We start from the raw sequence: 51,669 nt of genomic DNA, 5'->3' as shown, positions 1-51,669 counted from the left end.
AACCATTCGGAAAACATTCATGTCCACATCGTGATCGGCAGCATCCGAACACGAGAAGTGGAGCGTAAGCCCTATATAAACAGCGGTTTATCTCGCAGATTATGACTTCCAAATCTCCGGTGCGCTCCTGTGATGATGTGGACGAACAGGCATTGTCCTATGCGGAGATCAAGGCATTGTGTGCTGGAAATCCGCTCATCAAAGAGAAGATGGATTTGGATGTGCAGGTCGCAAAGCTCAAAGTTCTGAAAGCCGACCACCAAAGCCAGAAGTTCCGTCTGGAAGATAAGCTGCTCACAAAATTCCCGGCTGACATTCAGGAAACGACTGCCTATATTACTGGGTTGAAATCGGATGCGGAACTTGCCGCCGTGCATCCGCAGGAGAAAGAGGGCTTCTGCGGCATTACCATCAAAGGCATGGCCTACGATGAGAAAAAGACTGCTGGTGAGCGGCTTCTCCTCGCTTGCTCCGAACTGCCCAACAGTGAAGAAAAAGTGATCGGCAGCTATCGCGGCTTTGAACTGTCCCTGCGGTTCGACACCTACCACAGCGAGTATCAGGCTCTTTTGAAAGGCCAGCGAAAATACTCGGTAGCACTGGGCAAAGACCCACTCGGCTGCATCATCCGTCTGGACAACTCTCTGAATAATTTCCCGGAGCGCATCACTTCTGCCGAAAACGAACTGGCCACCCTCAAACAGCAGCAGGCCGCAGCGCAGATCGAAGTGGAGAAGCCGTTCCCGCAGGAGGAAGAACTGGCCGAAAAGTCGGCGCGCCTTGCGGAACTGAACGCCCAGTTGGATGCAGACGAAAAGCACGAGCCGGAACAGGGCGAGGAAGAAAAGGCGGATGAACCTCGCCGTCCCTCAGTGCTGGCGGCTCTGGAAGAAAAGTCAGATAAGGCCGAACCTGTCAAACTGTTCAAAAGTTATCTGGATAAGGATGGTGATGCCCGATGAATGACCGCCGTGACCAGCAGCTTCATTTCCGCGTCAGTAAGCAGGAACTGGAACGCATCTGGAGCAAGATGGAATCCAGCGGTATTTTGAGCATCGGCTCCTATCTGCGCAAGATGGCACTGGATGGCTACTGTCTGCATCTCGATTTGCCAGAGCTGCGCCGCATGGCCCATCTTCTGCAAATGTGCAGTAATAACCTGAACCAGTATGCCAAAGCTGCCAATGAAAGCGGTCAGGTCTATGCTGCCGATTTGGAAGATTTGCGCATTCGGTTGGATGAACTGATTGCCATTAGCAAACAGATTCTCTCCTGGCTGGCTGGTTTCTGATTTTTGCCCCACGGCTTCGGCTGTGGGGATACATATTATATAAGGATAAAGCCGTAGGAGGTGGTGGACATAGCCGCAACACGCTTGATTGCGCTGCACAAAAACAAAGGAAAATCGGTTGTGGCCTGCTTGAAAAGCCGCACAGACTATGCACAAAACCCGGAGAAGACCGAACAGGGCGAACTGGTCAGCAGCTACGAGTGCAGTCCTCTGACGGTGGACGAAGAATTTATGCTGTCCAAGCGGCAGTATGAACTTGCCACTGGGCGCAGGCAGAGAAGTGATGTAATCGCCTATCAGATTCGGCAGTCATTCAAACCCGGTGAAATCACCGCCGAGGAAGCCAACAAGGTAGGCTATGAACTGGCGATGCGTTTTACCAAAGGCAAGTACGCTTTTATTGTTGCCACTCACACAGACCGGGAGCATATTCACAATCACATTATTTACAACTCTACCGCACTGGACAGCACCCGGAAATTCCGGGATTTTTTATTGTCCGGGCTGGCCGTGCAGCGGCTGAGCGACCTGATTTGCTTAGAGCATCAGCTCTCCGTCATTGAGAAAAAGCCCTACCGGGAGCGGCAAAAGCGCACACTTTACCCACCCAAGGAAAGCAATCGTGACCATCTATGCAGTGTGCTCGACAACATTCTGGCGGAAAAGCCCAAAGGCTACGAAGATTTTCTGCAAAAGCTGGAGCAACAGGGCTATGAGGTCAAGCGCGGAAAATACACCTCTGTCAAGGGAAAGCGACAAAAACGATTCATTCGTTTTAGGACGCTCGGCACAGGATACAGCGAAGAAGAACTGAAAGCGGTGATTGCCGGAGAAGCCGAGCATCGCCCACATCAGAAGCAGCCGCCAAAAGAGAAACCGTTCAATCTTCTGGTGGATGTGCAGGCAAAGCTGGCCGAGGGCAAGAACATCGGCTATGCACGGTGGGCAAAAAAGTACAATCTGAAAGAAATGTCCAAGACACTGATTTTCTTGCAGGAGAAGAAAATCGGCAGCATCGAGGAAATGCAGGAGCGTGTGGACGCTGCCACTGCCCGCTATCACGAACTGGGCGATTCCATCAAGGCAGCAGAAACGCGCATGACCGAGATTGCCGTGCTGCGGACACACATCGTCAACTACGCAAAAACACGCCCGGTGTACGATGCCTACCGCAAGGCCGGATACAGCAAGCGATTTCTGGAAAACCATCGCGCAGAGATCACACTGCACAAGGCAGCAAAAACGGCTTTCGATGAAGCTAAACTGAAAAAGCTTCCCAAGGTCAAGGAACTGGATGCAGAATATTCCAAGCTGCTGACGGAAAAGAAAGCCGCCTACCCGGACTACCGCAAAGCAAAAGACGAGATGCAGGAGCTTCTTCGTGCGCAGCGCAATGTAGAACTGTTCTTCGCAGAAGAAAAGAACACCACCGAAAAAACGCAGTCCCGATAGACGATGACAACCTAGGATTCTTCCATTGTGGGAGAGTCCTAGGCTGTTTTTTTGTTATAGAAGTGTTTGGAACAAACGCGCAGCCTGCATCGGCACGATGCAGATCAAACGGGGTTTGGGCACAGCCCAACAAGCATTTTGAATTTGGATTTGAAAAATCCGATTCAAAAATTGCAAGTTGGTACCAACTTGCCCTGCTTGCTACAATCGCATACCGCTTATCTCGCTGGAATACTTCTTGATTTTAACACAATCGGATGTTATCCTATTCTTATAGAAATCTCCGAAGGGCAGGTGTTTTCATGTACAATCATCAGCTGGAAACCTTCATCTGTGTGGCGGATGCAGGCAGCTTCAACAAGGCGGCAGAGGAAAGCTACATCACGCCAACGGCCATCATCAAGCAGATCAACCTATTGGAAGATTCCCTTGGTGTCAAGCTGTTCGAGCGTACTCGCCGGGGACTAACACTGACCAAAGCAGGCCGTTCCATGTATCAGGATGCCAAGTACATCATTCAATACTGCCATGATTCTGTCATTCGTGCCCGGAACGCAATGCAGGAGGATTCCAACGTCATCCGCATTGGTTCCTCTCCCATGACACCTGCCCAGCTGCTCATGGAACTGTGGTCGAAAGTGCAGACCATCTGCCCGGACATCAAATTCCAGATTGTGCCTTTTGAAAACACCCCGGAAAATGCACGGGAAATTCTGGCGAACCTCGGCACGAACATTGATGTAGTAGGCGGCATCTTTGATGATACGATGCTGCATCTGCGCAAATGTGCCGGTCTGGAACTGGTTCGCGGGCCGTTTTACTGCGCGGTTTCCATCCATCATAAACTTGCGGCAAAAGACCGCTTGCAGATCACAGACCTGTACGGCGAAAATCTACTGCTGATGCACCGTGGATGGAGCCACTATGTAGATGAACTGCGGGATGATTTATGGCAGCACCATCCACAAGTAAATATCGTGGATTTTGAATTTTACAGCATGGACATCTTCAACCGCTGCGAAAACACCAACGATGTGCTGCTGGCAATTCCGGGCTGGGCCAATGTCCACCCATTGCTGAAAGTGATTCCAGTAGATTGGGATTACGGCATCCCCTATGGTATCCTGCACTCCCCGAATCCAACGCCTGCCGTTCAGCGTTTTCTGGATGCGGCTAAAATTGCCAGCAAAGAATTATATGGATAATTCAGCCGGAGAATCCCTAATAATGCAGATTGAGCAGAAACTGGAGTAAGTTGCTATTATGATGTATAACACACAACTGGAAACGTTTTTGAAGGTGGCGGAATCGGGAAGTTTCAGCAAAACGGCAGAACTGCTCTATATCACACCTCCGGCGGTTACCAAGCAAATCAACCTTCTGGAAGAAGATCTTGGACTTACTTTATTTGTGCGCACACACCGGGGACTGAAACTGACCCCAGCTGGGCAGTCACTGTACAAAGATACCTCTTATCTAATAACCTACTGCGCTGCATCTCTGGAACGTGCCCGAAACGCAACCTCTCCTGCCGAGAAGACCGTTCGCATTGGAGTATCGCCTATGACACCTCAGCCGCTTGTCGATGTCTGGCCGGAAATACAGAGAAGGTGCCCGGATATCCGATTTCAGATGATCCCGTTTTCCAACACACCAGCAAATGCCAAAAACATCCTTAAAAATCTAGGTCAAAACATTGATGTGCTCGGTGGTATCTTCGATGATACTTTTCTGAAGCAGCGACAGTGTGCGGGGACACGGCTGAGCATGGAGCCACTATGCTGTGCGGTTTCTCTGTATCATCCGTTGGCATCAAAGAAAATTTTGGAAATTGAAGATATTTATGGACGAGATCTTCTAATGATGCAACGCGGATGGAATACCGACATGGATGGCCTGAGAGATTATCTAACCCTGGAACATCCACAGGTTCATATTGTAGACTTCGATTTTTATGATATGGAAGTGTTCAACCGCTGTGAAAGTGATAAATCAGTTCTAATCGGAATCCGTGCATGGAAAAATGTTCACCCCATGATGAAGATGCTGGATGTCAACTGGGACTATAAGGTGCCATATGGCTTACTTCATGCAGAAAAACCGGCTCCGGCTGTTATGCAGTTTGTAAAAGCCATGAAAACGGCATTGAATGCAACGCAATAATGCTAATCGGTTAAAAGGACGGACGCAAACTGTGTCCGTCCTTTTAGTTTTGTTCATCAGTCAAAACCCAAAGGTTTTGACTGATGAACAAAACAGATATTCTGCAATTTGAAAAAAAATATTATAATAAAGTCACAAAAAGCAGCTGCTGGAATGTGAAAAACGAAATTCAAATTAAAAGGAGAGCAATCATGGCAAGTAAGTATGATGGTCTGGCCCGCATCATTATCCAGAATATTGGCGGCAAATCAAACGTTATCTCTGTCACCCACTGCGTTACCCGTCTGCGCTTCAAGCTTCAGGATGAGAGTAAAGCGAATACAGATATCCTGAAAGCAACAGATGGCGTTGCAGCAGTAATACAGTCCGGTGGTCAGTACCAGATCGTCATTGGCAATCAGGTGGCCGCTGTTTATGACGCAGTGTGTCAGGTCGGTCATTTCAGCGGCGAAAAAGCTTTGGCAGAGCAGCCTGCGGACAAAAAGCTTTCTCCGGGTGCCGCACTGATTGACTTGATTTCCGGTACATTCCTTCCGGTGTTGGGTGTTTTGTCCGGTGTTGGCATCATACGAGGCCTGCTGGCAGTTGCAAGCTTCTTCGGATTGCTGAGCGCGACGGACGGAACTTATGTCATTCTGAACGCAGTCGGCACAAGCTTTTTCTACTTCCTGCCCATCATCCTTGGTATGACGGCAGCCGAAAAGATGGGCGGCAACAAGTTCATCGGCATTTCCATCGGCTGCTCGATGTGCTATCCGGCTATCGTCGATCTGAGCGGTATGGAAGCACTGGGTACCGCATTTGAGGGTACGATCTTTGCAACGCCGTATTACACCACCTTCCTCAAGATCCCTGTCCTGCTGCCTTCCGGCGGCTACACCTCTACGGTCGTTCCCATCATTGTGGCAGTGTTCTTTGCTGTTAAAATGGAAAAGCTCCTTCAGAAGATCATTCCGGACGTTGTGAAGATGTTCTTCGTTCCGCTGTTCACTCTGATCATCATTGTTCCGGTCACCTTCCTTGTGATCGGACCCATCACCGGCATCCTCTGCGCCCTCATCACTCAGCTCTTCAACACGGTCTTCGGCGTGAGCGGCCTGCTTGCAGGTGCGATCCTCGGCGGCATGTTCCAGGTCTTTGTTATCTTCGGTCTGCACTGGGGCCTGACTCCGCTGGCACTGACCAGTATGGCAGCTGTTGGCTATGATAATATCATCCCGACTGCAATGCCTGCTGCTTTTGTTCAGACTGCGACTGTTCTGGCTGTGTATCTGAAGTCCAAAGATGAGAAGCTGAAGAAAGTCGCACTGCCTGCAGTTATTTCCGGTCTATTCGGTATTACGGAGACTGCGATCTACGGCGTTACCCTTCCTAAGAAAAAACCCTTTGTAATTTCCTGTTTGGCTTCTGCCGTCAGCGGGGCCATAATGGGTGCACTGGGCGTGAAGCGTTATTCTATGGGAGGTCTGGGCATTTTTGCTCTGGCAACCTACCTGAACCCGGAAACCCAGAGTTTCTACGACGTGGGCTGGTCTATTGTGGCAATCCTCGTTGGCATGGTGGTCTCGTTTGCAATTACCTTCATCACCTACAAGGACGAACCCGTTGCGGAAAAGGCCGCTGTGGAAGAATAAAAGGAGAACAATATGAAGCAGATCAGACATGGTTTCAGAGAGGACTTCCTGTGGGGCGGAGCCACCGCAGCGAATCAGCTGGAAGGTGCATGGGATCAGGATGGACGTGGTCCGTCAACGGACGATGTTCTGACGGGCGGCACTGCTACCGAACCGCGCTACCTGACATACTGCGGAAGTAATGGCGTGACCGGTAAGATTTCGATGACCGACCTGCACGATCTGCCCGATGGAGCTTCTTTTGCTGTACTGCCGGATGTGTGGTATCCGAACCATGAGGGTATCGACTTTTATCACCATTACAAAGAGGACATTGCACTCTTTGCAGAAATGGGATTCAAGGCTTACCGGATGTCCGTTGCATGGAGCCGCATTTTCCCTAATGGAGATGAGCTGACTCCCAACGAAAAAGGTCTTGCTTTCTATGATGCCGTTTTTGACGAGTGCAGAAAACAGGGCATTGAGCCGATTGTAACCATCAGCCATTATGAAATGCCCCTCGGACTGGTGAATAAATGGGGTGCATGGCGGGATCGCCGCACCATTGACTGTTACCTACGCTACGCTGAAGTTCTGTTCCGCCGCTATAAGGGCAAGGTGAAGTACTGGATTACTTTTAATGAAATTAACAGCATGAATGTGACCGGCTGGCTTGGGGCAGGTGTGACCTCCTGTGATCCAACTGTGATGCTTCCGGCAGCACACTATCAACTGGTGGCTTCGGCAAAAGCTGTAAAGCTGGCTCACGAGATTGACCCTGAAAACAAACTTGGCTGCATGGTAGCAATCAGTCAGGCCGTGGTTTATCCTGCGGACTGCAACCCGGCCAATGTACATAAGGCATGGGAACGGGCACAGAAATGTTACTTCTTCACAGACGTTCAGGCACGCGGCTATTACCCAAGCTACCAGCTTTGCCGGTATGAACGAGAGGGAATCAAAATCGATCTTACAGAGCAGGACAAAGCTGATTTGTCCCGGGGAACAGTTGATTTCATCAGTTTTAGCTACTACCGCAGCACCACGGTCAGCATCGACCCAAATGCACCGTGGGTAGCACCGGATTCTCCGCTGAAAGAAACCCTTGGCGTTAAAAATCCGTATCTGAAAGCGACCGATTGGGGCTGGGCAATCGATCCGATGGGGCTTCGTATTGCGTTAGATCAGGTCTATGACCGGTATCAAAAACCGATCCTAATTGCAGAAAATGGCCTTGGAGCCATTGATACTCGTCAGCCAGACGGAAGTGTAAACGATGATTATCGTATTGACTATCTCAAAAAGCACATCGAAGCTATGAAGGATGCCGTAGTGCATGACGGCGTTGACCTGATGGGCTTTACCATGTGGGGACCAATCGACCTGATTTCTGCATCCACGGGAGAGATGCGCAAGCGTTACGGTTTCATCTATGTTGATAAGCTGGATAATGATACCGGCACATTGAAACGCAGTCGGAAGAAATCGTTCTATTGGTATAAGAAGGTAATTGAAAGCAACGGTGAAGTACTTTGAGTGAAACAAAAAAGGAACGGTTTCCCTACGCCTTTGTAATCTGCCTGTGCGGTGTGCTTTCCATGTTCTGTGTGGGTGCAGTAGCTGGGTCGATCACTGCATACTTACCGTATATCATTGATTATGGTGGGCTGACGCAAACACAGGGTTCGAGTATTTTTACGATCATCTGTCTGGTGTCACTGATTGTTACATCCGTTTTGCTGGAACCATATTACAAGCACTTCTCCTACCGTGTCGGCCTTGCACTGGCATTAGCAGGAGCGGCTGTGGATTATCTGATCTACAGCTTTTCTACAGGATATGCAGGATTTGTATGTGGTGCACTGCTGGGAGGTGTTGTTTATGCACTGGCCGGTATGGTGCCAATCTCCATTGTCATCAATTCTTGGTTTGCGGAACATACAGCCCTTGCACTGGGACTATGTGCAGCTGGAACGGGCGTTGCATCCATTACGATTCCCATGATTTTGGCAATTCTGCTTGGAAAATATTCCTTGCCAGGCGTATTCCGCATAATGGCGATTCTGATGGCTGTTATTGCCGTGCTTGTCTATCTTCTGCTGCGTGATCGTCCGCAGCAGCTCGGCATGACGGCTTTCGGTCGGCAGAACTCCAGCAAAAAAGCTGGCATTCTGAATAATCAGAAAGATGCCGACTCCAAAACAATGTGGTGTATGCTGGTCGGTATTTTGATGTTGGGCGCAGTAACCGGCGGCGGATATCAGCACATTTCGGTTCTGTATATCAACGCCGGATTCTCGGAATTTCAGGTTTCCAGCATCCTATCTCTGGGCGGTGCGTTGATGATTGCCGGAAAATGCCTGTTCGGAGCAATTGCGGACAAGGCTGGCACAAGCAGTACGACCAAGTTGTTCTACTGCTTCCTGATTGCAGGCTGGCTACTGTGTTGCATGGCAGGCCGCAAAAGTATGGTTCTGGCCGTTTTGTCGGTCGTGTTCATCAATCTCGGTATGGCACTTTCTACCGTAGGCCTGTCTGCTATTGCAAAGAGCGTTTCGTCCGAAAAAAGATTTGGACGCACAACCAAGAATTTACAAAGCTTTACAATGATTGGCTCAATCGCATTTAATACGATTCCGGGTATCATTGCAGACGCTGTAGGCAGTTATGTTCCGGCCTATTGGATTGTGACAGCAATTACAGTTACATCGTTGTTCCTTGCAACAACCGCGTTTATGCGGTATCGGAAAAACAGTCTGTAAGTTTTTTCTCCTTGTAAAACGCCGTGCGGTCGCTGAGAACTGCATGGCGTTTTGCTTTTGAGGGATGCCACAAAATTTCAGTATTTGAAATCAGGGAAGATTAAGTGGTTTAAACCTTAAGCTTATTACATTACAAGTTAAAAGTGTCTTCTCATGCCTGCTTTATACAAGTATACTAACTTTGTCGGATAGATAACAATGATGAAGGAGTGAAAGCATGAGAAAGATGAAAAGAGCCGTTGCAGGTGTTCTTGCTGCGGCACTGATGTTGTCGGTCGCTGCTGGCTGTTCTTCCACGCAGTCGGCTTCAACGTCCTCTGCAACTAACGTGTATGTTGGCCATAGTCAGGGATTCGGCGGCGAAGTGACTGCCAACGTCACCGTGGACGAGAGTGGCAAGGTCGTTGGTCTGGAAGTGTCGGCCGAGGACGAGACCCCCACCGTTGGCGGTCAGGCTGTGGAGCCTATGACAAAGGCCATTCTGGATGCAGGCGGCATTGATGGCGTGGATGGCGTGACTGGTGCCACGATTACCAGCACTGCTATCCTGAATGCTGTCAAGGATGCTCTGACGCAGGCCGGTGTTCTGGACGCTTCCAGTGGCGAAATTTCTTACACCGCTGGCACCTATACCGGCGAAGCCAATGGCCGCGCCGGTGTCGTCACGGTCAATGTTACCGTCAGCGACAAGGAGATCTTGTCCATTGATGTGACCGAGAACCCGGACACCGCCGGTATCTCGGATCGTGCAGTTGAGCAGATTCCTGACAGCATCATCCAGAGCCAATCGCTGGGCGTGGATGCCGTTGCCGGTGCTACCATGACCAGCCGCGGCATCATCAATGCTGTGGCCGATGCACTGGGTAAATCCGGTGTTGATCTGGATGCACTGCGTGCGGTTCCTGTGAACTATGAGCCGATGGCTACGGATGATCTGACTACCAATGTTGTGGTCGTGGGCGGCGGTATGGCCGGTATGATCTCAGCCCTTGCCGCTGCCGAAAAGGGTGCGGATGTTATCCTGATCGACAAGATGAGTTTTCTGGGCGGCAACCTGCTGCTGGCAGGCGGCGGTCTGGGCACAGTAGGTGCAGAAACCGTGGATGAAAACGATGACCTGCAGCGTACACTGGACTACTTCAAGGAAGTGAACGAGACCAGCGAGCGTCAGCCGGATTATGATTTTATCGAAAAGATGCTGCCGGAAACTGGCCGTGCCATTGACTGGTTGACCAATGATTTCGGTCTGGAACATACCTCCACTGACCGCGGCGATTACGTCCGCACTAACTTTGGCGGCAATGGTGCAGTGTTCACCGATTCTCTGACCAAGCTGCTGGAAAAAGAGGGTGTCACTGTTCTCCTGAATACCAAGGGGGAGCATATTCTCATGGAGGATGGCAAGGCCGCTGGTATGGAAGTTTCCAACCGCAGCGGCAGCTACAAAATTTACGCCGACAAGGTGATCGTTGCTACCGGCGGCGCATCCCATGATTGGGATCGCATGGTGGAAGCCAACCCTGAACTGGAGACCATTGACTTCTATGACGAAGCTGCGGTTTCTTCTACCGGTGACGGCTTCAACATGATGGAGGAAATTGGCGCGCAGATGGATGTAGGCCCTTATATCAAGTCTGCTTACCCGGATGTTTCCCCTGTGTTTGCCTACACTTATGCCAACAGTCCCACCCAGCAGAATGAGCTGGTGGTGAACGCCGATGGCGAGCGCGTGGCCAACGAATCCCCCTACAATCAGATGTACTTCAACAAGCAGATGCTGCGTCAGGCAAGTTCCGCCTACTATGCGATCTTTGACGAAAGCAAGATGGCAGACTATTTCCTGTCGGATGTTCAGAAGCTGGTGGAACGTGACGACAATACCATCGTTGTCAAGGCCGATACGCTGGAGGAACTGGCCAAGAAGATGGATGTGGATGCAGATACCCTCCGCGCGACCTTCGACCATTATCAGGAAATGTGCAAGAATGGTGTGGATGATGCGTTCGGCAAGGATGCAAGCCATCTGATCGCGTATGAGGACGGCCCGCTGTATGCGGTGCGTGTCTACCCTGCTTCCTGGGGCACCATTGGCGGCTGTGTCACCAATGATAACTTCCAGGTACTGAACGAGAACGGCGATGTGATCGACAACCTGTTTGCAGTGGGTGAAATGTCTACGGCCCGCCTGTTTGGTGATTACTACTTTGGCGGCTTCTCGCTGGGCTTCTACACCGCAGCAGGCCACATTGCAGCGGAAACTGCTGTTGCCGAGCTGGGCCTGTAACCTTGAATTGAATCTGTCTATCTGATAAGGAGTGCTGTCCGGTTTCCGGACAGCACTTTTTTGCTTTGGGTAGCTTGAGCGAGCGACAACCACCAGCTCCGCTGGTGGAGTAGAAATGCTTTAGCTATAAGATTCGAGCGAAGCGAGATGACAAAGAAATTGTCATCTTAGAAGATGACGGTGGGTGATGTCGTCAATATCCCGGCAGGCGTGAAGCATTGGCACGGAGCAGCCCCGGATAGTTGGTTCTCTCATCTTGCGGTGGAAGTGCCAGGAGAAAATACCCATACCGAATGGTGCGAGGCTGTCAGCAATGAAGATTATGAACAGGTAAAATAAGGAGAACAGTTTATGGAATTTACTCCCTCTAATTTTTACAAAAGATGCACTTGACCTAAAGCTGACTCTAAGTGTTACAATCAGGGGGTCAAGCGGGTTGTTTGAACCTTTGAGTTCAAACAAGTGAACAAAGTGGAGATTCCGGGAAATGCAGACTTGCGCTATACTGGAACCAGAAAAAGAGAGTACCTCAAAGGAGGAACGACCGATGAAGAAAGTCTTGATTTTGTCCGGCAGTCCCCGCAAGGACGGCAACTCCGACCTGCTGTGCAGTGAGTTTATGCGTGGTGCGCAGGAGAGCGGCAACGAAGTGCAAAAGATCTTCGTGCGCAGCAAGAAGATTGTGCCCTGCAATGCCTGCTATTACTGCCGCGACCACGGCGGCAAGTGTGCCCTGAACGATGACATGAGCGAAATTCTGGACGCAATGCAGGCGGCAGATGTTATCGTGATGGCAAGCCCAGTGTACTTCTACTCCATTGATGCACAGATGAAGATCATCATCGACCGCAGCCTTGCCCGGTGGACGAACATTCCGAACAAGGAGTTCTATTTCATCATGACCTGCGCGGACGATAACCGTGCTGCCATGGCCTGCACCTTGGAGTGTTTCCGGGGCTTTACCGCCTGCCTGAATGGTGCCAAGGAAAAGGGGGTCATCTACGGCACCGGCGTATATCGGCCCGGCGAGGTGATGTCCTCCCCGGCCATGAAGGAAGCCTACGAGATGGGCAAAAACGTCTGATTTCCCAGTTTTATATAAAGGAGTGTAACGGCTATGAACAATTTTCTGTTTGAAAACAAGACCAAGGTTTATTTCGGCAAGGGTGGCGTGAAGGAATATCTGGGCTGTCTGCTGGAGCACTACGGCGATACCGTGATGCTGGCCTACGGCGGCGGTTCTATCAAGCACAATGGTGTCTATGATGAAATCGTCGGTATTCTGAACGCCGAGGGTAAGCGCATCGTGGAGTTTCCCGGCATCATGCCCAATCCCACCTACGCCAAGGTGCAGGAGGGTGCAAAGCTGGCCCGTGAGAACCATGTGGATTTGATCCTTGCCGTGGGCGGCGGTTCCGTGTCCGACTGCTGCAAGGTGGTGTCCGCACAGGCCAAGGTGGACGAAGATTTGTGGGAGCTGGAAAACACCAAGCATACTCGTCCCACTGCGTTCATCCCGCTGGGCACCATCGTCACGGTGTTCGGTACCGGCTCCGAGATGAACAACGGCGCGGTCATCACCCATGAGGAAAAGAAGATTAAGGGGGCCCTGTGGGGTGCACAGGCCGACTTTGCTTTCCTCGACCCCACCTACACGTTGTCCGTTTCCATGAAGCAGGTCATTTCCGGTGCGTTCGACACCCTGAGCCACGCGATGGAAACTTACTTCGGCAAGCCGGACGAGAACAACCTCTCCGATGACATCAACGAAGCCGTCATGCGCAGCGTCATCCGCAACATCCGCGTCTTGTTGACCGACAAGGACAACTACGAGGCCCGCAGCGAGCTGGCATGGGCTTCGGCTATGGCCGAAAACGGCATCCTGAAAATCGGCAAGGTCACCGACTTCCAGTGTCACATGATCGAGCATCAGCTGGGTGCCTACACCAACTGCAACCACGGTGCTGGTCTGGCGGTCATTCACCCGGTGCTGTACCGTCACCTGCTCCCGGCCAACACCGCACGGTTCGCCCGCTTTGCACAGAACGTCTGGGGCATCGACCCGGCGGGCAAATCCGAGCTGAAACTGGCACAGGCTGGCGTGGAGGCTCTGGCGGCCTTCATCAAGGAGATCGGGATGCCCACCACCTTTGCAGAACTGGGCATCCCTGCCGGCACCGACCTCAAGGCTGTGGCCGATTCTACCGTGCTGACCGGCGGCTGCTGCAAGAAGCTGAGCCATGACGAGATTTACGAAATTTTGAAGGAGTGCAGGTGACCATGAAGAAAATCACAGCAGGCAGAGATGTGCTTGGTGAATTTGCGCCGAAGTTCGCGCAGCTCAATGATGATGTTCTTTTCGGTGAGGTTTGGAGCCGGGAAAGCGAGCTTTCTGCACGCGACCGTTCCCTCATCACCGTGACAGCACTGATGGCGCAGGGGCTGACGGATACCTCTTTCGGACATCATCTGCAAATGGCCAAGGAAAACGGAATTACCCGCAGTGAAATTGCGGAAATCCTGACGCACGCTGCGTTTTATGCGGGTTGGCCCAAGGCTTGGGCGGCATTCCGAATGGCAAAGGACATCTGGGCAGATGCGGAAAACACTGATGAAAAGCAGCTGCACCAGAACAGTATGGTCTTCCCCATCGGCGCGCCCAATGACGGCTTTGCACAGTATTTCAGCGGGCAGAGCTATCTTGCGCCAGTCTCCACGGAGCAGGTCAAAATCTTCAATGTGACCTTTGAACCCGGCTGCCGCAACAACTGGCATATCCACGAGGCGGACAAAGGCGGCGGACAGATCCTCGTCTGCGTGGCAGGCCGGGGTTACTATCAGGAATGGGGCAAAGAGCCGCAGGAGCTGCACCCCGGCGATGTGATCAACATTATGCCCGGTGTAAAGCACTGGCACGGCGCTGCGCCGGACAGCTGGTTCTCCCATCTGGCTGTGGAAGTACCTGGAGAAAACTGCCGCAGTCAGTGGTGTGAACCAGTGAGTGAAGAAGAATATCAAAAACTGAAATAAGGAGCATGGCGACCAATAAAAACGAAGCCACGAAACTTGGAAAGAACATTTAAGGAGGAATCTTTTATGGAATACGCAACTCTCAATAACGGCGTGAAAATGCCCATGGCCGGTATTGGCACATTTCTTTTGACCCCGGACGAAGCTGAAACTGCCGTGCTGAGTGCGCTGAAAGAAGGCGCACGGCTCATCGACACCGCCAACGCCTACTGCAACGAAAAAGCCGTGGGCCGCGCCATGAAGAAGTCCGGTCTGCTGCGGGAGGAAATTTTCCTCGAAACCAAGCTGTGGCCGACCTTCTACACCGATGCCGATGCTGTGGACAAGACGCTGGCACGTCTGGACACCGACTACATCGACCTGCTGCTCATTCACCAGCCTGCCGGTGATTACGTTGCCGGTTATCGCCTGATGGAAAAGGCTTACAAGGAGGGCAAAGTCCGTGCCATCGGTCTGTCCAACTTCAACGAGGAGCAGATCAAAGAAATTCTGAGCATCTGCGAAGTCAAGCCCACCATCCTCCAGACCGAAGTTCACCCCTACGCCCAGCAGAAAGAACTGAAAGCCTTCCTCGCCGAGAATGGCATGGTGATTCAGGCATGGTATCCGCTGGGCCACGCTGACAAGGGCCTGCTGGAAGAGCCGTTGTTCACCCGCCTTGCAGCAAAGTACGGCAAGAGCAACGTGCAAATTATTCTGCGCTGGCACATTCAGGCAGGCAATGTGGTCATTCCCGGCTCCAAGAACCCGGCCCACATCCACGACAACTTTGATGTGTTCGATTTTGCGCTGACCGATGCAGAAATGCAGGAGATTTCTGCACTGAACAAGGATAAACGGTATTATGAGGTCACGGAGGATAAGCTGGCGGCATTCGCCACCATGTTTCCTCCCGTGGACGATCAGAAGTAAATTTCAAGCAGTTTGCAGCTGGGTGCAGAGAGTTTTTTGCGGAAAATGAACCAGATGAAAGGATAAATGAAGATGAATAAGATCACGCGCAAAAGTTTTCTGAAAGTTCTTGCCGCCACCATGGTGGGTGGTGCAGCCGCTTCCGCACTGACGGGTGCAGCGGCTCCTGTTTCCATTGACGAGACAAACGGCAAGGTAAGCCGCTGGGTAAAGAACAGCCTGAACCCGGACGGCCCGCTGACGATTGCCAAGCAAGGAATGTTCTCCTCCGGCGGCACGGTCACGGCACCGGTGGCAGGCACTTATGATGCCACCATCAACTGGCTGGACACTACCCGTGCAGGCAACACCGCTCATGTGGATCACGCTAATGTTCTGTATCAAATCCCGGCAGACAGCAACGGTTGGCCGATGGTTTATCTGCACGGCTATGGACAGTCCCGCATGGGCTGGATAACCACCCCGGACGGCCGTCAGGGCTGGGCCGATCTGTTTCTGCGCAACGGCTACTCTGCGTTCTTGGTAGACCAGCCCCGCCGTGGTGAGGCTGGCAGTACCGCCCAGATGAGCACGGACGGTTTCCTCGATACTTGGTCTGCCGACTCCAAGGACTACAAGCCCGGCGATCAGGCATGGTACACCCACTTCCGCATTGGCCGCGTTGCCCCGGAACGGTACGAAGGCTCCCAGTTCCCGGAGGGCGATGCTGCACAGAATCAGTTCTTCCGCCAGATGACCCCCAACACCGGCAACTTCGATCAGGCAGTTGCTGCCGCCGCACTGGGCGAGGTGATGAAGGACGTGCAGACCCTGACCGGCCACAAGTCCATTTTCGTCACCCACTCGCAGGGCGGTGCAGTCGGCTGGAATGTGCCCGCCGACAACATTGCCGCCATTGTTGCCATTGAGCCGGGCGGAACCCCTGCCATCGGCTCGGAGCAGTACACGAAACTGCTGAGCGCAGGGATTCCAATCGCTATCTACTTTGGCGATTACATCGACAACGGCCCGGAAGATATCATGTCCACCGGCTTCTGGCGGCAGGTACGGGACGGCGCACTGGCCTTTGCCGCCCAGTACAATGCCGATGGCGGTGACTGCACTGTGGTCGATCTGCCGAAAATCGGCATCACCGGCAACTCCCACTTCATGTTCCAAGAGCTGAACAACAAAGAGATCGCTGATCACATTTATCAGTGGCTGGAGAGCCGCGCACTGGCATGAGCGGTTCTCTGAGATTCCCGGCATTTTACATAGACAGAGGCGTGTTTCGTATGAAGAATAAAATTTCCCGCCGCCAGTTTTTGCAGGTTGCTGGCGCATCTGCTGCCGCCCTGCTGCTGGCTTCCTGCTCCGGCAATTCCGCTAGCAGTGTGAGCAGTTCTTCTGTGGCTCCCTCGGCGGCATCGTCTGTTGCCGCTTCCAGTGAAGCCGCATCCAGTGCGGCTGCTTCTTCGGAAGCTACCAGCACGGTAACGACTACGGGCAAAACGCTGGTGGTGTATTTCTCCGCCACCGGCACGACGGAAGGTGTGGCGCAAACCATCGCCGACACCGTGGGTGCTGACCTGTTTGAAGTCGTTCCGTCCGACCCCTATACCTCCGATGACCTGACTTGGACGAACAATGACAGCCGCGTTTCCCGTGAACACAACGACGAGGGCCTTCGTGCTGTGGCTTTGGAAAGCACCGATGTGGACGGCTGGGACGATTACGACACCGTGTTCATCGGCTACCCCATCTGGTGGGGCATTGCCGCATGGCCCATGAGCAGCTTTGTTGCCGCCAACGATTTCTCCGGCAAAAATGTTGTTCCGTTCTGCACTTCGGTTTCCTCCGGCATCGGCCAGAGCGGTGATCTGCTGGCAGAATTAGCGGACGCCGGCACTTGGCTGGACGGCCAGCGGTTCAGCCGCGGCAGCAGTGAGAGCGATATTGCAAGCTGGATCGCAGGGCTGAATTTGTAAAATCTAAAAGGAGTATCTTCCCATGAAAAAGAAAAAGATTTCCCGGCGTAAGTTTCTGACGATCCTCGGCGTGACCGGCGGCGTTCTTGTGGCGGGCGGCGTCGGCGGCGCGGCCTACATCCGCAGCCGCTTCACCCCGGATACGACCCCCGGCCCCGGCGAGGACGGTGAGATCGTCACCGTGGCAGAAGGCCAGCTTCAGGGCACGATCAACGATGGCATTTACCGCTATCTGGGTGTCCCCTATGCCGAGGCAGCCGAACGCTTTGTGACCGCCGGGCCGGTCACTCCATGGGAAGGTGTCCTCAAGGCGGACAGCTACGGGCCGATGTCCCCCCAAGGCTCGATGCTGGGCTTTGGCGCGGGCAATCAGGACGGCACGGACAACAACTGCCAGAACCTGAACATCTGGACCCCCGGCCTGAACGACGGCGGTCTGCGCCCGGTGCTGGTCTGGCTCCACGGCGGCGGTTTCTCCACCGGCACGGCGAATGATTCCAGCTACGACGGCGAAGCGCTTGCAAAAAATGGAGACGTCGTCGTGGTGAGCGTCAACCACCGGCTGAACGTGTTCGGTTACCTCGACCTTTCTGCCTATGACGAGAAGTACAAGGATTCCGCCAATGTCGGCATGTGGGATATCATCGCCGCATTGGAATGGATCCAGCAGAACATCGAAGTATTTGGCGGTGACCCGGACAACGTGACCGTGTTCGGTCAGTCCGGCGGCGGTGCCAAGGTGCTGGGACTCATGTCCACGCCTTATGCCGTCGGCCTCTTCCACAAGGGTATCGTGGAAAGCGGCGTCACGGAGACTGTGGGCGTCAATTTCACTTCGCAGGAAGCCAGCACCCGGCTGGCCGAAAACCTGCTGGCAGAACTGAACATTGCCCCTGAAAACATCGAGCAGCTCCAGATCGTTGCCGTGGACAAACTGCAATCCGCCGCCACCAAGGCGCTGGACGCAACGGCGCAGGAATTCCAGATCCCGGCACCGCTTACCGATGGCTACCAGATGGAGTGGGAGCCGGTGGTGGATGGCGATTTTCTGCCCACCAGCCCCGTCACCGAAACAAACTTTGCCGATGCTGGGCAGGACATTCCCCTGCTCATTGGCAGCAACCTGAACGAGTGGACCGGCTTCTACCGCACTTCGACGGACGGTGTGGATACCGATGCGCTTTCTGCGGTCCTGAAAACGGCCTACCCGGACAAAACCGACCTGACCGCTGACCATGTGGATACCCTGATTCGCTTGCCCATCCTCAAAACGATGAGCCACAAAGCGGATCAGAACGGCGCGCCGGTCTATGCCTATCTGTTGACCTACGGCAGCTCGAACCACGGTGCAGAGATTCCCTATATTTTCCGCCACTCGGACGTTTCCGCTATGAACGACCTGTTCAGCTCCATCTGGGTCAATTTTGCACGAAGTGGCGTTCCCAGCGCAGACTCTCTGCCAACTTGGGAACCTTACACCCGCGAAGGCGGAGCGACCATGCTGCTGGACACCACCTCTCAGCTGGTCTATCACCACGATGCAGCGCTTTTGAAGCTACTCGCCCCGGATTACGAGTATTAAATAAAGGAGTAAATCACGATGCGTAAAAATTTCGGCGCAAAGCCGTATCTGTATCCCCAGCCGGTCATGATTATCGGCACCTACGATGAAAATGGCAACGCCAATGCCATGAATGCCGCATGGGGCGGTGTAGCTGGTGCCAACAAGATCATCATTGACCTGAGCAGCCACAAAACCACGGATAACATTCAGCTGAACCGTGCGTTTACCGTTTCGGTGGGCGATGTGAAGCACCTGACCGCCTGCGATTATGTGGGCATGGTTTCCGCACACAATGCCCCGGATAAAATGGAAAAAGCCGGTTTTACCACCACAAAAAGTGATTTTGTCAATGCGCCCATCATCAATGAACTGCCGCTGACGCTGGAGTGTGAGCTGCTGGATGTCATCGAAGGAAGCCTGTACCTCGGCGAGATCAAGAACGTCAGCATGGACGAAAGCATTCTGGGCGAGGATGGCGAACTTGACCTCACCAAATTTGTCCCCATCACCTATGACCCCATCCATCACGGCTACTATCCGCTGGGCCAGCGGGTCGGCAATGCGTTTGCCGATGGCGCAAAGCTGAAGTAATTCAAACGCAAAAGAGAGTATCAAAAGGAGAATGTTTGTATGAAAGCATTGCTCATCAACGGCAGTCCGCGGCCCAACGGCTGCACCTTTACGGCCCTGACCGAACTGGCAAATACGCTGGAAGCCGAGGGCATTGAAACCGAGATCGTCCATGTGGGCAACAAGGACATCCGGGGCTGCATCGCCTGCCGCCGCTGCCACAGCACCGGCTCCAACAAGTGCGTCTTTGATGATATTGTCAACGAAGTAGCCCCCAAGTTGGCTGAAGCCGATGCCTTTGTCATTGGCGCACCGGTGTACTTTGGTTCCCCGGCAGGCGGCGCGATCTCCTTTATGGACCGCCTGTTCTTCAGTACCCTGAACATCGACAAGACCATGAAAGTGGGTGCTTCGGTCGTGACCTGTCGGCGCGGCGGCAACACTGCTTCCTACGATGTGCTGAACAAATATTTTACCATGTGTGGGATGCCAGTGGCCAGCAGCCAGTATTGGAACATGGTCTACGGCGGCTCTGCCGAGGAGGTCAAGAAAGATGCCGAGGGCTTGCAGACCATGCGCACCCTTGGCCGCAACATGGCCTTTTTGATGAAGAGTATCCAGATAGGCAAGCAACAGATCGGCCTGCCCGAAAAAGAACCTGCTATCTTCACAAATTTCCATCATTGAGGAAGTGTTCCATATTCCTCCTTCTTTGTTGCAGGGAAAGCCGGGACGGAAACGTCCCGGCTTTCCCATTTCCCTGATTTTTGCGAGGTGATTTTATGCGCAGCGTGATTTTCGCGGTTTCCACCGCTTTGACCGTTTTATTATCCGCCTGCACCGGGGCGGCATCCTCTGTGCCAGTCAATACGGTTTCTTCGGTTTCGGCCAGCACATCCATCACGACCTCGTCCGAAGTGGATTCGGCTGTTTCGGAGAGTGCTTCTTCGGAAACCGGAAACATCCAGACTGGGCTTGTCCGGGAGCAGACATTGGACAGCACTGAGGGGCTCATCCATTACAGCTACTACCTGCCGGAGGATTACGACCCCACCCGGAAGTACCCCATGATGGTGGTCATGCCCGGCTATAACATGATGTGGTTCGGGGAATCTTCCTCCGGCAGCAATCTGGACTGGACGGGGTTCACCAGCTGGACGAACCTTGGACAGGATATGATCGTAGTGTCTGCCCAGCTCACCGACTGGGGCGACACTTCGGCGCGGCAGGCCATCGCTCTGACGGAGTATTTCATCAATCACTTTGCCGTAGATACCGCCCGCATTTACGCCGCAGGCTACTCGGCTGGCGGCGAAACCATGTCGCGGGCAATTGCCATGCGGCCTGATCTGTATGCAGCTTATCTGCATGGAGCATCCCAGTGGGACGGCGGTTTTGCGTCCATTGCAGAAAACGGCGTGGCGGTCTACATCTACATGGCGCAGGGCGATGAATACTACGGTGTGCAGAAAGCACGGGATGCCTACAACGGTCTGCACGATGCTTACGCCGCCGCAGGCTGGACGGATGAACAAATCGACACCGTGCTGCAAATGCAGACCCCGGACAACGCCTTTTTCGATGCGCAGGGACTTCACGTCTACCATGCTGCCGCAAATGTTGTCTTTGATGATGCCGATATTCTGAACTGGATCGTTTCCAAACACAAGTGATAGGAGAGAAATTTTGAACCGACGGCAATTCACAAAACTTCTGGCGGGTGCAGGGCTGCTTCTGGCAGGCTGCCGGGCAGGTGCTGCACCCAGTTCCTCCACCCCGGAAAGAAAGGATTCCATGCAAACGACCACCCAAACTTATACCCGCACCACGCCCATCGAAACCGTACGGAATGACCCGGTTTTCGGTGATTATGGGCGGCTGATCTTCCCTGTGGAACGCTCTTATTACAGCGGCGACACGCTGGAGCAGCTGCATCTTACCTACTATAACAACATCGACCCGGACGAAACAGTGGACATCTGCAACACCCTGCGCCAGCGTGCAGCGGACGGGCAGACCATCTTTTACGATATTTACACCGAGGACGAAAAAGCCGCTGACCCGGACAAAGCTGACACCGGCTTATTCTACTTCAAGGGTAATCCCGGCGCAAAATTTTCCATCTGCAACGCAGGCGGTGCGTTTGCGTATGTGGGGGCCATGCAGGACAGCTTTCCTCATGCACTGGAACTTTCCCGCAAGGAGTACAACGCTTTCGCGCTCATCTACCGCCCCGGCGCACAGACCGCCTGCGAAGATCTGGCACGGGCCATTGCCTTTGTCTTTACCCATGCGGAGGAACTGGAAGTAGACACCAGCGGTTACTCCCTCTGGGGCGGTTCTGCCGGGGCACGGATGGCGGCGTGGCTGGGCAGCTACGGCACGGCATCCTTCGGTGAACAGGCGTATCCGCAGCCGGGAGCCGTCATCATGCAGTACACCGGGCTGGGGGAAGTCTACGGCAACGAGCCGCCCACTTATGCCTGTGTGGGTGACCGGGACTACATCGCAGACGAACGCGTAATGCGCTGGCGCATTGAAACCATCCGCTCTCAGGGCACCCCTGCCGAGATCGAAGTCTTTCCGGGCCTTGCCCACGGTTTTGGCTTGGGCACCGGCACCTCTGCCGAAGGCTGGCTCGATCATGCCGTAGCGTTCTGGGAAGAAAACACCTGAAACCGTGAGGAAACTGTTATGACGAAAAAATGGACGGCACTGCTCTGGATGAAAGCTATGTACCCGATGCGCTGGATGCTGTTCCGGCTCACGCTTCGGCGGCGGGCATGATCTATTCGTTCTATGGGCGGCTCAGCGTGGGCAACATGGACCCGGACTGGCTGGCCGAGGGTGATCTGCCGCCAACATTCTACGTTTACGGCACGGAGGACCCCTTCTACCGCCAATTCCAGCAGCAGTATGATGTGATTCGGAATATGGGCATTTCCACCGGACGCATCGTGCTGAATGGCTGGCCCCACGGCTTTGGCCCGGATGGCGGCTGGGTGAACGATTACGCCGCATGGCTGGAAAGTGTTTTTGCAAATAAGGAGGAATCTTAACATGGAATATCGTACTTTGGGCAATGACCTGACCGTTTCAGCTGTGGGTCTGGGCTGTATGGGCATGAGCCATGCCTACGGCGCACCTGCCAACAAGAAGGAAATGACCGAACTACTGGCGCAGGCCGTGGGTATGGGCTATACGTTCTTTGACACCGCCGAAGTCTACGGCACATCGGATAATCCCCACGACAACGAGGAACTGGTGGGTGCTGCCCTGAAACCCTACCGAGATAAAATCGTTCTGGCGACCAAGTTCGGCATCCATTTTGACATGACCAGTACGGCAGTCAACAAGCCGCTGATGCCGGATTCCCGCCCGGAAGTTATCCGTGCATCGGTAGATGCCTCCCTCAAGCGGCTGGGCACCGACCATATTGACCTGTATTATCAGCATCGGCTTGACCCCAAGGTGCCCATTGAGGAAGTGGCCGGTGTAATGGCTGACCTGATTCGGGAGGGCAAGATCACTCACTGGGGCCTTTCGGAAGCCACCGAGGAGACCATCCGCCGAGCACACGCAGTCTGCCCGGTAACGGCCATCCAGAACCGTTACTCCATGATGGCCCGCTGGTACGAAAGCCTGTTCCCGGTTCTGGAAGAACTGCACATTGGTTATGCGGCATGCTCAAAGAGGGATTTTATCATCGCCCCTTGACCGTCATACGCCCCATCGACATTGAAAACTTCCTGAAAGGGATGCGGCGCGATGGCCGCTCGGATTCTTACATCAGCAAGGCACGAGGGATGCTCTACCAGATCTTTCAAAAGGCAGAAGCCAATGACCTTGTGCGCCGCAACCCGGTCCGGCTTGCTGAAAAGATGCGGGCATCCGGCACCACAAAGCGCAAGGAAGCCTTTACCACAGCGGAAGTCGCCCACTTAATGAAGGTTCTCCCCGATGACCGCATGGGCTTAAGCATCCGGCTTTTGCTCGGCACTGGAATGAGAATGCAGGAACTTCTGGCTTTGGAGCCGCAGTTTATTGAAGAAGATGGCTCTGTCATTCACATCCGGCAGGCAGTAAAGGTCGTAAAAGGTACAGTCAGCATTGGCAGTCCGAAATCCAAAGACAGTATCCGGGATATTCCGGTGCCGCTGAATGTCCGCCCGTGTGCCATCAAACTGCGGGATACTACCGACCAGTTCATCTGGGAAAGCCCCAAGACCGGCTTGCCCTGCAATCCCACCCATTTCCGAGATGTGTTCCGCAAATCTCTGGAAGAAGCGGGCGATGTCCGCTTGCTCACGCCGCACAGCTGCCGCCACACCTATGTGTCGCAGATGCAGGCGTTGGGCGTGGATATCCAGACCATCCAGAGCATCGTAGGCCACGCCGACACCGAGATGACTGAGCATTATCTCCATGTTCAGGAATCCATTCGGCAGAGTGCGATCCAGTTGTTCAGTAAGGCATTTTCGGCCTGAAAATTGGACAGAGCGACACTAATTAGACCAGATAAAATCTTTGGCATTGTGGTCAAAATTGTGGTCAAAACCAAATGAGGCCAGCCTATAAACAAAAAAATCCAACGATTTCTAACGTGAAATCGTTGGATTTATGGTCCGAGTGGCGAGAATCGAACTCACGGCCTCTTGAACCCCATTCAAGCGCGCTACCAAAACTGCGCTACACCCGGATATCTGCAAGCGGTTATCGCTCACAGCTCAATTAGTATACTTGATTCAGGGTGTTTTGTCAAGCTTTTTCTGCCAGATTTTTGCAAATAAATTTTCAAAAATCCGGCTCGTTTTCCTGCAGCGGCTGATCCCTTGCGGGAAACGTTTCAAATTCAACAGTGGCAAGTGCAATTGCAAACACACTCTCGGCACCGGCTGCCAGCAGCGCCTGTGTGCAGGCTGCTGCCGTGGCACCGGTGGTGATCACATCGTCTACCAAAAGCACCTTTCTGCCCTCCACAAGTTCCGTGTCCGTCACCCGGAAGGCACCCGCCACATTGGCAAGGCGCTGCTCAAAGGGCAGGCCCGCCTGATGCCGCTTTGCACGAGTGCGGCCCAGTGCTTTCGGGTACAGCGGTATCCCCAGTGCGCGGGCCAGCGGCACCGCCATGAGCTGCGGCACATTGTAGCCGCGCGCTCTGCCGGATGCCGGTACGGGAACGATGCAGTCGTACCCAAGGGACATGCCTTCCACAAGCTCCGGCACCGGTTCTGCACCGGCCATATGCATCTCGCTGCCAAAGGCCAGCTTTGCCAGCCAGAGGCCCAGCTCCACCGCCGCCCACGGTGCAGCATGGTATTTTGTATGCAGGATGCCGCGCCGCACACAGCCCTCATACCGGAACGGTGCTGCTGCACCGGTCAGTTCCCCTAAATAATGCTGAGAAGCGTCCAGCCGCATTCCCGGCTTCCTGCGCAGCTCTTCCAGCTCCGCGGCACAATCCGGGCAGACAGGCACACTGCCCAGCACCCGATCACAAAACGGGCAGCGGCGCGGATACACCAGCTGCCTTGCCCCGCGCAGAATGCGGCGCGGGACGCTGTAATAATCCATCAGTCCTTTTTGACGGCCACGATCACACGCACGCGCTTGCCCGCAGCACAGCCAAAGTTATCGTACCAGCCGGTCAGGTAGTAGCCCTCCGAGTTGACCTCGGTCAGCTTGGTGGCGTAGTACTGACCCTTGTACCACAGATACACCTGTGCGTCGTCCGCCATCTCAAAGCGGGTGCCGTTGCTCATGACCGACGCTGCACCCACCTGATCGATCTTCATGGGCATGAGCTGGACCATCGTCCGCACGCTGCCGGTCGTCTCTCTGCGGGCTGCAACACCACCTACCAGCACCGGATATTTGACGTTGGTGGTGAAAGCTACCTGCGAACCATTGACATAGCACACATAGGTAGCACCGCCGCCAATATAGCGGAAGATGGACGCATACGGTTCACCTACAAGGCTGCCCACCTGCCGCAGACCAAGGCTGAGCAGGCTATCCGTGTTGGCTGTGATCTTCTGCCACAGAGTGGAGAGGATGTCGCCGTTGATCACACCCCACAGCACTTCGCTGGTGGTGGGCACCAGAACATCCTTCAGGTCGTCCACGATCTTATCCTGCGTATCCGTGCTGTCGCTCTTGCCGGTGGAAATGATTTTGGCCAGCGTCTGCAGTTCCGAGTAGTTGACTGCCACATTCTTGATATCATCCAGCACGCCGTAGGTCCACAGGTCGCCGGTGACATCATTCAGGATCAGGCGGTCGATCTCGCCCTTCTCATTCAGCGTATAGTAGCGGACATTCAGAAGATTCAGGTCTGTCCCCGCTAGGCGGCTGGGACGAACCGTCCCAGCCACACCCTCCGCAGTTGTATCCAGAATCTGTACATCGTCGGCAAGGGCATAGCTGCCCAGTGCCGTTGCATCTGCATTGACCTTGCCGGTAACGACCTTGTTCTCGATGCCGCTCACGGACTCGCCTTCCGGCGTTACGCGGATCTCTACCAGCCAGCCCTTGGGGTAGTTCAGGCTTTTGTCCACATTCACAGTGCGCTGAACACCATCGGTGCACATGACAGCCACGCGCTGCAGCACATCCGCGCCGTTATCTTCCACAAGGCTGCGGGCTGCGCCCTGCACCACGCCGTAGAACACCTCGTCGGCCTCTGCGCCGGTAATAACATCCGCCGCCTCATTGTTCATGCCCAGCAGCAGAGTGACCACTTCGCCCACGCCGCCGCCGTTCAGGCTGGACACCTTGGAAGCCACTGCTGTGCTGCCCAGCTGATAGCTGGTGCCCGCCACGGTAACGGCCGTGGGTGCGCTGGCGCTGGGCGAAACGGCAGTGATGCGGCCTGCTGCTTTGCGGGTGTAGATCCATACAGTCTGCAGACTTTCGCTGTAATAATACACATCGTAGCGGTTCAGCTCTGCAGAAGCCGAGACCTTATCGTTGCGGTAGATGCTCACCGGCGTAAAAGGCAGCTGGGTGCCTTCCGCTGCCACAAAGGGTCCCTTCAGGCTCTTGAGCATTACCGTGGAGGTGTCCACCTGACCGTTCGAAACCGTAAAGCCCAGGCTGGTACCATAGGCGCTGCCAGAGGCGGTGTTTGCCGTGAGGGTGTTATACAACAGCAAAGCACAGTCCTCATAGTTCATGGCCTCGCTCTGGCTGCGGTTCAGCTGGTTACGCAGGCCCAGTTCCTGCGCCTTGTTCAGCTGTGCCGTCGGGAACACGCCGTTGAGGTCGGTCATTTTATAGCCCAGCAGCTTGAGCGCTGCGGTGCAGGCTTCTTCCAGCGTGACCGTATTATCCGGGCGGAATGTACCATCAGTATAGCCGTTTATCCAGCCCTGCTGCACCGCAATGCGCACATAGGGTGCCCACTGAGAGCTGCCGGGCACATCCTTATACAGTGTGCCCAGATTGCCCTGCTGGCTGGCGCTTTCGCGGTAGGCCGAAAAGGAGACCAGCATCTTGGCAAATGCACCGCGGGTGACGGCAGCATCCAGACTGCCGGTCTGGCTGGTATCCATAGCGCCCAGTGTAATGGCCGTCTGGATGGCCGAGTTGTTCAGGCTGGCCGCCGATGCCGGAAGCACCAGCACGGACACAGCCAGGCATGCTGCAAGCAGACATGCGAAAAGACGTTTTTTCATAGGTATATTCCCCTTCCTTGGTGTTTTGCAGTCCGGCGCAACGCCGGCAGAGAAGAGTTCAGTCATAGCGCAATGCTTCAATGGGGTTGAGCCGCGCTGCGCGCTTTGCGGGCAGGTAGCCGAACAGCACGCCAATCCCCACCGAGATGCCAAAGGCCACTGCGATGGAATTGAAGGACGGGCTGACCGTGACCGTTGTGCCGCTGGTGAACATGGGCAGCACCTTGTTTGCTCCCATGGATACGATGTAGCCCAGTGCAATGCCCAGTGCGCCGCCGAGGGCCGAGGTGGTGGCTGCTTCCACCACGAACTGCGACAGAATGGTGCGTTCCTTGGCACCCAGTGCCTTGCGAATGCCGATCTCGCGGGTGCGCTCAGTCACCGACACCAACATGATGTTCATGATGCCAATGCCGCCCACCAGCAGCGAAATGCTGGCAATGCCGGTCAGGATCACAATGACCATGTTGATCATGTTGTTCATTTCCTCCAGCCACTCGCTGGCGCTGTAGACATAGTAGCCGTTATCCGAGCCAAGCAGGCGCTGCAGTTCGCTTTCCACCGCAGACTTTGCTTCGTTGGCGCGGCCCTCATCCTCCATGACCGCGGCATAGTTGTTCACCGTGCTCTGGCTGGAAAGACGCATGGCCGTGGTATAGGGCAGGTAAACGCAGTCGTCATCGCTGCCCTGCTGCATGTCCGGATCGCTGACTTTGGCCGCCAGCACGCCCACGATGCGGAACTTGTTGGCACCGATCTTGAGCGTCTGGCCAAGGCCGTTGCCGCCAAAGGCCACACGGTTGAGGTAATCGCCGATGACACACACATGCTTGTTATCCTTCATATCCATGTACTGCAGGCCGCGTCCCTGCGCGATCTGGTAATTTTTCATGGCGGAATAGTTCTCGTCCACGCCGCTGATGTTGGACCAGCGGTAGCTGGTAGTGCCGATCTTCAGCGTGCCGCTGCCGCTGAAATCGATCTGCGGCGAAATGGACTGGATCAGCTCCGGGTACTCCGTGGGCAGCTTGTACATTTCCTCCACCGAAACGGTGCGTGAGCCGTTGCCCCACACCTGCACCGAAAGGGTGTTGGTACCCAGTGCCGAAAAGCTGTCGCGCATGCTTTTGGTCATGCCGTTGCCCAAGCCCACGATGACGATGACTGCCATAACACCGATGATGATGCCCAGCATGGTAAGGAAGGTGCGCAGTTTGTTGCTCCACACGTTCTGGATGGCCTGACGGAAGGTTTCAATAATCATGCTTTCTCCTCCTCATCCGGCGTTTCCGGCAGCAGCGTGGGCTGCACCACGGCTTCCGGTGCATGGGCATCGCCATCGTAGACCACCCGCCCGTCCTCCAGACGGATGATGCGGTCTGCCTGCACCGCAATGGAATTATCGTGGGTGATGAGCACCACGGTGTGGCCCTCATCGTGCATCTGCTGCAGCATTCCCAGCACTTCGCGGCCGGTGTGGCTGTCCAGTGCGCCGGTAGGCTCGTCGGCCAGAATGACCGCCGGGTTCCGCACCAGCGCCCGAGCGATGGAAACACGTTGCTGCTGGCCGCCGGAAAGCTGGTTTGGGCGGTTCCTGAGCTTATCGCCCAGACCCACCTGCTCCAGCACCTCTTTGGCCCGGGCGTGGCGCTCGGCGCGGCCGATGCCCGCATACACCAGCGGTACCTCCACGTTCTCCATCAGGTTGAGCCTTGGCAAAAGGTTGTACTGCTGGAAGATGAAACCCAGCATCTCGTTGCGGACGGATGCCAGCTCGTTGCGGCTCATCCGGCCAACGTCTTTTCCGTTCAGGCGGTAGGTGCCGTGGGTGGGCACATCCAGACATCCGATGATGTTCATGCAGGTGGATTTGCCGGAGCCGGACTGGCCCACGATGGCCACGAACTCGCCTTTTTCGATTTTCATGGTGATGTGGTCTGCAGCCTTTACCGTGGTGTCACCCATCTGGTAATACTTGCACACCTCATCAAACTCGATCAGAGCGCTCATGCATTCCTCCTGTGTCAGCCCAGATAGACCACGCCGTCTGCCTGAGACGGATTCACGTCATCCCCTGCGGAGCCCTGCTTTTCCTCGGCTTCCACAGGCTCTTCCGCCGGTACGGTCCCGTTTTCCGGTTCTGCTTCATCGACCATGCTGTTCGCAGCATCGGCGCCTTCCTCGCCCTCGGTGCCCTCTGCATCCGCCTCGTAATAGCCGCCGTCGTCATAGTACGTATCGGTACTTGCTGCGGCAGAGTCGTAAGCCACCGTGTCATTGCCGGTCAGCCCGCTGACGATCTGGGTGTAGTTGTCATCGCTGACGCCGGTCTTGACCGGCACATACACATAGCCGTCCGGCGCGATCATGCCCGGGTCTGCGTTGACTGCGCTGGGGGAGTCCTGCGTGACCAGCACATAGCCGCCGCGCACGATGGCAGCGTTGGGCACGGTAAGGGTATTCTTTGCCTGTGCCACCACGATCTCAGCATTGGCGTTCATGCCCGGGCGCAGGCCATCGGTCTCATCAATGCGCACCTTGACCGGGTAGGTGGTGGTGCCGCCATTGGAGGTACCCTTCAAGGAAACACGGGTCACAACGCCGGTATAGGTTTTGTCCGGCACGGCATCCGCCGTGACCTGCACGCTCTGACCCACCGACAGGCTGCTGACCTGCAGCTCGTCCACGTTCAGGGTCATCTCCAGATAGCTCAGGTCAAAGATCGTGCACAGGTCCGAGCCGGCGGACAGCGCGTCCCCGGCCTTGGCATTCTTTTCAATAATGGTGCCGCTGATGGGCGAGGTGATGGTGTAGTTGTTCATGGCCTCCTGCAGATTGTCCATGTTCAGCTCGGCGCTGCGCAGGCTCTCGGCGGCAGACTGGATGGCCTCGGTCAGGTCCTCGCCGCTGATCTGCAGCACGATATCGTCCTTGTTCACGGCTCCGCCTTCCGGCACATTGATGGCCGTCACGGTACCGGCGGCAAGGGCAGTCAGGGTGCGCTCTGCCTGATACTCAAAGCACTTGGCGGCAATGCAGTTCACGCCATTGATGGTTGCCGTTGCTGCCTGCGCAGTGGTCAGGCCGCCTGCATTGCGCACAGCAATGGTCACGGTGCGGGTGAGCAGGTTGCCGGTGCTCAGAGCATCGGTGCCGGTCACAGCGGTCACGGTGCCGGTCAGCATTTCAAAGGTGCCGTCCAGCGTCACCTCTGCGCTCTGGCCCACCGAGAAGGTGGCGGCATCTGCTGCCGGGAACTCCAGCCGCAGCACCATTTTGGAGCTGTCACGGATGACCGCCACTTCCTGACCGCTGGTCACTTCGTCGCCCTTGGCCACCTTGAGGGCACTCACAACACCTGCCACCTCGGCGCGGACATACTGGCGGTCTGCCGTCTTGTCGTAGCTGCGCTGTGCCTGCTGCAGAGCAATGGACGCCTGCTCCGCCTTGGTGGTGGCATCAGAGGAGTCCACTGTGTACAGCACGGTGCCTTCCTCCACGATGTCCCCTTCCTCAAAGCTGCTGGTCAACACCTTGCCCGCTACCAGCGACTTAACATTATATGTATTGGCAGGGTTCAGAGTGCCGGTTCCGCTGAGGGTGTTGGACACATCCCGTTTGGACGGCGAGACCTGCACATAGTTGATGTCCGTATTGGCGTTCTGTGCCTTGTCCGGGCGCAGGATGAACCATCCGCCCAGCACGGCCACGCACACTACCGGCACCATCCATTTCCAGTTCTTACGGAAAAAGGCTGCTGCTTTGCCGCCCTTCGCTGCGGGCTTTGCCTCACCCGCAGCCGTCTGCTGTACCGCAGCATCCTGCTTCTTTTTAAAGATCATGCTTGCTGTTTCCTCCTGTATCTTTCAGGGCATGCCCTGGTTTCGGTATCGGGCGCAGGCTTTGCAAAAGCGCGCGATAAAGAGTTTATTGTTAGTTTATCGCATTTTCGTCTATTACACAAGCGTCTAAATTTTGTTTTGACGCATTTGTGTCAAAGTTTTACCCAACTTTCACACCGTGCCCTCTTTTGCCTTCCAGACAAAACAAAAGAGACAGTGCCCCGCTCTTGCAGGGTACTGCCTCTTTTTTTGAAGCACGATCTTTATTCAGCTGTAGTTTCCACTACCACATACACCCCGGCAGGGACGCATGCAGCCCATGCGCCGTCCTTGTCCAGCCAGCCGAATTGCTCGCACACATGGTCCGGGCACTGACTGTCCAAAAACGCGATGGCACCATCCTTTACCTGCAGATGCACGACATAATTGCCCATATCATACAGGTAATCGTGGTCTGTATCCAGCGGCAGAGTCTCGGTGATGCCATCGCCAAAATCGACGGTGGCCTGCAGGCCGCTGCCCTTGCTGCTGTGTGCTGCGCGCACGCCGAAATACAGCGCTGCTGCCAGCACAAGGATCACTGCAGCAAAGATCAGGTTCTTCATCCATGGCTTCAGGCCTTTGGAGCCGGAAGCGTTTTCAGGTGCTTTGCGGGTACTCATGCAGCGTAGTCGCTGGCAGCCTTACCTGCAATGCGGCCAAACACGGTGAAGTCTGCAACAGCGTTGCCGCCCAGACGGTTTGCACCGTGCACACCGCCAGTGACCTCACCTGCTGCAAACAGGCCGGGGATCACAGTGCCGTCCTCCTTGAGGACTTCGGTGTTGGTGTTGATGGTCAGGCCGCCCATGGTGTGGTGCACACCGGCAGTGACCTTGATTGCATAGTACGGAGCAGTATCCAGCGGGTTTGCAAAGCTGGTGCGGCCAAAGTCGGGGTCATTCTTGGCCTCAACATAGCCGTTCCAAGTCTTCATGGTCTCGGCAAAAGCAGCCTCATCAACGCCCATTGCCTTGCCCAGCTCCTCGTAGGTCTCGCCGGTCACGGTGTAGCCCTTCTTGATGTAGCCCTGAATGACGCTGGAAGCATCGACCATAGCCTGATCGACCACCAGCCAGCTGTAGCTGCCAGTCTGAGCGATCTCAGCAGCAGAGACCACGTCACGGGTGCCTACTTCGTCGATGAAGCGCTTGCCCTCGGCGTTGATCAGCACAGCGCCGTCGCCGCGCAGACCCTCGGTGATCAGGGCAGCGGTGTTGGCCTCAACGGTGGGGTGGATCTGGATCTGGTCCATATCCACGGTGCCAGCACCGATGGCGGTGGCCATCTCAATGCCCTGACCCTGAGCGCCGGCAGCGTTGGTGGTCATGAAGCCCTTCAGCTCAGGCTTGTACTCGACAACCATGTCCAGATTTGCGCCGAAGCCGCCGGTGGTCAGCACCACAGCCTTGGCGTTCACAGTGACGGTCTCGCCGGTAGAACCGGTGGCCTTGATGCCCACAGCAGCGCCGCTCGCATCGGTCAGGATCTCGTTGGCGGTGGTGTTCAGCAGGATCTGAACGCCAGCCTTCTCACAGTTCTCCTCCAGCAGGGGGATCATGTAGGAACCGACAGAAACGGTCTTGCCCTCTGCGTCCACAGGGCGATGGATGCGCTTGACGGATGCACCGCCAAAGCTGGAAACGCTGTGCAGGGTGATGCCGTGCTCGTCCAGCCAGTCGATGGCATCAGCAGAGTTGGAGCACAGGGTCTCCACCAGAGCAGGGTCGTTGATGCCCTTGCCGCCGATCATGGTGTCCAGCTCCATCAGCTCAACAGAGTCGAAGTAGCCGGTGGGGTTCTTCTGGTACTCTGCCCACTGCTCAGAGACGGTCTTTGCCAGAGCGGTGATGGTCTCGTTGTCAGCGTACTTTTCAGCAGCAGTCTTCAGGGTCTTTTCGACACCGGCAGACTCGCCGAACTCGTTCTCATCCTGATACACGGTCTTGCCGGCGTTCATGCCGCCGGTAGCGCGCACAGAGTTGCCGCCCACCATGGCCTGGCTCTCCACGATCACAACGCTCTTGCCCTCGGCAGCAGCGGTGATGGCAGCGGTCATGCCTGCGCCGCCTGCACCCACGATGACAACGTCAGCGTCAACGGTGGAATCCTCGGCCTTGGTCTCGTCGGCCTTGACCTCGATCTTATAGTCGTCAGCATTCAGGCCGGCGGCAGTCAGGGCAGCGACTGCTGCCTCCTTGATGGCGTTGGAGGTGATGGTCGCGGTGGACACGCCGTCCACGGCGATGCTGCCGGTCTCAGCGATCTGAGCGGGCAGCTGCTCCAGTGCCAGCGTACCGATGCCGGGGGTCTCGTCCTTACCCTCAGCGGTGCAGCCGGTGATCTTGCCGTCTTCCAGCGTCAGGGTAACGGTAACGTCGCCGCCCATGCCCTTGGCAGTGCCGGTGAAATCGCCGGACACGCCGCCTGCGGTGGAAGCGGACTTGCTGCCGCAGCCGTAGCCCAGCAGACTGACACCCACAACAACCGCCATGGCCAGCGCAGCCACGCTCTTGCGGATCTGATTCTTTTTCATTGTTTCTTCCTTCTCATATTCGGGTTGCTTGTGTTCGGACATCTATCAGCAAAAAAGGGGGAGCTGCTCATTCGGAAAGCAGCTTCCCCTCGCTGAAACTTAGGAAAAACTTAGGCGTTAGCCTGAGCTGCAGCAACAGCGCATGCAACGGTAGCACCAACCATGGGGTTGTTGCCCATGCCGATCAGGCCCATCATCTCAACGTGTGCAGGCACAGAAGAAGAACCTGCAAACTGAGCATCGCCGTGCACACGGCCCAGAGAGTCGGTCAGGCCGTAGCTTGCGGGGCCTGCAGCCACGTTATCGGGGTGCAGGGTACGGCCCGTGCCGCCGCCGGAAGCGACGGAGAAGTACTTCTTGCCGTTCTCGATGGCCCACTTCTTGTAGGTGCCAGCAACCAGATGCTGGAAGCGGACGGGGTTGGTGGAGTTGCCGGTGATGGAGCACTGAACGTCCTCCTTCTTCATGATGGCAACGCCTTCCATAACGTCGTTTGCACCGTAGCACTTGACGGCTGCGCGCTCGCCCTCAGAGAAGGGGATCTCCTTGACGACGGTCAGGGTCTGAGTGGGGATGTCGTACTCAGTCTGAACATAGGTGAAGCCGTTGATACGGGAAATGATGTAAGCTGCATCCTTGCCCAGGCCGTTCAGGATGACACGCAGGGGGGTCTTGCGGACCTTGTTTGCAGTGCGGGCGATGCCGATAGCACCCTCAGCAGCTGCAAAGGACTCGTGGCCTGCCAGGAAAGCGAAGCAGGTGGTGTCCTCGCTCAGCAGACGAGCGCCCAGATTGCCGTGACCCAGACCGACCTGACGCTGCTCAGCGACAGAGCCGGGGATGGTGAAGGCTTCCAGACCTTCGCCGATGGCAGCAGCGCACTCGGCAGCATCGGTCAGGCCGCGCTTGACGGCGATGGCGGTGCCCAGGGTGTATGCCCAGACAGCGTTATCAAAGCAGATGGGCTGAACGCCGCGCACGATCTTGTCGCAGTCGATGCCCTTTGCGAGGAGCATCTCGTTGCAAGCGTCCAGAGACTCCAGGCCGTTAGCCTTCAGGCATGCCTCGATTTTCGGCATGCGGCGATCCATAGATTCAAAAGTTGCCATGAGTTGTTCCTCCTCTCTTATTCCTCACGCGGGTCAATGTACTTCACAGCACCCTGCTCCTTGCTGAAGCGGCCGTAAGTACCCACGTTCTTCTCATAAGCCTCGTTGGGGGTCTTGCCGTGACGGATATCCTCCATCATCTTGCCCAGCTTGACGAACTGATAGCCGATGACCTCATCGTTGGCATCCACAGCCAGCTTGTTGATGTAGCCCTCGGTCAGCTCCAGATAACGGACGCCCTTTGCCTTGGTGGAGAAGATGGTACCGGTCATGGAGCGCAGGCCCTTGCCCAAGTCATCCAGACCTGCGCCGATGGGCAGACCGTCCTCAGAGAAAGCGGTCTGGCTGCGGCCGTAGACGATCTGCAGGAACAGCTCGCGCATAGCAACGTTGATGGCATCGCACACCAAGTCGGTGTTCAGAGCTTCCAGAATGGTCTTGCCGGGCAGGATCTCGCCTGCCATAGCAGCAGAGTGGGTCATACCGGAGCAGCCGATGGTCTCCACCAGAGCCTCCTCGATGACACCGTTCTTGATGTTCAGGGACAGCTTGCAGGTACCCTGCTGAGGTGCGCACCAGCCCACACCGTGGGTGTAGCCGCTGATGTCCTTGATCTCATAGGCCTTGACCCATGCGCCCTCTTCGGGGATGGGAGCCGGACCATGCTTAGGACCTTTGGTGATCGGGCACATATTCTGTACTTGCTGCGAATAGGTCATAATCATACTCTCCTTTTGACAAATGTTGCTTTGCAGCACAAAGCCGCCGCCGCGCCCTGCCGGCACAGCCGCTGCCCTTTGCTGCTTGCATCTGACCGGGCGCGCCGCTCTCTTTCAGCGCCTTAACCGGTACTACCACGCATGATTTTATTATAGAGAAAGCTGACGGATTTTGCAATACATTTCCGGTAAAAAACATCAAAACTATTTGCAGTTGCCTTCCGCTAACTGTCAATTCGGATGCTTTTGTCATTTCATTCGTCAAGTTTTTGTCAACTATGTCAAGAGGGCAAATTTCACGCTCCTGTGTCCTGCCTGCGCGGTGTCTGCCCGGCAGGCTTCAGTACCCACATGGCCGCAAAGCCCGCCGCTGCGCCGCCCACGGCAAGCCAGTGCCGCCCGGCTTCCAACCCCCAGAGATTTGCTGCAAACGGAAAGGCCAGACTGCCCACGCTCTGCCCCAGTGCCAGAAAACCGTAGTTCACCCCTGCGTGCGGCAGGCCGAACAGATCGGTGGAAAGGGCGGGCAGCACTGCTGCAAGGCCGGAATAGCAGAAGGTAAGCCCCGCGTAACAGGCGATCACCCACCAGCCCTGCGCAAACGCAAACCCTGCCGAAAGCCCCAGCGACACCGCAAACAGCAGCAGATCGGTGGGCCTGCGGCCAATTTTATCGCTGAGCATGGGCATCAGCAGGCGGCCCGCCGCACTGCCCACGCTGCCCAGCACCACGCTCCACAGAGCAGCGTTCTCGTCCAGCCCCCGCTCCACGCCCAGCTTCAGGATGATGGGGCTGAACAGAAGCACCGCCGGGGTGGAAAAGCACACCGCGCCTGCGCACAGCCAGTACTGCTTTGTTTTCAGCATCTGCCACGGGGAAAGGTCAATGGTATTTTTGTCGTTTTGCTGCTGTTTTTCGGCATCCTGCGGCGGGTCCTGCAGCAGCAGACTGCCCGCAAGGCAGACGGGCAGCGTGACGGCCCCCAGCGCCCAGAACGCGCCCCGGATGCCCTGCACGATCCCAAAGCCGCTGACCGCCGTGCGCACGAACACGGTGAGGAACGCACCGGAAAGGCCCACCGCCCCGCCGATCACGCCGGTGGCAAGGCCCTTGCGCCCGGCATACCACTTCTGTGCGCAGGACTGGATGGATGGGTACAGAAACGCCGTGCCCAGCCCCGCCGGGATGCTGAATGCCAGAAAAAAGCTGCCCGCACTGCCGCCCGGCAGCATGGCCGCTGCAAAAAATCCGCCGCACAGCAGTGCTGTTCCCCACAGAGCCGCACACCGCGGGCCTCGGCTGTCCTGCAGAAAGCCGCCGAGGACGCACCCCACGCCGAACGCCGCAATGAGGATGCCGAAGGCATAGCCTGCCCCCTGCTCGCTCAGGCCGTACTCGTCCATGACCGGCTGCTGGAATACGCCCCACGCCGCCGGGATGCCCGTGAGCACCTGAATGGCTGCGCCCGCCGCAAGGATGGTCCACGGATGTTTTGCTGCAAATTGCTGTTTCATCGTCTGTCCTCCGAATGGTTTTTCCCTTACAGTGTGCCCATTTCAATTGACAAAACGGCAGATTTCTTTATAATGAATAAGGTAAAAGTATTTACATTGATTTATATAGAGAGGAACCATCTTATGAAAACACAGGCATTGAAGGGCATGCGCGACCTGCTGCCCGCTGAGCAGACCCTGCGCGATTACATTCAGGGCAAAATTCTGGAGACCTACCGCGCGTCCGGCTTCGAGCGCATTTCCACCCCCATGCTGGAGGATATGGAAAACCTAGACAAATCCGACGGCGGCGACAACCTGAACCTGATCTTCAAGGTGCTCAAGCGCGGTGATAAGCTCACCGCTGCCCTGAACACCGGCGACCCCAAGCAGCTGTCCGATATGGGCCTGCGCTATGACCTGACCCTGCCGCTGAGCCGCTACTATGCCGCCAACAAGGATAAGCTGCCCAGCCCCTTCAAGGTGATCCAGACCGACCGTGTGTTCCGCGCCGAGCGCCCGCAGAAGGGCCGTCTGCGCGAGTTCGTACAGTGCGATATCGACATTCTGGGCGATTCTTCCCCCAATGCCGAGGTGGAACTGATCGACGTGACCACCCGTGCCCTGCTGAACATCGGCTTCACCGGCTTCACCGTCAACATCAATGACCGCCGCATCCTGCGCGGGATGCTGGAGAGCATGGGTTTTTCCGCTGATACGCTGGATTCCGTCTGCATCACCTTTGATAAGATGGACAAGATCGGTGCCGATGGTGTGAAGGCTGAGCTGACCGAAAAGCAGCTGCCGGAAAATGCCATCAACGCACTGGCCGACTTCATTGCCGCAGGCGAAGTCACGCTGGATGCCGTGGCTGCCCGCTGCGCAGACCCCGCCATTGCCGACGACCTCAAGTATGTCCTTGCTACCGCCAACGCCATGGCTGCAGACCGCTATCAGGTAGCCTACTGCCCCAGTCTGGTGCGCGGTCAGGGCTACTACACCGGCATGGTGTTTGAGATCACCTGCCCGCAGTTCAGCGGTGCCGTGGCCGGCGGCGGCCGCTACGACAACATGGTGGGCAAGTTCCTGGGCACTCAGGTGCCCGCCGTGGGCTTCTCCATCGGCTTCGAGCGGGTGTGTGGCATCCTGCTGGAGCAGGGCTACCAGATCCCCGGCGCAAAGCAGAAGATCGCCCTGCTGTACGGCAAGGATGCCGACTTCACCGCCGTTCTTGCCAAGGCTGCAGACCTGCGCAGCAGCTACAATGTCACCGTTCTGCAGCAGGCCAAGAAGCTGGGCAAACAGTTGGGCCAGCTGGAAGCTTCCGGTTTTTCCGGTGCCGCCTTTATGGATAAGGATGAGATCAAAATTTTTGCGCAGCAGTAAATAATTGCACACAAAGCCCCTTTACTTTTGACATGCTACCCCTAGAGTAGACAGAGTAAAAACAAAACTCTGAGTACTCTTGGGGTATTTTCATGTCAAGAAAAAACACCCCAGAAAATCGAGCGATTTTCTGAGGTGTTCTTGTTTTTTCTGGTTTAAAAGCCGGTAGGCGGCACATAGTAACTGGGGATCGAGGCTGTTTTCTGCACATTTGCCTGCTGGCGCAGTGCTGAACGGGTCACCTCTGCCCAAGAATACTGGGTCATATACTCGCCGCGATAGGAATTGGTGGCCGAGCGGCTGCCCCGCAGGAAATTGTAATAATCACAATCCACCTTGCTGGTGTCAAGCGCCAGTGTGCTGCGGCCGCGGATGAGCAGACCGGTAACACCTGCATCCTCCAGCGTATGGCTCAGGTCAAAGATCAGATTGCGGAGATGGCTGTGCAGCGATGCGGTGTCGGGCTTATCCTCACACAGCACGGCCAGCATTTCGCCGTTGGTGCAGGTGGCACCATTGCGATCCACCAGATAGGCCAGCAGCTCCTTGCTCTTGCTGCGCTTGAAGGCCAAAGCGCGCCCGCCCACGAAGATCTCAAAATTGCCAAAGCACTGGATCTTGATGCCGACAGGGGCATTCTCCGGCGGGTAGCGCAGATGCTCCAGCACATTGCGCACATCTGCCTCGTTTGCAGGCTTGAGTAAAAAGCCGCTCACGAAGATCTGCAGCGCTTCCAGCGCATACTCCGGGTGCTCTGTTACCACAATGATGTTGCAGCGCGGCTGCAGCTTCTGGATCATGCGCGTCAAAGCAAGCCCGTTCATGCCGGGCATTTCCAGATTGAGGAAAGCCGCGTCCATCGGCCCCTGACGCATCCAGCTCAGTGCATTCTCGGTCGTCATGGCGCTGACATAGTCACAGTCGGGTGCAACGCGGCACAGGATGCGGATCAGCGAGTTGATTGCAAGCTGTCCATCATCGACGACCAGTATCTTCATTCGTACACCCCCGCAAGTTTACCATACATGTTCCCTGTTTCAGTTTAACACTTTGTCCTTTGATTCGCAAGTTTTTTTGCACAAAAAGCCAGAAGCTCCACACTTCTTTACAAAAGGACGTTCCTTTCCCATCCGTTTCCTCACGAAGCAGCTGGCTGAAAGAGGCGTCTTTCCCATTTTCATTTCCGGTAGTCAAAGCAACTATACAAGATACTCTGTGCCATCCAGTCCGGTCAGTTTTTGTGCTGTCGTTTGTCCCACACGGGTGCAGAGCCGCTCATACGCCTGCCGCATCCGGGTCGGGCGCGAGGTGCAGTTGTGTGCATCGGAAGAGACCGCGTCCACCAGCCCCGCCTTGACCCAGTGCTCCAGCCGCATCCGCTGCCAGAAGCCGCTGTCCAGCACAGCCGAACAGTTGATCTGGCAGCGCAGCCGGTACTGCTCATGCAGGCGGGCCAGCAGGCCGTGCTGCGCAAGGCAGGGATACCGCTCAATGTGGGCCACCAGAATGCGGTAACCCGCACCCGTGATCTCCCGCAGGGCCGCTTCCAGCTCCTTTGCCGTTATGTTCGGCACAAATTCCAGCAGCACCCAGCCGGTATCTCCCAAGGTCAGCAGCTGGCGCTGGACTGCCGCATATCCCGTCGCAGGGGTATACAGCAACTCAGAGCCGTGCTCCAGCTTCAGGTCGTAGCCCTTCTGCGCACAGTAATCCCGGGCAAAGGCCAGATGCCGGTCGTAGATTTCCTGCGGGAAGTGTTCCATGCCCGGCGTACTGTGCGAGGTAGCAAACAGGTGCCGCACACCGTCTGCTGCCGCTGCATCCAGCATGGCATACATTTCTTCTCTGGTCTGCGCACCATCGTCCACGCCGTAGACGAAGTGCGCATGATAATCCGTAAAGCCGCTCATTTCTTTTCCGCTTCGTGGCTTCGTTTATAATACTTTCTGTAATAGCCGTACTTTCCATACTTTGAGTAGGATTTGTAGTACTTGCGGCCCATATAGTTGTCGTAGTCCACCTGATTGAGCACGGTGCCCAGAATGGGGCAGCCGGTCTGCTCGATCTGCTGCTTCACGTCCAGCAGCTCCTGACGGCTCACATCGTTGTAGTTCACTGCGATCAGGGTGCCGTCACATGCCTTGGCGATCTCCGCCGCATCGATGACCACGCCCACCGGGGGTGCGTCCACAATGACGTAATCTGCCATTCTGGCCAGCATATCCAGCAGTTCGGCAAAATGGCTGTTGGTCAGCAGCGCCAGCGGGTTGGGCACATCGCGGCCCACCGGCACCATGATCGCGTTGGGGATGTCGGTCTGGTAGATGACCTCATCCATGCCCACCATACCGGCCAGAAAATGGGAGAGGCCCTTGCCGTCGCTGCGGCCATCCTCATATTTCAGGCCGTAGTCACTGTTGACCATGCTGCGGCGCAGGTCCGCGTCCACCAGCGCCACCTTGATGCCGCGCTGTGCCAGCGTGCGCATCAGGTTCATGGACAGATAGCTCTTGCCCTCTGCAGCATGGCAGCTGGTGATCATGATCTTTTTGACACTCGCACCTGCAAAGGAGAGGTTGGTGCTCAGGGTATTAAAGGCTTCATTTCCCGCATAATCCAGAGCCGGAAATTTTGTGATCTTCAGCTGTTTCATGCTTTCCTCCCAGAGCTGCCACCCACACGGCGGCGGACATCATTGGCAAACCGCTTGGTGCGGCGCTTGAACTCGCTTTTCTCTTTCGGCTGTTCGCCAGCATCGGCCAGCGGGATCGATGCCAGCACGACCATGCCGGTATACTTGCGGATATCATCGGCAGACTTGTAGGTATCGTCCAGCATGGTCCGCAGCACCACCACGGCGCAGGCCAGCACAAAGCCCACTACAAAGCCCAGCAGGATGTTCTTGGCCTTGTTGGGGCTGAACGGGTTCTCCGGCACACGCGCAGAAGACATCAGGGTGGGCTCGTCCGTCTTCATCTTTTCCGAGATGTACTTTGCGCCCACATCCGCATACTCGTTTGCGATCGCTGCTGCTTCTTCCGGATCCGGGTTCGTGACCGTGATATCCAGCATACGGGTGTCGCTGGTGTTGGTGACAGACAGCATACTGGCCATATCGGTGTAGGTGTAATCCAGATCCAGGTTGCTGATGACCTTTTCGTGGACTTCCCACATTTCAAAGACCTTGATGTAATCGCTGGTCAGCTCGCTGCCGACCTGCAGATCGGAGAAGTTCAGCACCGAATCATTGCGGCTGACCACATAGATGGTAGCCGTTGCCTTGTACATCGGCGTTACCAGAAAAAACGTATAAAGCGCCATCAGTACGGCACCCACCACAGCCGTGGCTGCAATGAGCGTCCAGTGGGCCAGCAGGCCCATGAACAGTTCCAGCAGATCAATGGTATCTTCTCCCTGTTCCGGCTGTACCGCTAAAGCTGTGCGCTCCTTCACAAAAGTATCTTGCTGCACGATTTCACTCCTTATAATACTGCCGCCCATGCGGCCCGGGCGTTGTGCCCTTTCCTCTATTTTTCTGAATCCTATACGCCAAAAATGCGGCGTTCCCTTTTTCATCAGGGAGCACCGCAGAACATTTCTAGTTCTTAGCCCTCAATGGTCTTCACGGCCACCAGAACGAAGTTGGAGCCATAGAGCTTGACCTGACGGCCCTTCAGGTTCACCACGATCTCGCCATTCACGACCTTACCGGGCACAGTATAGTAGGTATAGGTCACAGTGCCGTCTGCCTTCGTCTTGGGCACAGCCACCAGAACGGTAACTTGCTCGTTGTCCTCGTAAGCAGCCTCAATGACCTTGGACTCAATGGTCAGCTTAACATTTGCAGCGTCGAGCAGGTTAGAGGTCTGCATCTCAAAGGCCTGCGTTACAGTAACATCTATAGTCGTCTTCTTTTCTTTCGAAGCGCCCGCAGCCTTCTGCAGGTCTGCATCAGAAGTGATGTCCTGCAGGACTTCCTCGACCTGAGCGGTATCCTCCTTGGCAGTGACCTTCACATCGCTGACAATGCCCAGAACACCGGTGACGGTAGCAGAACCGCTGGCCTTGACCTCATCTGCCACAGTCTTGCTGGGCGTTGCTGCCAGAACAGACACACCCATGCCCACGACCATAGCAGCGGTCAGAACAGCGCTGATAACTTTCTTCATAATGAAGATCTCCTTTCACTTCAAGCCGCACTCTCCAAGATGCTGCTTTCTATCGCAAATGCTTTTCAACATTTACATCATTCTTCAACAGGCTCCCAGAACAGCGTCAGAACCGCTTTCTGGATGGAAGCTTCGGTCGGATAGAACTCGGTGAATCCGTCCTCTGCCACCTTATGCTCGCCCTCCAGTGCAATGGCAGGCTCCACAGTATCGTCCTTTGCGGCCCACACCTCATTGACCAGCTGACCCTTTGCAAGGTCGGTGACCAGATAAGGCTGCAGCGCATCGTACACCTGTGCGGTGAACTGCTGATCCTGCTGCACCCTGCTTTCCAGCTGTGCGGAAAGCTGTGCAAGATACTCCTCCTGCCGCACCATGCGGGCTTCGTTGGTGCCTTCGCCAATATCCATGCGCCTGCGCACAAAAATCTCAGCCTGATCGCCCTGCAGCGTCAGGGTAGTTCCCTTGGTCATGGCCGGGTCTGCTGCGGAGAAATCATCCTCCAGCGTCACGGTCACACCGCCTGCAAGGTCGTTCAGCACCGAGATGCCGTCCAGACTCATAGCCAGATAGAAATCAATGTTTTCCCCCTGCAGCAGGCGGGACACTGCATCACGGGCATAGCCGCAGCTTTCCTCCTTGCCATCGCCAAAGCCATGGGCAAGGCTGATCTGCATCTGAGTGGTGCCCACCGGATTGCCCAGCATACCCAGCACCGTCACCTCTGCCATGGTGTCGCGGTCGATCTTGAGCTGACGGACCGTCTTGTCTTTGCTGTCTATCACAATGAGCCGTTGAAAATCCGCCTGACCGCCCTGATAGGAGCCTTCTGCTTCCACCTCGCTGTCATGGTCGATGCCCATAACAAGGATGGTGGTCAGATCTGTGCGCCTGCGGTAGGTCACGCCGTCCACTTCCATGGTCTCAGCGGTCTCCTGCGGCAGCTCCGTCCGGGTCTCCGGCTTTTGGCTGCGCTTTTCCAGCCAGCTTCCGCCCACAAAAAGCAGTACAGCTGCCAGCACCAGCACAGCCAGCGCAGCAGCGGCACCACGATGTTGTTTTTGTCTGTTCAAGCGGGTAAGCTTCCCTCTTTTCTTCGGAATATAGTTTTCTGCGGGAAGGTCTTTCCATTGCCACAGAAAGATATTCCTTGGTCTATTATATCGTCACAGGTGTGCAACTGTCAATGTATTTTCGTTATTTTCCGGCAGGAAATTTCGCATTTTCAGCCTTTAGGGAGCCACAGATAAACACAAACCCCGGCCATGCAGAGTTCATCCGCACAGCCGGGGCCAATTGGTATTTTATTTGATATCCAGTTCAGGCGGCACATCGATCTGGTCCGAGACATACTTGCCGTTCTTTTTGCGCTGCCGCACGCACTCCGTCAGCAGATATTCGATCTGCCCGTTCACCGAGCGGAAGTCATCTTCGGCCCAGGCGGCAAGGGCATCGTAGAGCTTCGCGTTCAGGCGCAGGGGCACCTGCTTTTTTGGTTCTGCCATCAGTACAGGCTGCCGCTGTTCACGATGGGCTGGGCATCACGGTTGCCGCACAGCACCACCAGCAGGTTGGAGACCATTGCCGCCTTGCGCTCGTCGTCCAGCTCCACCACCTTATTCTCATTCAGGCGTTCAAGGGCCATTTCCACCATGCCCACAGCACCGTCCACGATCATCTTGCGGGCATCGATGATGGCGCTTGCCTGCTGGCGCTGCAGCATCACGGCTGCGATCTCCGGCGCATAGGCCAGATAGGTGATGCGGGCTTCCACTACCTCGATGCCGGCCTCGGCTACATTCTTCTGGATCTCGTCCCGGATGCGGGCGGCTACCACCTCCGAGGAGCCGCGCAGACTGCCCTCATCGGCTACGCCGTCGCCGGTGGTGTCCACATTGGGAGCCACATCATAGGGGTAAATGCGCACCACATTGCGCAGAGCGCTGTCGCACTGCAGGGAGAGGTACTCCTTGTAGTTGTCCACATTGAATACGGCCTTTGCGGTATCGGTCACGCGCCAGATGACCGCAATGCCGATCTCCACCGGGTTGCCCAGACAATCGTTGATCTTCTGGCGGGAGTTGTTGAGGGTCATCATTTTGAGCGAGATCTTCTTGCTGGTCGATTCTGCGGTCTGGGAACTGCTGTTACCTGCCTTAAGCAGGGCCGCCATGCCGGTTTCGCTGCTGTTCACATCGCCGCTCTGGCTCAGTTTGGTGCCAGCTGCCGGGTTCACCGCGGTGCAGAAGGGGTTCACCCAGTAAAACCCCTGTCCCTTCAGGGTGCCGATGTAATCGCCGAACAGGGTGAGCACCAGTGCTTCCTGAGGCTTTAACACCTTCAGGCCGCAGAGCAGGAAGATGCCCGCCACCCAGTATGCGATGGACAGGATCGTGAGCAGGATGCCCGGAAACAGGCTTTCGTCCAGCAGAATGATGCTGTAGAAAAACAGCAGGACGGTAACAGCATAGCCCAGCAGGGTGAGCAGCAGCATGACCATGCCGTTCTTTTTGGTCTGCAGAATTTTCTCTTCCATAACAGTTCCCTCCTTCACAGGGTGCGGAAGCGTTTCTTTGTGATATCAAAATCATATCACTTTATATCATTCTTGTCAAGTCCTCCGCAGGCAAAAAAAGAGCCGCCGCACAAACACTGTGCAGCAGCTCCTTTTTGTTTCTCTTTTTATAATGTAAGGGCACTTGCTCTCAGGCGAAGGTCAGCACCACCTTGCCAGCGCCGCTGTTGCGGTCTGCAAGGGTATCGAATGCCTTCTGGAAGTCCTCTGCCTTGAACACATGCTGTTTATTGTTGCATCTACGCTGGTCACGGCTTCAGCCGTTTCCATGTGCGGTCAGGTGGGCTGGATTGGTCTGCTGATCCCGCACGCATCCCGGATGCTGGTTGGAAGCAACAACCGTTATGTGGTGCCCCTCAGTCTCAGTCTGGGAGCCAGCTTTATGATCCTGATCGATACCCTGTCCCGCAGCATCAGCATTATCGAGCTGCCTCTTTCCATCCTCACCGCTATCATCGGTGCACCGGCGTTTATTTCTCTGTTGAATAAAACAAGGAGCAATCTGCAATGATCTTGGAAGTGCAGAACGGCTGCTTCGGCTACCCGAAGCAGCCTGTGATTCTCGAAAATATCAATTTGCGTCTGGAAGAAGGTCACATCCTTGCGATTCTTGGTCCAAACGGCATTGGTAAAACCACCCTGCTCAAGTGCATGATCGGTCTGCTGCCATGGCACAGCGGCAAGACTCTGCTTTATGGGAAGGACATTCACACCCTCAAGCCGAAGGATGTCTGGAGTACCATCTCCTACATTCCGCAGTCTCGCGGCTTCGCTTTTTCCTACACCGGTCTGGAAATGGTTCTGCTGGGGCGCAGTGCGCATCTCGGAACCTTTCAGCAACCCGGCAAAGAGGAAATCGAAATGGCGGAAGCCATGATGGAACGAGTGGGGATCACCCGTCTTGCCAACAAGGACTGCAACCGGATGAGCGGCGGTGAACTACAAATGGTGCTCATTGCCCGTGCCCTCATCAATGAGCCGAAGCTCATCATTCTGGACGAGCCGGAAACCGGTCTGGATTTCCACAATCAGATCTTAGTGCTGAATATGGTGGAGCGGCTGGCGCATGAATCCGGCATCAGTGCCATCATGAATACCCACTATCCCACCAATGCCATGAGCGTAGCGGACGAAGCCCTGATGCTGAACCGCAAAGGCGAATTTTTCTACGGTCCAGCTGTGGAGATCTTGAACGAGGAGAACATCTCGTATTCTTTTGATGTTCAGGTGCTGGTGGATGAACTGCATTATCAGGGGCGGTCGGTGCGCAGCATCGTTCCGGTTGCTCTACGGGAGGAAACTGCTGTATGAACAATGTCCCTTTTACACTTTCCCAGGTTCGCCCGATCCGGGATGCTATGACCGTTTCCCGACCTTCCGGACTGGGCTATGGAGTGCCGGTAACATGGTTTTCCTTGGGCGCAGGCACTTCTATTACCCCGGAATACTATGACTGCACCACTCTTTATCTGGGTGGTGAGGGAAACGGCAAGTTTCTTCTGGGAGTCGATGGGCAGGAAGTGTCTGTCAAACCCGGAGAAGTGCTGTATGTACCGCCGAAAACACTGTGCGGCACAAAAACCGACAGTGGAACGATCTATACCGAAATCATTTTGAAAAAGGAGAATTTTACCATGAACAACATCATCAAGGCAGGCCAGCCCACCGAACTGAAGGAGCTCATTTCTTATGAAGAGGGCAGCATCGCCAATCTGGACATCGCTCATATCGACCTGCTCGATGTTGAAATCTGTCGGCAGAGCCACCGCCGGGCGGTGTTGCAAGCTGTTCAGGAACGCTTCAATGCGAGTGATGACACCCACATTGGAAAAATGCTCATCCACTTCGATTTGCAGGTAGGGTTTATCGCCCATCTCCTGCTTGAACAGGTGTGAGAGCATGGTGTCCGGGCCGCAGCCGTGGTTGGTCAGATAGACAGCGTAGAGATTCGGGTGGTGAGCGATCAACTTTGCTCCGGACAGGATATGCTGACCGAACGGATAATAAAGATTATTGTATTCATCGGAGATGTCCAGCGCATGACCGGGCAGGTGGCTCAGCGTGATGACTTTATAGCCGCGTTCCAACAGCAGTTCCGGGATACCCATGTTCAGGATGGGGTCGGAAACGCCGTAGTTGCGGGTGATGAGCACCAACACTTTATCGTCCGGTCTCAGGGTCGCCAGCAGAGCTTTACCTTGTTTTTCCACGGCGGCGGTATGGCGGCGCACCGCCATGGCACCACTGAGCAGAGCTTTGGCACAAAACGGTTTCGGGATTCCTAAAATCTTGCTCAGTCCCAGCATTGCAGATGCCATAGCTTCCTGCCCAAAATCGAGATCGAATACCGGACTGAGCAGAGTGATGCCCTTGCTCTCAATGTCCAGAGCTTTGGCAATGGATGCGGCTGCCGTCTGCATATAGACGCAGCCGTAGTTGTGTTTCACACGGCTCTTTTCGTGCTTCATCGTGTGGATGGTGGGCAGGAAGATATAATCTACTTTTTGGTCGATGAGCTGCTGCATATGGCCGTAAATAAGTTTGACCGGGTAGCAGGTCTCCCCTTGTGCGGTCTGCTGAGCCAGCCGGATCGTTTCCTCACTGGTGGGGTCAGTCAGGACGACATTGAAGCCCAACGAGGTAAAGAAGGCATTCGTCATCGGGAAGAACTTGTGAATCATCAACGCAAAAGGCACACCTACGGTCTTTTTACGTGGGTCACGTTTGCCAGTGTAACCCTCCAAAAGCAGTTTGTCTGCCTGCTTGTAGAAGTCAATATTCTTCTGAATCTCCGCACTGCGGCTGTCCTCTGCGTCCTTTGCCGGGCTGTCAAATCCCACAAATCGACTGAGTGCGTCGCCCACAGCTTCCTGTGCCAGCAAAGCCGCGCCATACGCACCACTGATGGAAAAGACCGGGCTGACCTGTACACGGTCGCCGTATGCGGATTGGAATGCCGCCACAATGCCGGGGTTGTAATCGACACCACCCTGCAAAACGATGTGCTGACCCACAGGTTTAGAACCAACCACTTTATGCAGATAGTTCTGCACGATGGAATGACAAAGGCCTGCTGCAATATCTGCCTGTGAAACACCTTCAGCGGAAGCGGACGCAATGGCCGTTTCGATAAACACCGTGCACCGTTCTCCCAAGGATGCCGGATGCTCAGAGGATAAGGCCAATGGGCCAAACTCCGCCAGTGGGATGCCCATACGGGCAGCTTGTTCTTCCACAAAAGAACCGGTACCGGCAGCGCAGATCTTGTTCATCTGAAAATCCACAACTTCACCGTTCTGGATGCTGATGTATTTGCTATCCTGTCCGCCAATCTCAAACACGGTATCGACTTCCGGCACCCAATGAGCAGCTCCCTTGGCTTGCGCAGTGATCTCATCCCGGACAGCATCTGCTCCGATGCGTTTGCCGACGCGCTCTCGTCCTGAACCGGTCACACCGACTGCGGTGAACCGGATATCACCAAACCGCTGACGAATACTTGCAAGGCCTTTGCGGACAGCTCCTTCCGGGTCACCTGCGGTGCGCAGATATTGAAAGTCTACCAGTTCACCGTCAGCACCGACCAGAACAAGATCGGTACTGGTAGAACCGATGTCGATGCCCAATGCGCAGCCGCTTTCTGGAATGATCTTGGTAGCGTTTGGCTCCGCAAGGCTCGTGCCGGGGCGCAGTTCCAGTTTGGGCAATGTTCCGACCATGTGGTGTGTTGTTAGTGTACGGTCCAGAGAATCATTCAGTTGACGTAACGTGAACGAGCCGGATGCTTTGAGTGCAGCACCAAGAGCCGCTTCATATCGGGCAAACTCCGGAACGATGAGTTCTTTCTCACTCAACCCGAATACATCCCGGATGGCTCGGATCACGCCTGCATTGCAGGTAACACCACCGCAGAATACCACAGGTTTACAGATCGGCAGCCGCCGCACGATGGTCACCTTATAGTTCCGGATCATGGCATAACACAACCCCAACAGGATATCCGGCGTGGAAACGCCTTCCTGCTGGCGGTGGATGATATCTGTTTTGGCAAAGACCGCACACCGACCGGAAAGGCGCGGAACACTCTGTGCCTGCTCTACCAGCGAAGAGTAATCTCCCAGCCTGCAGCCCACGCGAGACATCTGTTCTTCAAAGAACGAACCTGTACCGCCCGCGCAGTGTTCGTTGACTGAAAACTGAGGTGCGCGGCTCTGCAAGTCCGTGATGAATCGCGCGCCCTGACTGCCAATTTCAATGACCGAACCCACCTGCGGAATGATCCAGCGCACACCCTCGACGATAGCTGGGATATCGCCTAAAGAGGGAATGGCTGAATCTTGCTCCAGCAGAGCCTCCGTGTTGCTTCCGGTCACACAGAGTGAAAACGGAGTATCCATCGCCAGTTCCAACGTGGAAAGCCCCTTTTTCAGGCAGACAAAAGGGTTGCCGTGATGCACCGCCATCCACTGCTTTTCAATTTCTTGATTTTTCAACAGCACCAACTTGACCGTTGATGTACCGATATCTATTCCCAACGAAAGCATTGTGTCACTCCTTCGATATCAACCCTGAACGTTATAGGGTTTGACATTTCAAACTTTATACCGTATAATAATGATGCCTTTTAATTAGACACCTCTAACCAAGAGTTTAACACAACTACCTCGGAGTGTCCGTTGTTATGGCAACGGCAAAGTAAATTTTAAGATGGAGCAATATTATTCAATTTTACAGCAATGCGGCATGTTCAACGGCATCCAGCCACGAAAATATAGGGAAGTCCTTAGTTGCTTGAATGCGACTGTCCGTGAATATCCTCGTGGTGCGCACATCGTCGAGCTGGGTGAGCAGAGCCACAATACGGGTGTTCTGCTGGATGGCACGATGGAAGAATTTTTTTATGATGAAAATGGCAATCAAATCAGCATCTGCCGTTTTTGTCCCGGAGAAGTATTTGGTGCAGAACTGGCCTGTACTGGCTGGACGGTAAGTCCGGTCTGTCTGCGTGCCAGTTCGGGCTGTACCGTAATGCAGCTGGATTTCAGCGCATTGATGTCACAGAAGACGCTGACCTGTCCCTGCCGGATGCAAGTCACAGCAAATCTTATGCAGGATATGGCGCAGCAGCTTCTCTTTTTTAACACCAAAGTGCGTATTTTAGCACAAAAACGGCTTCGAGATCGTCTGAAGATTTATCTTCAAACCTTGACACCCGATGAAAAAGGCTGTTACAGTCTGCCCTACACCCGGACAGAACTGGCAGATTTCCTCTGTGTGGACCGCAGTGCTCTTTCCCGTGAGCTGTGCCGGATGCGCGATGAGAGGATCCTTGATTTTTCCGGTGCAAAGATTCACCTGTTGAATCCAACGTTTTTGTATGGTTGGAACTGACAGTACTTCTAAATCTATGAAAAAAATTGTCTGCCGAATGTTTTTGTTCGACAGACAATTACTTTTTAATCTTCTAGTGTACGACTACCGGACACATTCTTCAAATATTCCTTCGGGTCGCCGTTCAGAATCAAATCCGCATAGCCCAGTGGGTCATTGTAGATAAGGTAGTCCAGTTCCGTCTGCTGCGCCATGGTCACATCCAGTGCATCCTCAACCCCGGTACAGTCAATGGAAATTTTTCTCCCATAGAATACAAAAAATCCGAACCCTTCTCCTATCGGAAAAAAGTTCGGATTTTGTTGATGTGGTGCACCTCCAGGGACTCGAACCCTGGGCCCACTGATTAAGAGAGCAAGCCGCCGGTTCGTCTCAATTTATGGAAGTTTCGAGTCATCGTTATTTTTAATCAAGACAACGTGATTTTTCACCCAGTAATTTCTGCACCCTTTGTCGGATTTTGCAACGAAAAGCACCTTCTGCACGTTTTGAAACCGTGCAAAATCCGTGCAGAAACCGTGCACTTACTCCCCGACAAATAAAATCGCTCTATCCCCCACCGGCTTGACGGCATTGGTTTGAGTGGCCGAACATCAAAATCAAGTCATGGAGGACACGACTATGAACAAACTGCTTTCTTGCCACTACAATATGGACACCAACCGGGTGGAAGCCCAGTTTGCGGACGGCTCTGCTGTTGCCATCGACTGCATTGCCATTGAGGACGAGTACGGCAACACCCCGGCACAGCGGGCAGAACTGGACTGGCTGCTCTACAATAAGCCATTGGAGTACGCCCAGCTTGTGCTGAGTGGTGAGATTGAACATTATCTCTCGCTCGGCCGCGACCATGGCAGATTAGAAGATTGACCTTTAATTAGAATATTCCAAACAGACCAACAGCCCTCTACTTGCGATCATTGCAAATAGAGGGCTATCGGTTTGTTAATAGTTATCAAGTTTTTCCACAACTTTTGTCGCCTATTTGTTCTTACTCATCTGCTTGAAAAAATTCCTGCTTCGTCCCGATAATATCTTCATAGTTGCTCTGAGTTACTGTGACTTCCAGATGATCTCCCTTATTTTCAATTTCTGCTTTTATATCATTTCCTCTGTCGTCTTTGCC

47 protein-coding genes, 1 tRNA gene and 3 pseudogenes are annotated in these 51,669 nt (G+C 55.0%); 29 read left to right on the top strand and 22 right to left on the bottom strand.

Translation table 11 applies throughout. The features are described from left to right. Positions 1–101 precede the first annotated feature (101 nt). The 19 genes and pseudogenes from WMO17_RS10910 to WMO17_RS10820 all read left to right on the top strand — a co-directional run bounded on the left by WMO17_RS10910 (position 102) and on the right by WMO17_RS10820 (position 20,295). Entirely contained in the window at positions 102–962 is an 861-nt protein-coding gene (locus WMO17_RS10910; RefSeq protein WP_349138089.1) for a hypothetical protein, read from the top strand. Then, positions 959–1,291 carry a plasmid mobilization protein gene (locus WMO17_RS10905; protein WP_215674860.1) on the top strand — a complete coding sequence of 111 codons (333 nt, stop codon included), beginning with the start codon at positions 959–961 and terminating at the stop codon, positions 1,289–1,291. The genes WMO17_RS10910 and WMO17_RS10905 overlap by 4 nt, the downstream gene beginning before the upstream one ends. A gap of 69 nt (positions 1,292–1,360) precedes the next feature. Continuing rightward, entirely contained in the window at positions 1,361–2,743 is a 1,383-nt protein-coding gene (locus tag WMO17_RS10900; protein WP_215674880.1) for a relaxase/mobilization nuclease domain-containing protein, read from the top strand. A gap of 302 nt (positions 2,744–3,045) precedes the next feature. After that, positions 3,046–3,948: a LysR family transcriptional regulator gene (locus WMO17_RS10895; protein ID WP_349138088.1), complete on the top strand. Its 903-nt coding sequence runs from the start codon at positions 3,046–3,048 to the stop codon at positions 3,946–3,948. Between the two features lie 58 nt (positions 3,949–4,006). After that, positions 4,007–4,906, top strand: a complete 900-nt coding sequence (locus tag WMO17_RS10890; RefSeq protein WP_349138086.1) for a LysR family transcriptional regulator — start codon at positions 4,007–4,009, stop codon at positions 4,904–4,906. Between the two features lie 191 nt (positions 4,907–5,097). Further along, positions 5,098–6,540: a PTS transporter subunit EIIC gene (locus WMO17_RS10885; RefSeq protein WP_349138085.1), complete on the top strand. Its 1,443-nt coding sequence runs from the start codon at positions 5,098–5,100 to the stop codon at positions 6,538–6,540. Positions 6,541–6,552: 12 nt separating this feature from the next. Next, positions 6,553–8,055 carry a family 1 glycosylhydrolase gene (locus tag WMO17_RS10880; protein ID WP_349138083.1) on the top strand — a complete coding sequence of 501 codons (1,503 nt, stop codon included), beginning with the start codon at positions 6,553–6,555 and terminating at the stop codon, positions 8,053–8,055. Continuing rightward, positions 8,052–9,281: an MFS transporter gene (locus tag WMO17_RS10875; protein ID WP_349138082.1), complete on the top strand. Its 1,230-nt coding sequence runs from the start codon at positions 8,052–8,054 to the stop codon at positions 9,279–9,281. The genes WMO17_RS10880 and WMO17_RS10875 overlap by 4 nt, the downstream gene beginning before the upstream one ends. A 217-nt stretch (positions 9,282–9,498) precedes the next feature. Continuing rightward, positions 9,499–11,565: an FAD-dependent oxidoreductase gene (locus tag WMO17_RS10870; RefSeq protein WP_349138081.1), complete on the top strand. Its 2,067-nt coding sequence runs from the start codon at positions 9,499–9,501 to the stop codon at positions 11,563–11,565. Between the two features lie 183 nt (positions 11,566–11,748). Beyond that, positions 11,749–11,904, top strand: a pseudogene (locus WMO17_RS10865) (cupin domain-containing protein); the annotation flags it as partial. Positions 11,905–12,112: 208 nt separating this feature from the next. Continuing rightward, positions 12,113–12,649 carry a flavodoxin family protein gene (locus tag WMO17_RS10860; protein WP_015538303.1) on the top strand — a complete coding sequence of 179 codons (537 nt, stop codon included), beginning with the start codon at positions 12,113–12,115 and terminating at the stop codon, positions 12,647–12,649. A 33-nt stretch (positions 12,650–12,682) separates the two neighbouring features. After that, entirely contained in the window at positions 12,683–13,843 is a 1,161-nt protein-coding gene (locus tag WMO17_RS10855; protein ID WP_349138079.1) for an iron-containing alcohol dehydrogenase, read from the top strand. A gap of 2 nt (positions 13,844–13,845) precedes the next feature. Then, the gene (locus WMO17_RS10850; protein WP_349138078.1) at positions 13,846–14,595 is read left to right on the top strand and encodes a carboxymuconolactone decarboxylase family protein; all 750 of its coding nucleotides are present in this window, start codon (positions 13,846–13,848) and stop codon (positions 14,593–14,595) included. Positions 14,596–14,661: 66 nt separating this feature from the next. Then, entirely contained in the window at positions 14,662–15,507 is an 846-nt protein-coding gene (locus WMO17_RS10845; protein ID WP_349138077.1) for an aldo/keto reductase, read from the top strand. 72 nt (positions 15,508–15,579) lie between these two features. After that, on the top strand, positions 15,580–16,731 hold the full coding sequence (locus tag WMO17_RS10840; RefSeq protein WP_349138076.1) for an alpha/beta hydrolase: 1,152 nt from the start codon (positions 15,580–15,582) through the stop codon (positions 16,729–16,731). A gap of 50 nt (positions 16,732–16,781) precedes the next feature. Further along, on the top strand, positions 16,782–17,474 hold the full coding sequence (locus tag WMO17_RS10835; protein WP_349138075.1) for a flavodoxin: 693 nt from the start codon (positions 16,782–16,784) through the stop codon (positions 17,472–17,474). 22 nt (positions 17,475–17,496) lie between these two features. Beyond that, entirely contained in the window at positions 17,497–19,056 is a 1,560-nt protein-coding gene (locus tag WMO17_RS10830; RefSeq protein WP_349138074.1) for a carboxylesterase/lipase family protein, read from the top strand. Positions 19,057–19,074: 18 nt separating this feature from the next. Then, complete coding sequence (locus WMO17_RS10825; RefSeq protein WP_349138072.1) at positions 19,075–19,629, top strand: flavin reductase family protein; 555 nt, start codon at positions 19,075–19,077, stop codon at positions 19,627–19,629. Between the two features lie 39 nt (positions 19,630–19,668). Then, positions 19,669–20,295, top strand: coding sequence for a flavodoxin family protein (locus WMO17_RS10820; protein ID WP_097801422.1), 627 nt, complete (start codon positions 19,669–19,671; stop codon positions 20,293–20,295). Here the strand turns inward: WMO17_RS10820 and WMO17_RS10815 are convergent. Then, a complete protein-coding gene (locus WMO17_RS10815) occupies positions 20,276–20,572 on the bottom strand; it encodes a hypothetical protein (protein ID WP_349138071.1) in 297 nt (98 codons plus the stop codon). The two genes, WMO17_RS10820 and WMO17_RS10815, sit on opposite strands and share 20 nt — an antisense overlap. Positions 20,573–20,600: 28 nt before the next feature. Between WMO17_RS10815 and WMO17_RS10810 the strand changes: the two genes are divergently transcribed. The 5 genes and pseudogenes from WMO17_RS10810 to WMO17_RS10790 all read left to right on the top strand — a co-directional run bounded on the left by WMO17_RS10810 (position 20,601) and on the right by WMO17_RS10790 (position 24,095). Next, positions 20,601–21,281: a prolyl oligopeptidase family serine peptidase gene (locus tag WMO17_RS10810; RefSeq protein ID WP_349138069.1), complete on the top strand. Its 681-nt coding sequence runs from the start codon at positions 20,601–20,603 to the stop codon at positions 21,279–21,281. A gap of 121 nt (positions 21,282–21,402) precedes the next feature. After that, positions 21,403–22,284, top strand: coding sequence for an alpha/beta hydrolase (locus tag WMO17_RS10805; protein ID WP_197037267.1), 882 nt, complete (start codon positions 21,403–21,405; stop codon positions 22,282–22,284). A 29-nt stretch (positions 22,285–22,313) separates the two neighbouring features. After that, a complete protein-coding gene (locus WMO17_RS10800; RefSeq protein ID WP_349138067.1) occupies positions 22,314–22,667 on the top strand; it encodes an alpha/beta hydrolase family protein in 354 nt (117 codons plus the stop codon). Position 22,668: 1 nt separating this feature from the next. Beyond that, positions 22,669–23,298, top strand: a pseudogene (locus tag WMO17_RS10795) (aldo/keto reductase); the annotation flags it as partial. A 23-nt stretch (positions 23,299–23,321) separates the two neighbouring features. Beyond that, a complete protein-coding gene (locus WMO17_RS10790; RefSeq protein WP_349138066.1) occupies positions 23,322–24,095 on the top strand; it encodes a tyrosine-type recombinase/integrase in 774 nt (257 codons plus the stop codon). Positions 24,096–24,229: 134 nt separating this feature from the next. Here the strand turns inward: WMO17_RS10790 and WMO17_RS10785 are convergent. The 11 genes from WMO17_RS10785 to WMO17_RS10735 form a co-directional block, all read right to left on the bottom strand. Beyond that, positions 24,230–24,307: transfer RNA gene (locus WMO17_RS10785), tRNA-Pro, on the bottom strand. Between the two features lie 95 nt (positions 24,308–24,402). Then, positions 24,403–25,182, bottom strand: coding sequence for a ComF family protein (locus WMO17_RS10780; RefSeq protein ID WP_349138065.1), 780 nt, complete (start codon positions 25,180–25,182; stop codon positions 24,403–24,405). Further along, positions 25,182–27,284 carry an S-layer homology domain-containing protein gene (locus WMO17_RS10775; RefSeq protein WP_044953515.1) on the bottom strand — a complete coding sequence of 701 codons (2,103 nt, stop codon included), beginning with the start codon at positions 27,282–27,284 and terminating at the stop codon, positions 25,182–25,184. Before WMO17_RS10775 ends, WMO17_RS10780 begins: the two co-directional genes overlap by 1 nt. Before the next feature lie 58 nt (positions 27,285–27,342). Then, complete coding sequence (locus WMO17_RS10770) at positions 27,343–28,548, bottom strand: ABC transporter permease (RefSeq protein ID WP_097774685.1); 1,206 nt, start codon at positions 28,546–28,548, stop codon at positions 27,343–27,345. Next, positions 28,545–29,294 (bottom strand): ABC transporter ATP-binding protein, encoded by a 750-nt coding sequence (locus tag WMO17_RS10765; protein WP_097774684.1) that lies wholly within the window; start codon positions 29,292–29,294, stop codon positions 28,545–28,547. Before WMO17_RS10765 ends, WMO17_RS10770 begins: the two co-directional genes overlap by 4 nt. 14 nt (positions 29,295–29,308) lie before the next feature. After that, a complete protein-coding gene (locus WMO17_RS10760) occupies positions 29,309–31,126 on the bottom strand; it encodes an HlyD family efflux transporter periplasmic adaptor subunit (protein ID WP_349138062.1) in 1,818 nt (605 codons plus the stop codon). A gap of 263 nt (positions 31,127–31,389) precedes the next feature. Continuing rightward, complete coding sequence (locus tag WMO17_RS10755; protein WP_207699164.1) at positions 31,390–31,788, bottom strand: NusG domain II-containing protein; 399 nt, start codon at positions 31,786–31,788, stop codon at positions 31,390–31,392. Next, complete coding sequence (locus tag WMO17_RS10750) at positions 31,785–33,701, bottom strand: flavocytochrome c (protein WP_349138061.1); 1,917 nt, start codon at positions 33,699–33,701, stop codon at positions 31,785–31,787. Before WMO17_RS10750 ends, WMO17_RS10755 begins: the two co-directional genes overlap by 4 nt. A gap of 110 nt (positions 33,702–33,811) precedes the next feature. Next, the gene (locus WMO17_RS10745; protein WP_005935035.1) at positions 33,812–34,810 is read right to left on the bottom strand and encodes a GGGtGRT protein; all 999 of its coding nucleotides are present in this window, start codon (positions 34,808–34,810) and stop codon (positions 33,812–33,814) included. 17 nt (positions 34,811–34,827) lie between these two features. Beyond that, positions 34,828–35,529, bottom strand: a complete 702-nt coding sequence (locus tag WMO17_RS10740) for an iron-sulfur cluster assembly scaffold protein (RefSeq protein WP_044953520.1) — start codon at positions 35,527–35,529, stop codon at positions 34,828–34,830. 296 nt (positions 35,530–35,825) lie between these two features. After that, positions 35,826–37,043 carry an MFS transporter gene (locus WMO17_RS10735; protein ID WP_349138060.1) on the bottom strand — a complete coding sequence of 406 codons (1,218 nt, stop codon included), beginning with the start codon at positions 37,041–37,043 and terminating at the stop codon, positions 35,826–35,828. A 123-nt stretch (positions 37,044–37,166) separates the two neighbouring features. Between WMO17_RS10735 and hisS the strand changes: the two genes are divergently transcribed. After that, complete coding sequence (hisS, locus tag WMO17_RS10730; RefSeq protein ID WP_349138058.1) at positions 37,167–38,408, top strand: histidine--tRNA ligase; 1,242 nt, start codon at positions 37,167–37,169, stop codon at positions 38,406–38,408. Between the two features lie 155 nt (positions 38,409–38,563). Here the strand turns inward: hisS and WMO17_RS10725 are convergent, their stop codons facing one another. The 8 genes from WMO17_RS10725 to WMO17_RS10690 form a co-directional block, all read right to left on the bottom strand. Then, positions 38,564–39,406, bottom strand: coding sequence for a response regulator (locus WMO17_RS10725; RefSeq protein ID WP_349138057.1), 843 nt, complete (start codon positions 39,404–39,406; stop codon positions 38,564–38,566). A gap of 201 nt (positions 39,407–39,607) precedes the next feature. Then, positions 39,608–40,318, bottom strand: a complete 711-nt coding sequence (locus tag WMO17_RS10720) for a CpsB/CapC family capsule biosynthesis tyrosine phosphatase (RefSeq protein WP_349138055.1) — start codon at positions 40,316–40,318, stop codon at positions 39,608–39,610. Continuing rightward, complete coding sequence (locus WMO17_RS10715) at positions 40,315–41,061, bottom strand: CpsD/CapB family tyrosine-protein kinase (protein WP_005940552.1); 747 nt, start codon at positions 41,059–41,061, stop codon at positions 40,315–40,317. Before WMO17_RS10715 ends, WMO17_RS10720 begins: the two co-directional genes overlap by 4 nt. Next, entirely contained in the window at positions 41,058–41,879 is an 822-nt protein-coding gene (locus WMO17_RS10710; protein WP_120080819.1) for a YveK family protein, read from the bottom strand. The genes WMO17_RS10715 and WMO17_RS10710 overlap by 4 nt, the downstream gene beginning before the upstream one ends. Positions 41,880–42,013: 134 nt before the next feature. Next, on the bottom strand, positions 42,014–42,577 hold the full coding sequence (locus tag WMO17_RS10705) for a hypothetical protein (RefSeq protein ID WP_349138054.1): 564 nt from the start codon (positions 42,575–42,577) through the stop codon (positions 42,014–42,016). A gap of 77 nt (positions 42,578–42,654) precedes the next feature. Next, positions 42,655–43,650: an LCP family protein gene (locus tag WMO17_RS10700; protein ID WP_349138053.1), complete on the bottom strand. Its 996-nt coding sequence runs from the start codon at positions 43,648–43,650 to the stop codon at positions 42,655–42,657. 231 nt (positions 43,651–43,881) lie between these two features. Beyond that, positions 43,882–44,082, bottom strand: a complete 201-nt coding sequence (locus WMO17_RS10695) for a type II toxin-antitoxin system antitoxin (protein ID WP_005940562.1) — start codon at positions 44,080–44,082, stop codon at positions 43,882–43,884. Then, entirely contained in the window at positions 44,082–45,113 is a 1,032-nt protein-coding gene (locus tag WMO17_RS10690) for an SPFH domain-containing protein (protein ID WP_349138052.1), read from the bottom strand. Before WMO17_RS10690 ends, WMO17_RS10695 begins: the two co-directional genes overlap by 1 nt. Before the next feature lie 163 nt (positions 45,114–45,276). Here WMO17_RS10690 and WMO17_RS10685 point away from each other — a divergent pair, with 163 nt between their 5' ends. After that, positions 45,277–45,663 carry an iron chelate uptake ABC transporter family permease subunit gene (locus tag WMO17_RS10685; protein WP_435387699.1) on the top strand — a complete coding sequence of 129 codons (387 nt, stop codon included), beginning with the start codon at positions 45,277–45,279 and terminating at the stop codon, positions 45,661–45,663. Further along, positions 45,660–46,463 carry an ABC transporter ATP-binding protein gene (locus WMO17_RS10680; protein ID WP_349138051.1) on the top strand — a complete coding sequence of 268 codons (804 nt, stop codon included), beginning with the start codon at positions 45,660–45,662 and terminating at the stop codon, positions 46,461–46,463. The genes WMO17_RS10685 and WMO17_RS10680 overlap by 4 nt, the downstream gene beginning before the upstream one ends. Here WMO17_RS10680 and WMO17_RS10675 read toward each other — a convergent pair. Continuing rightward, positions 46,403–49,696 (bottom strand): acyl-CoA dehydratase activase, encoded by a 3,294-nt coding sequence (locus tag WMO17_RS10675; RefSeq protein ID WP_349138050.1) that lies wholly within the window; start codon positions 49,694–49,696, stop codon positions 46,403–46,405. The genes WMO17_RS10680 and WMO17_RS10675 overlap by 61 nt on opposite strands. Before the next feature lie 163 nt (positions 49,697–49,859). On the opposite strand from WMO17_RS10675, the gene WMO17_RS10670 reads away from it, so the two are divergent. Next, positions 49,860–50,543, top strand: coding sequence for a Crp/Fnr family transcriptional regulator (locus tag WMO17_RS10670; RefSeq protein WP_349138049.1), 684 nt, complete (start codon positions 49,860–49,862; stop codon positions 50,541–50,543). Between the two features lie 65 nt (positions 50,544–50,608). Here the strand turns inward: WMO17_RS10670 and WMO17_RS10665 are convergent. Then, positions 50,609–50,791 (bottom strand): annotated as a pseudogene (locus WMO17_RS10665) (DUF6061 family protein); the annotation flags it as partial. 373 nt (positions 50,792–51,164) lie between these two features. Between WMO17_RS10665 and WMO17_RS10660 the strand changes: the two are divergent. Continuing rightward, entirely contained in the window at positions 51,165–51,413 is a 249-nt protein-coding gene (locus WMO17_RS10660) for a DUF6061 family protein (RefSeq protein ID WP_097783553.1), read from the top strand. Positions 51,414–51,669 lie beyond the last annotated feature (256 nt).

The organism is Faecalibacterium faecis (genome assembly GCF_040096475.1).
GTDB classification, from domain to species: domain Bacteria; phylum Bacillota; class Clostridia; order Oscillospirales; family Ruminococcaceae; genus Faecalibacterium; species Faecalibacterium taiwanense.
The sequence above is the reverse complement of the archived record's forward strand: the minus strand, read 5'-3'. Positions and strand labels throughout refer to the sequence as shown.

Coding starts and splice junctions, on each gene's coding strand:
- WMO17_RS10910 (WP_349138089.1), top strand. CDS start 102: ATGACTTCCAAATCTCCGGTGCGCTCCTGTGATGATGTGGACGAACAG.
- WMO17_RS10905 (WP_215674860.1), top strand. CDS start 959: ATGAATGACCGCCGTGACCAGCAGCTTCATTTCCGCGTCAGTAAGCAG.
- WMO17_RS10895 (WP_349138088.1), top strand. CDS start 3,046: ATGTACAATCATCAGCTGGAAACCTTCATCTGTGTGGCGGATGCAGGC.
- WMO17_RS10890 (WP_349138086.1), top strand. CDS start 4,007: ATGATGTATAACACACAACTGGAAACGTTTTTGAAGGTGGCGGAATCG.
- WMO17_RS10885 (WP_349138085.1), top strand. CDS start 5,098: ATGGCAAGTAAGTATGATGGTCTGGCCCGCATCATTATCCAGAATATT.
- WMO17_RS10880 (WP_349138083.1), top strand. CDS start 6,553: ATGAAGCAGATCAGACATGGTTTCAGAGAGGACTTCCTGTGGGGCGGA.
- WMO17_RS10870 (WP_349138081.1), top strand. CDS start 9,499: ATGAGAAAGATGAAAAGAGCCGTTGCAGGTGTTCTTGCTGCGGCACTG.
- WMO17_RS10860 (WP_015538303.1), top strand. CDS start 12,113: ATGAAGAAAGTCTTGATTTTGTCCGGCAGTCCCCGCAAGGACGGCAAC.
- WMO17_RS10855 (WP_349138079.1), top strand. CDS start 12,683: ATGAACAATTTTCTGTTTGAAAACAAGACCAAGGTTTATTTCGGCAAG.
- WMO17_RS10850 (WP_349138078.1), top strand. CDS start 13,846: ATGAAGAAAATCACAGCAGGCAGAGATGTGCTTGGTGAATTTGCGCCG.
- WMO17_RS10845 (WP_349138077.1), top strand. CDS start 14,662: ATGGAATACGCAACTCTCAATAACGGCGTGAAAATGCCCATGGCCGGT.
- WMO17_RS10840 (WP_349138076.1), top strand. CDS start 15,580: ATGAATAAGATCACGCGCAAAAGTTTTCTGAAAGTTCTTGCCGCCACC.
- WMO17_RS10835 (WP_349138075.1), top strand. CDS start 16,782: ATGAAGAATAAAATTTCCCGCCGCCAGTTTTTGCAGGTTGCTGGCGCA.
- WMO17_RS10830 (WP_349138074.1), top strand. CDS start 17,497: ATGAAAAAGAAAAAGATTTCCCGGCGTAAGTTTCTGACGATCCTCGGC.
- WMO17_RS10825 (WP_349138072.1), top strand. CDS start 19,075: ATGCGTAAAAATTTCGGCGCAAAGCCGTATCTGTATCCCCAGCCGGTC.
- WMO17_RS10820 (WP_097801422.1), top strand. CDS start 19,669: ATGAAAGCATTGCTCATCAACGGCAGTCCGCGGCCCAACGGCTGCACC.
- WMO17_RS10815 (WP_349138071.1), bottom strand. CDS start 20,572: ATGTTTCCGGTTTCCGAAGAAGCACTCTCCGAAACAGCCGAATCCACT.
- WMO17_RS10805 (WP_197037267.1), top strand. CDS start 21,403: ATGCAAACGACCACCCAAACTTATACCCGCACCACGCCCATCGAAACC.
- WMO17_RS10800 (WP_349138067.1), top strand. CDS start 22,314: ATGGACGGCACTGCTCTGGATGAAAGCTATGTACCCGATGCGCTGGAT.
- WMO17_RS10780 (WP_349138065.1), bottom strand. CDS start 25,182: ATGGATTATTACAGCGTCCCGCGCCGCATTCTGCGCGGGGCAAGGCAG.
- WMO17_RS10775 (WP_044953515.1), bottom strand. CDS start 27,284: ATGAAAAAACGTCTTTTCGCATGTCTGCTTGCAGCATGCCTGGCTGTG.
- WMO17_RS10770 (WP_097774685.1), bottom strand. CDS start 28,548: ATGATTATTGAAACCTTCCGTCAGGCCATCCAGAACGTGTGGAGCAAC.
- WMO17_RS10765 (WP_097774684.1), bottom strand. CDS start 29,294: ATGAGCGCTCTGATCGAGTTTGATGAGGTGTGCAAGTATTACCAGATG.
- WMO17_RS10760 (WP_349138062.1), bottom strand. CDS start 31,126: ATGATCTTTAAAAAGAAGCAGGATGCTGCGGTACAGCAGACGGCTGCG.
- WMO17_RS10755 (WP_207699164.1), bottom strand. CDS start 31,788: ATGAGTACCCGCAAAGCACCTGAAAACGCTTCCGGCTCCAAAGGCCTG.
- WMO17_RS10750 (WP_349138061.1), bottom strand. CDS start 33,701: ATGAAAAAGAATCAGATCCGCAAGAGCGTGGCTGCGCTGGCCATGGCG.
- WMO17_RS10745 (WP_005935035.1), bottom strand. CDS start 34,810: ATGGCAACTTTTGAATCTATGGATCGCCGCATGCCGAAAATCGAGGCA.
- WMO17_RS10740 (WP_044953520.1), bottom strand. CDS start 35,529: ATGACCTATTCGCAGCAAGTACAGAATATGTGCCCGATCACCAAAGGT.
- WMO17_RS10735 (WP_349138060.1), bottom strand. CDS start 37,043: ATGAAACAGCAATTTGCAGCAAAACATCCGTGGACCATCCTTGCGGCG.
- hisS (WP_349138058.1), top strand. CDS start 37,167: ATGAAAACACAGGCATTGAAGGGCATGCGCGACCTGCTGCCCGCTGAG.
- WMO17_RS10725 (WP_349138057.1), bottom strand. CDS start 39,406: ATGAAGATACTGGTCGTCGATGATGGACAGCTTGCAATCAACTCGCTG.
- WMO17_RS10720 (WP_349138055.1), bottom strand. CDS start 40,318: ATGAGCGGCTTTACGGATTATCATGCGCACTTCGTCTACGGCGTGGAC.
- WMO17_RS10715 (WP_005940552.1), bottom strand. CDS start 41,061: ATGAAACAGCTGAAGATCACAAAATTTCCGGCTCTGGATTATGCGGGA.
- WMO17_RS10705 (WP_349138054.1), bottom strand. CDS start 42,577: ATGAAGAAAGTTATCAGCGCTGTTCTGACCGCTGCTATGGTCGTGGGC.
- WMO17_RS10695 (WP_005940562.1), bottom strand. CDS start 44,082: ATGGCAGAACCAAAAAAGCAGGTGCCCCTGCGCCTGAACGCGAAGCTC.
- WMO17_RS10690 (WP_349138052.1), bottom strand. CDS start 45,113: ATGGAAGAGAAAATTCTGCAGACCAAAAAGAACGGCATGGTCATGCTG.
- WMO17_RS10680 (WP_349138051.1), top strand. CDS start 45,660: ATGATCTTGGAAGTGCAGAACGGCTGCTTCGGCTACCCGAAGCAGCCT.
- WMO17_RS10675 (WP_349138050.1), bottom strand. CDS start 49,696: ATGCTTTCGTTGGGAATAGATATCGGTACATCAACGGTCAAGTTGGTG.
- WMO17_RS10670 (WP_349138049.1), top strand. CDS start 49,860: ATGGAGCAATATTATTCAATTTTACAGCAATGCGGCATGTTCAACGGC.
- WMO17_RS10660 (WP_097783553.1), top strand. CDS start 51,165: ATGAACAAACTGCTTTCTTGCCACTACAATATGGACACCAACCGGGTG.